The sequence below is a fragment of the Pseudoalteromonas sp. Z1A2 genome (genome assembly GCF_011378755.1).
Classification (GTDB): Bacteria; Pseudomonadota; Gammaproteobacteria; order Enterobacterales; family Alteromonadaceae; genus Pseudoalteromonas; species Pseudoalteromonas distincta.
On the sequence record NZ_WTKX01000004.1, the window covers coordinates 1 to 57,671 of the forward strand.

47 protein-coding genes and 19 tRNA genes (1 of these 66 running past the window's edge) are annotated in these 57,671 nt (G+C 39.1%); 32 read left to right on the forward strand and 34 right to left on the reverse strand.

The features are described 5' to 3' along the window. Window positions 1-211 precede the first annotated feature (211 nt). Together GQR47_RS04310 and GQR47_RS04315 are read right to left on the reverse strand one after the other, a co-directional pair. Window positions 212-287 (reverse strand) — tRNA-Glu (locus GQR47_RS04310). Between the two features lie 37 nt (window positions 288-324). Continuing rightward, window positions 325-400 (reverse strand) — tRNA-Ala (locus tag GQR47_RS04315). 1,127 nt (window positions 401-1,527) lie between these two features. Here GQR47_RS04315 and GQR47_RS04320 point away from each other — a divergent pair. The 8 genes from GQR47_RS04320 to GQR47_RS04355 all read left to right on the forward strand — a co-directional run bounded on the left by GQR47_RS04320 (window position 1,528) and on the right by GQR47_RS04355 (window position 4,817). Then, window positions 1,528-1,603, forward strand: a tRNA-Val gene (locus GQR47_RS04320). 152 nt (window positions 1,604-1,755) lie between these two features. Continuing rightward, window positions 1,756-1,831 (forward strand) — tRNA-Val (locus tag GQR47_RS04325). Between the two features lie 161 nt (window positions 1,832-1,992). Further along, window positions 1,993-2,068 (forward strand) — tRNA-Val (locus tag GQR47_RS04330). Between the two features lie 151 nt (window positions 2,069-2,219). Beyond that, window positions 2,220-2,295, forward strand: a tRNA-Val gene (locus tag GQR47_RS04335). A 48-nt stretch (window positions 2,296-2,343) separates the two neighbouring features. Beyond that, a tRNA-Val gene (locus GQR47_RS04340) sits at window positions 2,344-2,419 on the forward strand. Window positions 2,420-2,451: 32 nt separating this feature from the next. Continuing rightward, window positions 2,452-2,527, forward strand: a tRNA-Val gene (locus tag GQR47_RS04345). A gap of 61 nt (window positions 2,528-2,588) precedes the next feature. Further along, window positions 2,589-2,664 (forward strand) — tRNA-Val (locus GQR47_RS04350). Between the two features lie 506 nt (window positions 2,665-3,170). After that, on the forward strand, window positions 3,171-4,817 hold the full coding sequence (locus GQR47_RS04355; protein WP_029753297.1) for a response regulator: 1,647 nt from the start codon (window positions 3,171-3,173) through the stop codon (window positions 4,815-4,817). Between the two features lie 4 nt (window positions 4,818-4,821). Here the strand turns inward: GQR47_RS04355 and msrB are convergent, their stop codons facing one another. The 10 genes from msrB to GQR47_RS04405 all read right to left on the reverse strand — a co-directional run bounded on the left by msrB (window position 4,822) and on the right by GQR47_RS04405 (window position 16,878). After that, window positions 4,822-5,262: a peptide-methionine (R)-S-oxide reductase MsrB gene (gene msrB, locus GQR47_RS04360; protein ID WP_002958586.1), complete on the reverse strand. Its 441-nt coding sequence runs from the start codon at window positions 5,260-5,262 to the stop codon at window positions 4,822-4,824. A gap of 147 nt (window positions 5,263-5,409) precedes the next feature. Then, window positions 5,410-5,850, reverse strand: coding sequence for a hypothetical protein (locus GQR47_RS04365; RefSeq protein ID WP_024596815.1), 441 nt, complete (start codon window positions 5,848-5,850; stop codon window positions 5,410-5,412). Between the two features lie 2 nt (window positions 5,851-5,852). Continuing rightward, complete coding sequence (locus GQR47_RS04370; RefSeq protein WP_138489372.1) at window positions 5,853-6,371, reverse strand: DUF2919 domain-containing protein; 519 nt, start codon at window positions 6,369-6,371, stop codon at window positions 5,853-5,855. A gap of 9 nt (window positions 6,372-6,380) precedes the next feature. Further along, the gene (ligA, locus tag GQR47_RS04375; RefSeq protein WP_024603437.1) at window positions 6,381-8,399 is read right to left on the reverse strand and encodes an NAD-dependent DNA ligase LigA; all 2,019 of its coding nucleotides are present in this window, start codon (window positions 8,397-8,399) and stop codon (window positions 6,381-6,383) included. Window positions 8,400-8,479: 80 nt separating this feature from the next. After that, the gene (zipA, locus tag GQR47_RS04380) at window positions 8,480-9,247 is read right to left on the reverse strand and encodes a cell division protein ZipA (RefSeq protein WP_024596342.1); all 768 of its coding nucleotides are present in this window, start codon (window positions 9,245-9,247) and stop codon (window positions 8,480-8,482) included. 74 nt (window positions 9,248-9,321) lie between these two features. Beyond that, a complete protein-coding gene (locus tag GQR47_RS04385; protein WP_024596341.1) occupies window positions 9,322-12,723 on the reverse strand; it encodes an AAA family ATPase in 3,402 nt (1,133 codons plus the stop codon). Window positions 12,724-12,790: 67 nt separating this feature from the next. Beyond that, window positions 12,791-13,522, reverse strand: coding sequence for an RNA methyltransferase (locus GQR47_RS04390; RefSeq protein ID WP_024596340.1), 732 nt, complete (start codon window positions 13,520-13,522; stop codon window positions 12,791-12,793). A gap of 76 nt (window positions 13,523-13,598) precedes the next feature. Beyond that, complete coding sequence (locus GQR47_RS04395) at window positions 13,599-15,635, reverse strand: FUSC family protein (protein WP_165723586.1); 2,037 nt, start codon at window positions 15,633-15,635, stop codon at window positions 13,599-13,601. 10 nt (window positions 15,636-15,645) lie between these two features. Then, window positions 15,646-16,506: an HlyD family secretion protein gene (locus GQR47_RS04400; protein WP_138489375.1), complete on the reverse strand. Its 861-nt coding sequence runs from the start codon at window positions 16,504-16,506 to the stop codon at window positions 15,646-15,648. 168 nt (window positions 16,507-16,674) lie between these two features. Then, entirely contained in the window at window positions 16,675-16,878 is a 204-nt protein-coding gene (locus tag GQR47_RS04405) for a DUF1656 domain-containing protein (RefSeq protein ID WP_024597474.1), read from the reverse strand. Between the two features lie 391 nt (window positions 16,879-17,269). On the opposite strand from GQR47_RS04405, the gene GQR47_RS04410 reads away from it, so the two are divergent. Genes GQR47_RS04410 through GQR47_RS04420 form a run of 3 tightly spaced genes read left to right on the forward strand, consistent with a single transcriptional unit; the run spans window position 17,270 to window position 19,796 of the window. Next, window positions 17,270-18,379, forward strand: a complete 1,110-nt coding sequence (locus tag GQR47_RS04410) for a YjgN family protein (protein ID WP_024597473.1) — start codon at window positions 17,270-17,272, stop codon at window positions 18,377-18,379. 9 nt (window positions 18,380-18,388) lie between these two features. Continuing rightward, window positions 18,389-19,411 (forward strand): M48 family metallopeptidase, encoded by a 1,023-nt coding sequence (locus GQR47_RS04415; RefSeq protein ID WP_024597472.1) that lies wholly within the window; start codon window positions 18,389-18,391, stop codon window positions 19,409-19,411. Further along, window positions 19,398-19,796 carry a DoxX-like family protein gene (locus GQR47_RS04420; RefSeq protein WP_024597471.1) on the forward strand — a complete coding sequence of 133 codons (399 nt, stop codon included), beginning with the start codon at window positions 19,398-19,400 and terminating at the stop codon, window positions 19,794-19,796. The genes GQR47_RS04415 and GQR47_RS04420 overlap by 14 nt, the downstream gene beginning before the upstream one ends. A gap of 54 nt (window positions 19,797-19,850) precedes the next feature. Here GQR47_RS04420 and speB read toward each other — a convergent pair whose 3' ends face one another. From speB to GQR47_RS04450, 6 genes are all read right to left on the reverse strand, one after another. Next, the gene (gene speB / locus GQR47_RS04425; protein WP_024597470.1) at window positions 19,851-20,774 is read right to left on the reverse strand and encodes an agmatinase; all 924 of its coding nucleotides are present in this window, start codon (window positions 20,772-20,774) and stop codon (window positions 19,851-19,853) included. A 3-nt stretch (window positions 20,775-20,777) separates the two neighbouring features. After that, window positions 20,778-22,691, reverse strand: coding sequence for a biosynthetic arginine decarboxylase (gene speA / locus GQR47_RS04430; protein WP_002958572.1), 1,914 nt, complete (start codon window positions 22,689-22,691; stop codon window positions 20,778-20,780). Window positions 22,692-23,238: 547 nt separating this feature from the next. Then, window positions 23,239-23,571, reverse strand: coding sequence for a YnfA family protein (locus tag GQR47_RS04435; protein ID WP_024597469.1), 333 nt, complete (start codon window positions 23,569-23,571; stop codon window positions 23,239-23,241). 62 nt (window positions 23,572-23,633) lie between these two features. Next, on the reverse strand, window positions 23,634-24,503 hold the full coding sequence (locus GQR47_RS04440; protein ID WP_024597468.1) for an MYG1 family protein: 870 nt from the start codon (window positions 24,501-24,503) through the stop codon (window positions 23,634-23,636). A gap of 232 nt (window positions 24,504-24,735) precedes the next feature. After that, entirely contained in the window at window positions 24,736-25,197 is a 462-nt protein-coding gene (locus GQR47_RS04445; RefSeq protein ID WP_024597467.1) for a GNAT family N-acetyltransferase, read from the reverse strand. A 207-nt stretch (window positions 25,198-25,404) separates the two neighbouring features. Then, entirely contained in the window at window positions 25,405-27,657 is a 2,253-nt protein-coding gene (locus GQR47_RS04450; protein WP_024597466.1) for an EAL domain-containing protein, read from the reverse strand. 292 nt (window positions 27,658-27,949) lie between these two features. Here GQR47_RS04450 and cysZ point away from each other — a divergent pair, with 292 nt between their 5' ends. Continuing rightward, window positions 27,950-28,678 carry a sulfate transporter CysZ gene (cysZ, locus tag GQR47_RS04455; protein ID WP_024597465.1) on the forward strand — a complete coding sequence of 243 codons (729 nt, stop codon included), beginning with the start codon at window positions 27,950-27,952 and terminating at the stop codon, window positions 28,676-28,678. A gap of 72 nt (window positions 28,679-28,750) precedes the next feature. On the opposite strand, the gene GQR47_RS04460 is transcribed toward cysZ, so the two are convergent. From GQR47_RS04460 to hemA, 14 genes are all read right to left on the reverse strand, one after another. After that, window positions 28,751-29,272 carry a hypothetical protein gene (locus GQR47_RS04460; protein WP_024597464.1) on the reverse strand — a complete coding sequence of 174 codons (522 nt, stop codon included), beginning with the start codon at window positions 29,270-29,272 and terminating at the stop codon, window positions 28,751-28,753. A gap of 1 nt (window position 29,273) precedes the next feature. Continuing rightward, entirely contained in the window at window positions 29,274-32,582 is a 3,309-nt protein-coding gene (locus GQR47_RS20640; protein ID WP_024597463.1) for a lamin tail domain-containing protein, read from the reverse strand. 16 nt (window positions 32,583-32,598) lie between these two features. Further along, window positions 32,599-33,684 carry a 23S rRNA (cytidine(2498)-2'-O)-methyltransferase RlmM gene (rlmM, locus tag GQR47_RS04470; protein WP_024603455.1) on the reverse strand — a complete coding sequence of 362 codons (1,086 nt, stop codon included), beginning with the start codon at window positions 33,682-33,684 and terminating at the stop codon, window positions 32,599-32,601. A 17-nt stretch (window positions 33,685-33,701) separates the two neighbouring features. Continuing rightward, window positions 33,702-34,070 (reverse strand): DUF423 domain-containing protein, encoded by a 369-nt coding sequence (locus tag GQR47_RS04475; RefSeq protein WP_024595287.1) that lies wholly within the window; start codon window positions 34,068-34,070, stop codon window positions 33,702-33,704. 19 nt (window positions 34,071-34,089) lie between these two features. Beyond that, on the reverse strand, window positions 34,090-34,725 hold the full coding sequence (locus GQR47_RS04480; RefSeq protein WP_024595288.1) for an alpha/beta family hydrolase: 636 nt from the start codon (window positions 34,723-34,725) through the stop codon (window positions 34,090-34,092). A gap of 2 nt (window positions 34,726-34,727) precedes the next feature. Further along, a complete protein-coding gene (locus GQR47_RS04485; RefSeq protein ID WP_024595289.1) occupies window positions 34,728-35,630 on the reverse strand; it encodes a transcriptional regulator GcvA in 903 nt (300 codons plus the stop codon). Between the two features lie 121 nt (window positions 35,631-35,751). Beyond that, complete coding sequence (gene kdsA, locus GQR47_RS04490; RefSeq protein WP_002958560.1) at window positions 35,752-36,606, reverse strand: 3-deoxy-8-phosphooctulonate synthase; 855 nt, start codon at window positions 36,604-36,606, stop codon at window positions 35,752-35,754. Between the two features lie 9 nt (window positions 36,607-36,615). Next, window positions 36,616-37,869 (reverse strand): DUF819 family protein, encoded by a 1,254-nt coding sequence (locus GQR47_RS04495; protein WP_024595290.1) that lies wholly within the window; start codon window positions 37,867-37,869, stop codon window positions 36,616-36,618. Between the two features lie 14 nt (window positions 37,870-37,883). Beyond that, window positions 37,884-38,711, reverse strand: coding sequence for a tetratricopeptide repeat protein (locus GQR47_RS04500; RefSeq protein WP_002958558.1), 828 nt, complete (start codon window positions 38,709-38,711; stop codon window positions 37,884-37,886). 149 nt (window positions 38,712-38,860) lie between these two features. Continuing rightward, a complete protein-coding gene (locus GQR47_RS04505; RefSeq protein ID WP_024595291.1) occupies window positions 38,861-39,235 on the reverse strand; it encodes a SirB2 family protein in 375 nt (124 codons plus the stop codon). A 29-nt stretch (window positions 39,236-39,264) separates the two neighbouring features. Beyond that, window positions 39,265-40,809 carry a response regulator gene (locus GQR47_RS04510; protein ID WP_024595292.1) on the reverse strand — a complete coding sequence of 515 codons (1,545 nt, stop codon included), beginning with the start codon at window positions 40,807-40,809 and terminating at the stop codon, window positions 39,265-39,267. A gap of 54 nt (window positions 40,810-40,863) precedes the next feature. Then, on the reverse strand, window positions 40,864-41,703 hold the full coding sequence (gene prmC / locus GQR47_RS04515; protein ID WP_024595293.1) for a peptide chain release factor N(5)-glutamine methyltransferase: 840 nt from the start codon (window positions 41,701-41,703) through the stop codon (window positions 40,864-40,866). Between the two features lie 2 nt (window positions 41,704-41,705). Then, on the reverse strand, window positions 41,706-42,791 hold the full coding sequence (gene prfA / locus GQR47_RS04520; RefSeq protein WP_165723587.1) for a peptide chain release factor 1: 1,086 nt from the start codon (window positions 42,789-42,791) through the stop codon (window positions 41,706-41,708). 7 nt (window positions 42,792-42,798) lie between these two features. Further along, window positions 42,799-44,055 carry a glutamyl-tRNA reductase gene (gene hemA, locus GQR47_RS04525; RefSeq protein ID WP_024594740.1) on the reverse strand — a complete coding sequence of 419 codons (1,257 nt, stop codon included), beginning with the start codon at window positions 44,053-44,055 and terminating at the stop codon, window positions 42,799-42,801. 83 nt (window positions 44,056-44,138) lie between these two features. On the opposite strand from hemA, the gene lolB reads away from it, so the two are divergent. From lolB to GQR47_RS04605, 16 genes are all read left to right on the forward strand, one after another. Beyond that, window positions 44,139-44,726 carry a lipoprotein insertase outer membrane protein LolB gene (lolB, locus tag GQR47_RS04530; RefSeq protein ID WP_024594739.1) on the forward strand — a complete coding sequence of 196 codons (588 nt, stop codon included), beginning with the start codon at window positions 44,139-44,141 and terminating at the stop codon, window positions 44,724-44,726. 2 nt (window positions 44,727-44,728) lie between these two features. Then, window positions 44,729-45,586: a 4-(cytidine 5'-diphospho)-2-C-methyl-D-erythritol kinase gene (gene ispE / locus GQR47_RS04535; RefSeq protein WP_154903382.1), complete on the forward strand. Its 858-nt coding sequence runs from the start codon at window positions 44,729-44,731 to the stop codon at window positions 45,584-45,586. An 88-nt stretch (window positions 45,587-45,674) separates the two neighbouring features. Then, window positions 45,675-46,622, forward strand: coding sequence for a ribose-phosphate pyrophosphokinase (locus tag GQR47_RS04540; protein WP_002958550.1), 948 nt, complete (start codon window positions 45,675-45,677; stop codon window positions 46,620-46,622). A gap of 149 nt (window positions 46,623-46,771) precedes the next feature. After that, window positions 46,772-47,383: a 50S ribosomal protein L25/general stress protein Ctc gene (locus GQR47_RS04545; protein WP_002958549.1), complete on the forward strand. Its 612-nt coding sequence runs from the start codon at window positions 46,772-46,774 to the stop codon at window positions 47,381-47,383. A 19-nt stretch (window positions 47,384-47,402) separates the two neighbouring features. Further along, a complete protein-coding gene (gene pth, locus GQR47_RS04550) occupies window positions 47,403-47,987 on the forward strand; it encodes an aminoacyl-tRNA hydrolase (protein WP_002958548.1) in 585 nt (194 codons plus the stop codon). 53 nt (window positions 47,988-48,040) lie between these two features. Beyond that, window positions 48,041-49,132: a redox-regulated ATPase YchF gene (gene ychF / locus GQR47_RS04555; RefSeq protein ID WP_002958547.1), complete on the forward strand. Its 1,092-nt coding sequence runs from the start codon at window positions 48,041-48,043 to the stop codon at window positions 49,130-49,132. Window positions 49,133-49,586: 454 nt separating this feature from the next. Next, window positions 49,587-49,663: transfer RNA gene (locus tag GQR47_RS04560), tRNA-Met, on the forward strand. Window positions 49,664-49,708: 45 nt separating this feature from the next. Then, window positions 49,709-49,793: transfer RNA gene (locus tag GQR47_RS04565), tRNA-Leu, on the forward strand. Between the two features lie 39 nt (window positions 49,794-49,832). Beyond that, window positions 49,833-49,907 (forward strand) — tRNA-Gln (locus tag GQR47_RS04570). A gap of 5 nt (window positions 49,908-49,912) precedes the next feature. Continuing rightward, window positions 49,913-49,989, forward strand: a tRNA-Met gene (locus tag GQR47_RS04575). Between the two features lie 89 nt (window positions 49,990-50,078). Beyond that, window positions 50,079-50,163: transfer RNA gene (locus tag GQR47_RS04580), tRNA-Leu, on the forward strand. 40 nt (window positions 50,164-50,203) lie between these two features. Next, window positions 50,204-50,278: transfer RNA gene (locus tag GQR47_RS04585), tRNA-Gln, on the forward strand. Between the two features lie 71 nt (window positions 50,279-50,349). Then, a tRNA-Leu gene (locus GQR47_RS04590) sits at window positions 50,350-50,434 on the forward strand. Between the two features lie 39 nt (window positions 50,435-50,473). Next, window positions 50,474-50,548 (forward strand) — tRNA-Gln (locus GQR47_RS04595). 71 nt (window positions 50,549-50,619) lie between these two features. Further along, window positions 50,620-50,704 (forward strand) — tRNA-Leu (locus GQR47_RS04600). Between the two features lie 40 nt (window positions 50,705-50,744). Beyond that, window positions 50,745-50,819 (forward strand) — tRNA-Gln (locus tag GQR47_RS04605). A gap of 41 nt (window positions 50,820-50,860) precedes the next feature. Here GQR47_RS04605 and GQR47_RS04610 read toward each other — a convergent pair. After that, window positions 50,861-52,444, reverse strand: coding sequence for a bifunctional diguanylate cyclase/phosphodiesterase (locus GQR47_RS04610; protein WP_024596963.1), 1,584 nt, complete (start codon window positions 52,442-52,444; stop codon window positions 50,861-50,863). A 154-nt stretch (window positions 52,445-52,598) separates the two neighbouring features. After that, on the reverse strand, window positions 52,599-53,768 hold the full coding sequence (locus GQR47_RS04615) for an FAD-dependent monooxygenase (RefSeq protein ID WP_240915862.1): 1,170 nt from the start codon (window positions 53,766-53,768) through the stop codon (window positions 52,599-52,601). 256 nt (window positions 53,769-54,024) lie between these two features. Here GQR47_RS04615 and miaB point away from each other — a divergent pair, with 256 nt between their 5' ends. The 4 genes in view from miaB to corC are tightly spaced (at most 50 nt apart) and all read left to right on the forward strand, a layout consistent with a single transcriptional unit that may run on beyond the window. Then, a complete protein-coding gene (gene miaB / locus GQR47_RS04620) occupies window positions 54,025-55,473 on the forward strand; it encodes a tRNA (N6-isopentenyl adenosine(37)-C2)-methylthiotransferase MiaB (RefSeq protein WP_002958544.1) in 1,449 nt (482 codons plus the stop codon). Between the two features lie 50 nt (window positions 55,474-55,523). Beyond that, a complete protein-coding gene (locus tag GQR47_RS04625) occupies window positions 55,524-56,582 on the forward strand; it encodes a PhoH family protein (RefSeq protein ID WP_002958543.1) in 1,059 nt (352 codons plus the stop codon). Window positions 56,583-56,586: 4 nt separating this feature from the next. Further along, entirely contained in the window at window positions 56,587-57,045 is a 459-nt protein-coding gene (gene ybeY / locus GQR47_RS04630) for an rRNA maturation RNase YbeY (protein ID WP_002958542.1), read from the forward strand. 22 nt (window positions 57,046-57,067) lie between these two features. Next, window positions 57,068-57,671, forward strand: the 5' portion of a protein-coding gene (gene corC, locus GQR47_RS04635) for a CNNM family magnesium/cobalt transport protein CorC (protein ID WP_007585597.1). Its footprint extends 281 nt past the window's final position; only the first 604 of its 885 coding nucleotides appear in the window; its start codon is at window positions 57,068-57,070; its stop codon lies beyond the right edge, outside the window.

Here is a 57,671-nt window from a genome sequence, read left to right on the forward strand (position 1 = left end):
CAAGGGGATTCGAACCCCTGTTACCGCCGTGAAAGGGCGGTGTCCTAGGCCTCTAGACGATGGGGACACATAAATGTGTCACTAGGACAGTTGATAAGTTTAACTCACATCATGAGCTTTAAGGTAATTGCGTTTAATACAAGTAAAGACTCGAGCTTTAATTGTGACGCTATTTTCTCGGTAAAACCGCCTTTAACTAATAAAAGTTAAGTGGCGTCCCCAAGGGGATTCGAACCCCTGTTACCGCCGTGAAAGGGCGGTGTCCTAGGCCTCTAGACGATGGGGACACAGAAAACTGCTACCCTAGGACAAAACACTAATTTTTGGTGGAGCCATGCGGGATCGAACCGCAGACCTCTTCACTGCCAGCGAAGCGCTCTCCCAGCTGAGCTATGGCCCCAACTTAATCAATACCCGCCGTGATAAACACATCGTGTATCGCTTAGTGCGGGGCGCATTCTATGCACCACCCAAAATAAAGTCAACAGTTTTTTACCTAGCTTTATTTAAATGGTTTAATTTTCAACAAACTGGCTATCAAGCGTGCTAAAAAATACAATTTGAATAAGATTCTAGCCCTACTGCTTATAATAACATCACTATATTGCAGCGAATACTTAACAACACCCTACTCCCCTATTTAATGCAACAAAATTGCATCAAAGCAAAGGTATACATTTATATGCAAATTAAACTTATCTATAAACTACCAATTAAGGCCCCGCCAATCGCCTTAATCTTTTAAAAGTTACAATTGCTTATAATAACCAAAACTTAAATGTGGGTTTGAGAGTACCCGCAGCCTTTACTTGCTTAATAACCAGCGTAACTCGTACTAAAAAATTCGATTATTGTTTGAAGAGCATTTTTAAAAGAGCACTGTTGCTTCGTAATTCTATGTATAAAACTTCAAGGCGCGTTGATCTTTGGTGGGTGAAGCGGAAGCTTTGCTCGGCTTTTACTTGGCCCACTAGGTTACAAACCTCGCGCCGCGATTTAATCGTCCCTAGATTGAACAAATTTGAATCCACAAAGGTCAACACGCCCTAGTTATATGTGATCTATTTAGTCTTAACCCGAAGCTAGTAGCGAGGAATACGTATTTACGAGATGGCTAGGTTGGCTTATAAAAATAAAGTAAGTACAAAAATAGAGTTTAGAATGCTGAAATAGCATTTATTTTGGGAAGTTTAGATTAAATTCATTTTTAAAGGACCACTCTATTCACTAAATAACTCGCCCTAATATTAATCGATCTTGCTCATAATCATAAAAACGACTCCAGTAAAAAAACAATGAGTATCGTAAAACTAAATTTAAGGTTAATAAAATACAATTCCCTACTCACTTTTAGGTGCTTAATTGAACTGCAATATCAAATTTGATGATAAAATAGACTTCAACCATATCCTATTGTTTATAAAACCTTCATTCAGCACATTTTTATCATTCAAGTGTTGACACATTTCCAACTCTATCTATAATAGCGCCCCACAACAACGCAGCAATGCAATGTTGTTTAGATGTGGGTGATTAGCTCAGTTGGGAGAGCATCGCCCTTACAAGGCGAGGGTCACTGGTTCAAGTCCAGTATCACCCACCACTTTTTAGTTAAAGTGTTCACATCTAAATTCTATATGGGTCATAAGCTCAGTTAGAAAATAGAGAGCATTACCGCTACTAACAAGTAACGGCAAAGTTCACTGGTTAAAGTCCAGTACTATTTATTTAATAGTAGCGTTTTAAATTATATGTGGGTGATTAGCTCAGTTGGGAGAGCATCGCCCTTACAAGGCGAGGGTCACTGGTTCAAGTCCAGTATCACCCACCACATATAAAACCTATTACTATATTAATAGTCGTGTTTTAAAATTGTAATATGGGTCGTTAGCTCAGTTACAAGAAAAGAGAGCATCACCGCCTTTTATAAAAGATGGCGAGGTTCACTGGTTAAAGTCCAGTACTATCTATATCGGTAGTAGCATGTAATATGGGTCGTTAGCTCAGTTGGGAGAGCATCGCCCTTACAAGGCGAGGGTCACTGGTTCAAGTCCAGTACGACCCACCATTTTTTAAATGGTGCATATTACAAAAAATCTAAATGGGTCGTTAGCTCAGTTAGAAAAAGAGAGCATAACCGCTATTTACAAGTAACGGCGAGGTTCACTGGTTAAAGTCCAGTACTATTTATTTTAATAGTAGCGTTTTAATTTATATGTGGGTGATTAGCTCAGTTGGGAGAGCATCGCCCTTACAAGGCGAGGGTCACTGGTTCAAGTCCAGTATCACCCACCACATATAAACCTATTATTATATCAATAGTCGCGTTTTAAAATTTAATATGGGTCGTTAGCTCAGTTGGGAGAGCATCGCCCTTACAAGGCGAGGGTCACTGGTTCAAGTCCAGTACGACCCACCATTCCTAGAATGGTGCATATTAAAATGTAATTTGGGTGATTAGCTCAGTTGGGAGAGCATCGCCCTTACAAGGCGAGGGTCACTGGTTCAAGTCCAGTATCACCCACCAAATTACATCAAGCGGTTAATTGATAATAAAGAATTAAATAACAGGCATACCTATTATATGTGGGTGATTAGCTCAGTTGGGAGAGCATCGCCCTTACAAGGCGAGGGTCACTGGTTCAAGTCCAGTATCACCCACCACATATAAATACCATCAGATAACTTCTCTAGTAATAACTCTTTCTTTTCATATTAAATACATTTAAGAACTTTATAAAAACTCAATATAAAAATCGTATGTAATTAACTTAGCCGTAAGAAAAAGAGCATCACTACCCTTTACAAATAATGGCGAGGGTCACTGGTATCAAGCCAAGTAATCACCCACCACATATAAATACCATTAAACAATTTCTCTAGTAATAACTTTTTCCCATATTAAATACGTTTAACTCCTCTTTTTACCTTAAATATATTTCATATTTTTATTAAAATCTAAATTTCCATATCAAAGCACTCATCAAATATAGCGTTTCCATTTTACTTATTTGGTTTTTAATTATGTTATTCGGCTCAGTACTTTCGTAGTTAGATAAACGTATTAGGCAAAGTTAAGTACCTAATAAATACAGCTATCATTTAAATTCCCTTGTAAGGAGTTAAACTGTTGATTATAGTCTGTGTTAAATACAATTACGCTTAAGCCAATGCCAACTAAGATCTATTCAAAAGCAAAAATACTTATAGTAGAGGAGCAGCCACTTGCTCAAAGCTATATGAAACAATCGTTAGAAAGGCTTGGCTTTCGGCAGTTGCGCTTTGCTGATCATGCAAACTCTGCAAAAGAGCAGTGTTTAAGTGAAGAATTTGATCTAATAGTTTGCTCATTCAACTTAAACAAACACCAAGATGGCTACCAGCTTTATGAAGAGCTACGTGTAAAGCAGCTCATAAAAAGTTCGACTGGCTTTATTTTTATCTCAGCAGAAACAAGTGGCTCACTCGTTCATAGTGTTCTTGAGCTGCAGCCAGATGACTTTTTAGTTAAGCCTTTTACAGTACAAGAGCTTAAAACACGCATTGAACGAATCTTAAAGCGTAAACACGACTTACAAACAGTGTATTCATTAATTGATGATGGTAACGATTCAAAAGCTATTAAATTTATTGATACCGCTCTGGATAAAAAAAATAATAATTACAGTCCTATCCTACTTCGCTTAAAAGGCGATGCCCTACTTCGCTTAAAGCGTGCTCAAGATGCAAAAGACTTTTTTAAGTCTGTTCTCGATATTCAAAAATTTGCTTGGGCAAAAGTAGGTTTAGTAGAGGCACTTATAGCGAATAACGAACATATTTTGGCGCAGCGAATGCTCAAGACAATGTTAGAGCGCCAAGAAACTCGTTTAGTAGCCCTTGATTTGTTGGGCAGATTAGAAATAAAGCTAAATCAGTTTGAGCTAGCACAAAGCTTTTTAAGTCAAGCAGCAGACATTGCACCGCGAAACATCACACGCCAAAAATCGTTAAGTAATGTGTCGCTAATTAATCACGACTACGAAAAAAGCTATTTAACTCAAAAAGATATAGCCTCCTTTGCAAAGCACTCAATACACGACCACCCCGATGTATATTTGAATGCAGCACGTGCCGGTATCGACTTTGCGTTAACGACTGATCAAACTGATCAAATTCAACGAATTTCTAGACAAACAAATCAGTACATTAATGATTTAAAAAAACAGTTTCCTAATAATGCAAATCAAGCTCAAATTGATGTACTTAATGCACGACTTCATTACTTAAAAGACGAGCATCAAAAAGCGAAAAAACTAATTGAGCAGCTTGATGACGACGATACTCATATCCGATCGGTTGATGGAGCACTTGATAAAGCAAAAGCATTTCATGAACTGGGGTTTCATCAGAAGGCGCAAACCTTATTCACACAAATAATTAGCCACTGTGAAAGACACCCTGCAGTTAGCGACACAACTTACTTGCGTTATATTCAGCAGCAACAAAGTGAGCGACGCGATATTAAAATGGGTCCAAAAGAGCTTAATAACCATGCCGTTAATCAATTTAATAAAGGGCAGTTAAATACTGCGCTGGAAGCTTTTACGCAAGCGTTTAGAGTCATGCCTCGCAATCAGAGTATTGCACTTAATTTATTACAGTGCCTATTTGATTCAACCAAGCAATCTGGCAGCTCATTTAATATGGATCTTGCTAGAAGATGCTACGCCCTTCTTGATAAAACTAAATTACAAGCAGATCAGACGCAGCGTTTAGATAAGATTTTGCATATAGCAAAAGAAATGAATTTAGATATTCAAAGCGCTAGTAAATAAAATATTAGAGCTTTTTCATTGCTGCAGCATTAACGCAATAACGTAAACCTGTTGGTAATGGTCCATCTGGAAAAATATGGCCTAAGTGCGAATCGCACACGTTACAAACCACCTCTATGCGCTCCATACCATGACTTGTATCGTTTACATAACCAATCGCTTCAATTGTCGCAGGTTGCGTAAATGACGGCCAACCAGTACCACTATCAAACTTTTCATCGGCATCAAACAATAGGTTATCACAGCAAATACACACATACTTGCCAGGTTCGAGTAATGTACAACTACCCGAGCTATCTGGGCGCTCTGTTCCTTTCTTACGTGTTACGTAATATTCATCTTCTGATAGTTGCATCCGCCACTGCTCGTCAGTTTTGACTACTTTTTTACTTGGGGTAGGATTGCCGTTAGTGGCAAAGTTAATAACATCATTCCACTTCAACATAATAGCCTCATTGAATAGTTGATTAACCGTACTTAATAAATTTATAAGAAGTACGGTCAATTATTACGTTATTTAATACACTAAAGATCAGCTAAAGAGTGTTGACCGTTTAAAACTAAAACTCGTTCAATTTTAAAGGTAATCTCCTCAGCTAAAGGTAATATTTTGTTTTTCTGAGTCGGTAAGTATTCGTTTAATAAAACTATCTAGCTCTGCTTTTTTTACAGGTAAACTAACACTCATTTGGCGCTCGTTATTACTATAAATTATTAGCTCATCATCCTTTGTCGTTATGCGTTCAATACTCTCAATAACTAACCAATCTGGACCATGCTTTTTATCAAAAAATCCCATCAAACTAAAAAGTAGTAAATGTTGGGCATCTCGCTGAATAAAATCCTCTAGCCTGTTTCTTGATTTAAATAAGGGCGTTAGCCTATAAACGCTTGAGCAAAAAACAAATACCCACAACCCAAATAGCGCTTTAAACCACATAAACTCTAAAAGCTCAGTGCTAATCATTAAAATAATAAGCACTAACCCTATTAACGATATAGCTATCGCTATTTTTTTATTTACAGCGTCCACAACTAATCCCTTTTAAGTCGCTTTTTTTCTTCTGATGCTTTTTCTGTCGGCTCAGGCCAATCATTAAAAAAAACGGTTAAATAACGGCTTTTCACCAAATACCACAATACCCATAAAACAATCATCATTTGTACTGCTAAAAATGATGAAAATCGATAATGGCTATGCGCGGCTTGAATACTTAACCATGTTAAATCAACAACAGCACATACAATAAGGGGCCAGCGCATATGCCGCCATATTTTTGCTAACTTATCGCTTGCACTGTGTGAATCTCGTGGTCTGCGTAAACAAAATAAAATAGTCGGTATTATTGCGATACTTCCAATTGCTATTGCAATAAAAAAATCATTTTTATTTTTAAAAAATAACGACATTAAATCAAGTTCAGGCCTGCGACTTAAAGCCGCAATCACCCAAATAAAATAGCCACGTAATAGCACAAGCAAACTTAAATTAAATGCAATAGGAGTTCGGTAACTTCCGTACTTATCCCAATATTCTGGACCGTATCGGCTCATTGTTGCGTCCTAACCATTATGCTTTTTAAGCAGCCCAATTAATTCATCTTCCGTGAGTATGTCGATACCTAAATCTTGGGCTTTAGTCAGTTTTGAACCCGCTTTTTCACCCGCGACTAACGCATCAGTTTTCGCTGATACGCTACCAGATACTTTAGCACCTAGTTGCTGTAAGCGTGCTTTTGCGTCATTACGATTAAGCGTATTTAGCGTACCAGTAAGTACATAAGTAAGCCCAGCAAGCGGTTGTTCTTCTTCAGAAGGTGCACTCAACGCTGGCCAGTTTACACCTTGCTCTATAAGCGCATTAACAACTGCTAAATTATGCTCTTCATCAAAAAAGCCACGAACATGCGTTGCAACTATTTCGCCTACATCACTTACCTGCGTTAAACTATCAATGCTGGCATTTATTATATTTTCAAGGGTAAGGAAGTGATTAGCTAAATTTTGTGCTGTTGCCTCACCTGCTTCGCGAATACCTAATGAATATAAAAACTTAGCAAGCGTAGTCCCTTTCGCCTCTTCAAGGGCTGTTACTAAATTTTTGGCTGACTTAGGTCCCATGCGTTCAAGTGATTCAAAATGTCCTTGTTTTAAAATAAACAAATCAGCGGGCGTTTTTATAAGCTCTCTGTCTACCAACTGATCAACAATTTTATCGCCAAGGCCGTCTATATCCAGCGCTTTGCGTGACGCAAAGTGTTTAATTGCTTGTTTGCGTTGTGCAGGACATACAAGCCCACCCGTACAACGAGCGACAGCTTCGCCTTCAACCTTTTCAACATGAGAGTCACAAATAGGACAAGTTACTGGAAATTCGATATCTGTGGCATCATCAGGGCGGCGCTCAAGTACAACTTGCGTTATTTGTGGGATTACATCTCCAGCACGGCGAATAATAACTGTATCACCTACTTTTACGCCTAAACGTGCAACTTCATCACTGTTATGAAGCGTTGCATTTGATACGGTAACGCCACCCACAAAAACAGGCTTCAAACGTGCAACCGGTGTAATGGCGCCAGTACGACCGACTTGAAAATCAACATCAAGTAGTTGGGTTATTTCCTCTTGCGCCGGAAATTTATACGCAATAGCCCAGCGGGGAGCTCGTGCCACAAAGCCTAAACGCTCTTGTAAGGCCTTTTGGTTTATTTTTATTACTACGCCATCAATTTCATATTTAAGCTCGCCACGGCGCGTTAAAATATCGCTGTAGTACTCAAGCGCGGCTTTAGGACCTTCAACTAATTTTGTTTCTGGGCACAGTGGCAACCCCCAGTCAGTTAACTTTTCTAATTGCTGATAGTGATCATCAGGAATACTGCCATCAGCTACAAGCCCGGTACTATAGGCATAAAACATGAGTGGGCGTTTAGCTGTAATTTTAGAGTCGAGTTGACGCAAACTCCCCGCGGCTGCATTACGCGGGTTAACAAATACTTTTTCACCGCGTTTTTGCGCTTCAGTATTTAATTTATCAAAGCCAGCGCTGTCCATAAATACTTCGCCGCGCACTTCAAGCTCTTTTGGGTAATCACCACGTAACTTAAGCGGTACATTACGAATGGTTTTAACATTTTGAGTAATGTTTTCACCGGTAAAACCATCACCTCGCGTAGCCGCTTGTACAAGCACACCATCACGATAAATAATTGATACGGCTAATCCATCAAGTTTTGGCTCACAACAAAAAGTAAGCTCATCAGTACTCATTAAGCGCTCTTTTATACGACGATTAAACGCAGTGAATTCTTCTTCACTAAACGCGTTATCAAGCGATAACATGGGCACTTGGTGCGCTACTTGCTCAAATTTACTCAATGCGGCACCGCCTACTTTTTGTGTCGGAGAGTCGGCGGTTAAAAATTCAGGGTGCTGCATCTCTAGTGCGCTTAGTTCGCGTAATAACCTATCGTATTCAGAATCAGGAATACTGGGGGTGTCGAGCACATAATAGTTATAGTTGTGTTGCTCTAATGTAGTACGAAGATGATTAATTTGCTCACTAATGCTGCTAGACATTTAAACCTCAATAAACATAAAAAAAGCCACTTTGACGATTCACCGTCCAGTGGCTTATAAAAATATAATGTATGCGTTATTTACGCTGAAAAAGAACGAACCTGTTCAACATATTGCCTGATGCGCTCTACTGTCATTTCATTTCGCTCAGCATCTAAAATTTGTGCACCAAATTCATCCGCTAACTTTTTAGCTGCGCTGTGCAACATATTAAATGCCGCTAGACCATCGCCGTCGCACGGTAACGTCATAAATAAGCTTACCCCAGCGGTACTAAACTGTTCCATATTATCAATATCAAACGTACCTGGGTTATACATATTTACTAATCTAAATAAAACAGGGCCTTGGCCAGCCGGATCTAAGTGGCGATTAAAAAAACCTTCCTCAGAATATTTAAAACCTAAAGTATTAACTGCTGGTAATAATTTACTGCCCTGCATACTAAGCTCTTCTGGCATTTGAATATGCACAATAACAAAGTCAGACATTTGAGCAGGCGCTTCTTCAGCACTTTGATCTTTTGTTTCAAGATCATCAACTATTTCTAAGTCATCTTCAATCGGTGTTTCTGGCACGCTTGTATCAATTTGCGGCTCATTTGCATCAAAGTTAAGCTCGCCAAATTGTGGCTCATCACGTTCGTCTTGCATTGGCTCTTTTGGCTCAGCCTCAGTACGAAACGGTTTAGATGAAGCTGGTGCGCTTTGTTGTAATGGCTCAACCCGTTCATTATCCGATACTTCTGGGCGGTCTTTTTTTCTAACTGACCACAATCCATGTATTAATAAACCACCAATGACAATTACACTGATAACGATTAAAACCCATCTTAATTGTTCGGCCATCCCCTCACCTTTTATTATTTGATATGCCTAAAACCTGTATATTAATGAAAAACTAATACACTTGTCATAAAAATTTATGCGTGTGCAAGTTGCACAGCTTGCTCTATATCTACAGCAACCATACGCGATACGCCAGGTTCTGCCATAGTAACACCTGTTAATCTACCTGCCATTTCCATCGCAATTTTATTATGACTAATATAAATAAACTGCACTGATTGTGACATTTCTTCAACCAAACGGCAAAAACGCACGACGTTGGCATCATCTAATGGTGCATCTACTTCGTCCAGCATACAGAAAGGAGCTGGATTGAGCCTGAATATAGAAAACACTAATGATAATGCGGTCAGCGCTTTTTCTCCACCACTTAACAAATGAATTGTTGAATTTTTCTTACCCGGTGGTCGTGCCATTATACTAACACCACTTTCGAGTAAATCGTCACTGGTTAATTCTAAATACGCGCTCCCACCACCAAAAACTTTAGGAAATAGCTCAGCAAAGTCTTCGTTAACTTGATCGAACGTCGCTTTAAAGCGTGTTTTGGTCTCACTATCAATTTTACGAATTGCACCTTCAAGGGTGCTTAACGCTTTTGTTAAATCATCTAATTGATTTTCAAGATAATCACTACGTGCTTTGGCTAAATCAAACTCTTCTATTGCCGCCAAGTTTACTGCACCTAATTTATCTAGCTGATTAGTAAATCCTGTTAACTGATTTTGTGCTGCACTTAAATTTAATGAATCTGGTAATTCATCAAGTATTGCTTTTAAGCTTTGTTTCAACTCTTCTAATGGCTCAAGCGCAACTTGCGCTTTTATTACTAAGCTTTGCTCTTCAATTGTTAGCTTTTGGTGCTGCTCTTGCAAGCCCACCAGCTCACCTTGTGAATTTTTAAGGCTTATTTGCTTAGTGTTTAAGCTCTCTTTCGCCTGAGCTAATTCTTTTTGTAGCAATACTAATGCCTGCTCACCTTTTTGATGCTGTGCTAAGAGCTGCGTAATTTTATCGCTAAGTTCTTGCTCTGGTATCAGCAGCTCTTCTATTTCATTTAGTAGTTCTTGCGCACCTTCTGATGCACTAACGTGCTCTTGCTCCGCATGGCTCAATTTGGTTTGGCTTAACTGCCATTCACTGCGTGCCTTTTGCTCTGAGAGCGTTGCCTTATGTGCTTGTGTTTTATATTGCTCAAGCATGCGTAATGCTTCGCTATAACTTTTATCACTTTGTGAGCGCAAGCTATTTGCAGCGTCTATTTCATCCGCTAAGTTAAGTTGCTGCTCATTCATCACTTCAAATTGCGCTACTTGCTCATCAAGCACGGTATTTAATTGTAAAAGCTGATTTGTTAATTGCTGTTTTTGTTGTTGTAGCTTTTCTAGTTGTAACTTAAAGTGCGCTACTTGCTGTTTGAGCATATCGCTGCGCGTACTGGCTACCGCTATATTTTGCGCAAGCTCATGTATGGCTTCTTTTAGCTCGCTTTGTTCGTTAATTAATTTTATTTGCTCAGCTGTATGTTCATCACGAGTGTGTGTTACTTGTTGTAGCTCATCCTCGGCATTGGTTAACTGCTGAGCTTTGTCCTGCAATTGCTTATGCTTTAAAAGCAATGAGTTTTCAACATTGCGATCGGCGCTTACATGCCAGTTACGACCATATAAAGCACCGTTTTCATCCATAACGGCTGTATAAAAACTATCTTTTAGTATTGCTAAATCACCGCTTTCGCTATAAGCAATACGTGCTAAATGCTCTGGATAAACACCGCTTGTTATACATGCAGCTAAGCTATTTGCTGGCATGCGTTTATCACTATTTGGCCACACACTGTTATCAGCTTGCTTCTCACTTACATTTAAATGCTCTAAAGATTTAAGTGCTTGCTCTATTAAAAGCTCAAAGCCTGCTTTAACACTTAGCTGATTAAACAAACTATTAGTACGCTCACTTATCTCATCAAGCCCTAATGTACTTTTAAGCCCTGTAATACTGGCTTTTAGCTCGTTTATTGTTTGAGTAAGCGTCAAATATTGCTTTTGTGAGTTATTAACACGCTCATTTTGCACTTCAAGCTTAGCGCTACAGTGCGTGTGCGCTGTTTGTTTAGCGGCAAGTTCTTGAGTTAATGTTTGTGTTTGCTGTGTTTGCTGTATTAACTGCTGCTCTACATCACTACTTTGTAGTTCGCTAAGCTGGACAGTTAACTGATCAATTTGCTCGTTAACATGATCAATTTGCTGCTGAGTTTGTTTAATGTGGCTACTATGTTGTTGCACATTATTATTAAGCTGTTGCTGTTGCTCACACAAAGCTTGCCAATGAGTATGGTGGCGCTGCTTAAGTGCTAATAATTCCTCAAGTTCATGCGTTAACCCACTAACTTGCTCTTCACATATTAAGGCATTCTCACTTGCCTCTTGCAGAGCTTCATTAAGTTGCTCGCACACAATTTGCTGCTGCGATTTTACCTCAGCACTTTGAATTTGGCGTTGCTGTAATTTAATTAAATTTTGTTTAAGCGTTTGAGTTTGTTGCTTTACATTTATTTGCTGTTGCTCCGCGCGGGTAAGCTCGGTGTGTATAACATGTTGCTGATGCTGTGCATCGCTTAGTTTATCTTGCTGGGCTTGTACTTGCCCCTCTAGGCTTGCAAGTACATCGTCATGCCCTGAGTTAGCAGTTTTAAAAAAAGAAATTTGATCGTTCAGTTTTTTTATTTGGGCGCTTTTTTCAAGTTGGTGCTGATGTAACTTTTGCCATTTTAAAACGGCAATTTGGCCTTTTAGCGTACGTTCTTGTGCTTTTAATTCGCGGTATTTTTTTGCATCAACCGACTGCACAGCCAATTTATCTAACTGACTTTGCAGCTCTTTACGCACATCTAACAAACGTTCAAGATTTTCGCGAGTGCTTTTAATACGTGTTTGTGTTTCGCGGCGACGCTCTTTGTATTTAGAAACGCCAGCGGCTTCTTCTAAAAATACGCGCAGCTCTTGTGGTTTACTCTCTATTAAGCGCGAGATCATCCCTTGCTCAATAATTGCGTAACTACGCGGACCAAGGCCGGTGCCTAAAAATATATCGGTAATATCGCGCTTACGGCATTTACTGCCATTTAAAAAATACAGTGACTGCCCGTCGCGCGTTACTAAACGCTTAATAGCAATTTGGTTTCGATCGGCAAATGTATTTGAGGGACCACCTTTATCGTTATCAAAAACAAGCTCTACAGAGGCTTGTGATATGGCTTTACGATTAGTTGAGCCATTAAAAATAACGTCGGTCATGGCATCGCCACGCAGGTTTTTAGCAGAGCTTTCACCTAGCACCCATCGCACAGCATCAATAACGTTAGATTTGCCACAGCCATTGGGGCCAACAACACACGTCATTTGATCAGGAAATGGAATTTTAGTGGGCTCTACAAACGATTTAAAGCCCGCTAATTTAATAGTGCTTAAGCGCATCTTATTGTTATTACCGATTATTATTGTTATTGATTACGAACAATTTAACTCATTAACAGTTAAATTGTTAAGCTTGTCGTTTAAAATTATCTAAAATAATACCGGTCGCCATTGCAACATTAAGCGATTCTGCACCACCAAAAGCGGGGATGGTGATTTTATTAGTTACCAACTTTGCACATGTCTCGCGTATTCCATGCGACTCACTGCCCATTAGTAAAACGACTGAGCCCGTAAATTGGGTTTTATGCACGCTTTGCCCATCTAAAAAAGCACCGTAAACAGGTAAATTTAAAGACTGTAGGTAATCAGGTAAATCTACTTGGCTTACCGATACCCTTACAAATGAGCCCATCGTGGCGCTAATTGTTTTTGGATTGTAAGCGTCTGCGCTGTCGGTGCTAGTTACTATATGTTTAATACCGTACCAGTCTGCCACTCTTATTATTGTGCCTAAATTACCAGGGTCTGATACGCCATCAAGTGCGAGTATTAAGCCACTTGCTTGTGGTAAAGCTGCCTTTGGCATATCAACAATAGCAATGGCTGCATTATTGCTAACTAGGGTGCTGGCTTTGGTGAGGGTCTCTTCATCAGCTTCAACAAAGTTAGCTTGCGGATACTTACCTTGGTACGCATTTATAAATTCGTTTGTAGCAAAAATATTAACCACATTTAATGGGCTGTTTAATAACTCAAGTACGTTTTTCTCACCCTGTACAAGGTATTGATTATATTGCTTTCGGTACTTTTTTTGGCCAAGTTGGCGAATAAGTTTGAGTTGGTTTTTTGAAATCATAACAGCCCCATAAAATTATCCAGCAAGTATAACAGATTTCACTATAACATCTGAACTCGAAAAGCAGCGAATGGGGCTAATTTATCTTACTCGCACTTCTTTCAAAGGTCAGATTAATGCGAATAAACATGCCTTTTATTGCTTCTAATTGATTTGAATCATCCACCGTCTGAGCCAATTCCCCATAAAGATTATCTGACGCTTGCTTAAACTTATTATTAAATTTGCCCTTGGTTGCCAACATAAATGCATCGGCTAACGTACGCTGCCACTCATTTAAATACTTTAGCTTTGTATTACCAGCCAAATTTTCACAAATTGAGTTTAATCGAACCGACGCATGCCCTAAGTTTAGAGCGGTTAGTGCAAGATCAGTAATTACGCGTGAGTGTGAACCTTGATCGTAATTAGTTAGGCGAATTAACCTATCGGCCATGCGGCGGTTATACCAAATACTTGGGGTTGGATGGTTATTTATTTCGAGTAAATCTTTATAAGTGGCCTTAAAAACACGATGAACAAGTAATTGTACACTTGGTCCTGTAAATAACTGAAAAATCCAAAATAAAATACTCACCCCCGCAAAGATTGCCATTGCAGAGCTAAGTGTGTAATCGATTGAAAACGCAAGGCTCATATCGGTACTGGGTCTTACCAAAATCGTAAATGGGATACAAAACCCCAAGCCATATGGCAATGTTTGTTGATCAGCTAGCAGCAGTAAACCCAAAAAATAAGGCCCTGCTAATACAAGTAGCAATATTTCTAATTGCCCACCACTTTGTGATAATAAATTGAGTGCGTAAAAAATAGTTACAATAGCAGCAACCACCACGCCTACCAATAAACGCTTTATTACCACCTGTAAAATAGCTAACGGTATTCTTGCCAACATTATCGAAAATATGACCGGTAAAATCATAATTAATAATGCAGCAGAAGAGCCTGTATTAATCCAAATAAATGCGCCGATAGAAAATACCAAAGCAGTTCTAAATCCAACAATAATGCCAGCTAATGGGTCGCGATATGTAAGCATACTGGGTGCATTTAATAATGTTTTATCACGCTCTTCTAACGCTCTGTATGCGCGTAGTAAAATTGTTAAGTCGGCTGCTACTTCTAAGCTCACATTGAGCATGTGAGATTCAAATGGCGAATCACACACCGTATTTGCTCTATAGTCGGTTAGCTCTTTACGCAGCGTTTTAACTTGTTCGGCGCAGTAATCAAAATCGTCAGACTCTTTAATTTGCGCAAATACGTGCTTAAGTTTACTTATTAATTTATCTAAAGTTGGTGTAATAAGGTCTTCGTGGTTTCGCTGTAGGCGGCCAATTATTTGAATTAAGGCCAATAAAGAAAGTACTTTTTGCGACAACTGGTTTGCAGCACGCGAGCGCCCTGGACCTTTTGGTCCTTCGTACCTTACTGCGCTGGAATCTTCGTTTATTGATCCCAATGTTGCCATAATGCCATCTATTTGCTGGTGACGGTTTTCGTGCGAGCCCTTAGAATCAAGCTCAATAACTAAATAATGTAACGTTTGATTTATAACCGACCGCGCTTGTACTTGTAGTAAATGTTTAACCTTTACAGGCCAAAATAGATGGCTCACAAGCCCAGCACATACAGAACCTATTATTATTTCGCTTACTCGCGCTTGTGCAATATCAAATATACTTTGGCTGCTCACCATTGCCGGAGTAACCATGACTAAAAGCACAATAATGGCGGCTGTTACACCGGCCATAGCAAACGCATACACAAAGTTTGCTTGGCGTACCATTGCCGATAACGAAGAGTTCACCCCCAACCATAATGCCAGTGCACCGAGCGCTAAATAAGGGTAGAGAATTAACTGAGTTAAAAGCAATATGCCAAATAAACCGCCCACTATGGTGCCTATTATTTGGCATATTGCTTTTTCAATAACCAATCCGCTTTGCGGGCGTAATTGCAAAAAAATAGCCGAGACTAACGCCCAATAAGGCCTTTCAAGATTAAGCGACATAGCAATAGTGAGCGCCATCACCATGGCTATAACGCCCTTAGTCGCAAAAATAATTGCCTGTTTTTTAGGAAAAAACAAATTTTGTAATACAACGCCCACTGTATTCCCCTTAACGTGTAGCGAGATGTATAGTGGCGGTCATTCCTGCGCTAAGCTGTGTATTTTCGGGCAACGAATCTAACTTAATATCAACAGGTATACGCTGTGATAAACGCACCCAATTAAATGTTTGTTGCACTTGCGGTAAAAGCTGACCGTTACTTTGTGTATTCGTATTTGCAATGGCTTTACCTACACTCACTACATGCCCTGTTAATTGCTTACCACCACTTAAAAGGGCTATTTTAGCTTTTTGATCAGGATAAATAAGCGGTATTTTACTCTCTTCAAAGTAACCCGTTACATAAAATGAATCTGACTGAACAATAGCAAAAACAGGTGTGCCTTGAGCAACATAGTTACCTTGGCGTAAATTCAAATTAATTATTTGCCCTGATGCAGGCGCAACAATTTTAGTTCTGTCAACATTTAACTGCGCAATTGTTTGCTCTGTCTTGGCTAGGTTATAATTTGCCTCAGCAATTTTAGTATTAATACGTGTTGATTCTAGCGTTTCTTCACTAATTGCCTGTTGAGTGTTTAGCTCAACACGTCTTTCGTATTTATGTTTAGCAAGTTCCCATGTATACAATGCGTTTTCTGTGTTTGCTTTACTTTTATCAAGCGCTGCTTGATAACGCTTTTTATCAACATTAAAAAGTACTTCGCCTTTTTGTACGTTTTGACCATCTTTAATATTTAAAGCAGTTACCCAACCCGACACGTCTGGAGCAACCGTGACAATATCGGCTCGAATACGCCCATCACGCGTCCAAGGAGTATGCATGTAGTCAGTCCATACCCAACGCCCAGCAAAAACCGCAGCTATAACAACCAAGATAGTAAAAGTAATACGCAGATATTTAATCATTCAATTTATCTTCCACTTAGTAATACCAACCCGCAATAATACTTGAGTAATTTGAGGGCTTAAACCTGACGCTAACTGTGTTAAAAATTTCTGATATAGAACAACTAAATAACGAAATTTTTGCCTTGTTATCGACACGGTTTTCTTACCTCAAAATAGCTCAATTAATTAAGCAAATTGGTATAAATAGACGGCGAGTGCCAAGTAACAAACAAATAGTGACACCTCAAACCAAGCCACTTTCCAAATACGGTCATGCCAATCTAGTCGATGCAAAGCAAAACGAGTCAACGCCGTTAAAATAAATGCTATTGGGAAGTAAACAATCAGCGGGCTAAACTCTAATCCCCCTAACACGACTGCTTGGAACATAATAAATATCCTAATGTTATTTAAAGCGATGATAAAAGCTGTAAAACCTAAATAAATTTACATCCGCACTACTCTTACAATCTATTATTTTGGCATATAAATCAATTAGCTTAATTGTACGTAGGTGTGCTTAATACATAATTAATGCCATTACATTTAAGCAGCACTAAGTATGTATAGTAGCTAAATCGCATATTAATAAGCTAAAGACCCCAGTTACCAGCCAAATAAATAAACCAGCGAGGTTTATTTATAAAAAAGTATTAGAGTATTTAACTCAATATTTAAAACGCCTATTTATAGCTGTTTGCAGAAGGGTTGGATAATTATAAACATTGAATTTTGCACTAAAAATGGGTAAATTAACAAAAAACAACATGGATATAATTTAATGGAATCAATACACCCTACCCCATCTGAAACAACCCCACCAATAAATGAACCTGCTGAACCAATTTTTAGCGGAAAAGTGCAATTTAGTGGTAAAGGTGGTGAGTTTTTTGGAATTTGGATTGTAAATATATTACTTAGCGTTATTACGCTTGGCATATATTCGGCGTGGGCTAAAGTACGTACGCATCGCTATTTTTACGGCCACACCCGTATAGATGGCCATAGTTTTGACTACCTGGCAACACCAATACAAATTTTAAAAGGTCGGATTTTAGCGGTTGTTGTATTTTTTATTTACACATTCTCAATTAGCTTTATGCCTATTTTAGGCCTATTTATTGCTCTTGGTTTTATCTTTTTAATGCCATGGATTATTAACCAAGGTTTACGTTTTAATCTGCGCATGACCCGCCATCGTAATGTTCGCTTTGCTTTTAAAGGCAGCTATGGCGAAGCCTTTGTTAACTTTATACTTTTACCTATTGCCAGCATATTTACGCTTTATTTATTAATGCCTTACGTTATAAAACGTATTGATAGCTATATCCATAGCAATATTAGTTATGGCGATAAACCACTTACTGTAAATCTTAAAGGCGAAACCTATTACCTAACAGCGCTTATTTGCTTTGTAGTGAGCTCTATCACCATGGTGGTATTTATGGGGATTTTAGGATTATTTGGCCTCAACTTAGTAGATATTGAAAACCAACAAAATTTAGAAAACTCTGCAGCGATGGTTATGCTTCCTATCTTTATGATGATTGCCTATGTGCTAATGATTGCCATTGTTTCTGCTGTATGGCACGCCGCTATTAGAAATCACATTTTTGATAACAGCCATTTTGAAGGCGTTGCTACATTTAAATCAGAGCTAAAACCCATTCCTTTCGCAGTTTTACTACTCACTAATATGTTGGCTATTGTATTTTCTTTAGGCCTTGCATACCCATGGACAAAAGTACGTACATCAAAAATGCTCGCTGATGTAACTAACGTTACTATTTACCCTGGCGCATTAAACCTAATCGATACCGCGCAAGAACAGCAATCATCATTTGCTGAAGAAGCTGCAAACGTATTTGATATTGACCTTTCTATAACTTAAGAGCTCACCATGCATGTAAAGGGACATTTTTTCCCCATCGTATCGAGTAACTATCAAGTGTGTGTTGCCACTATTAGCGACACACACATTGAGGTTATCAACGATGAACACGTTATAGCTCGCCACGCAATCTCAAGTCTAAAATTAAGTTCGGGGATGGCAGGACTTGCCGACGAACTAAACTTTGAAGATGGCAGTCGTTTTATTCCTCAAGATGTAAGTTACAGATGGCCATTTAAAGAAAATAACGACCACGTAATGGAACGCCTTGAAAAAAGTAAATGGGCAATTTTAGCCGCAGTAATATTTACACCGCTTTTTATGTGGTTAGTACTTTATAAAGCAGTACCCGCCATTGCTGTTTACAGTGTTGATACCCTGCCACGTAATGTTGTAGAACAAATGGGGGAGCAAAGTTTTACACTAATTAAAAAGATTGCGCTTGACCCAAGTGAGCTGCCCGCAGAGCAGCAAACTAAAGTACAAGCGCATTTTACAAGTATGCTTAATGCTTTATCGCTTGATCAATCGGTGTATAGATTATCGTTTTATAAATCCGACAGCTTTGGTGCTAATGCGTTTGCACTACCCCATGGCCGTATCGTGGTCACAGATGATTTAGCAAATTTACTTGCCGATAAACCCAATGCACTAAAAGCGGTATTGCTACACGAAATGGGCCATGTAGTCCACCAGCATAGCGTACGTATTACAGCACAATCTGCCGCAAGTACAATTGTGTTAGCGGTTGTATTTGGTGATTTAGAAGGAGTTGCAGAGGTTGCGTTAGGTACTGGTGCATCGTTTGCTCAGCAAGGGTTTTCACGAGATATGGAACGCGAGGCAGATAGCTTTGCACTCACTCAATTAGAGTCACTTGGGTATTCGAGTAATGATTTTGCTGATGCAATAGAAGCGCTGCAAGAAAGCCATACCAGCGAAAACGGACACCTAGAAAAAGTAAATGACTTATTAGAGTACTTATCTAGCCACCCAAGTGCACAAGAGCGTATTGACAATGCTAGAAAATAATCGCGGTTATATTCAACTTGCTCGCATCATAGTGAGTTTAAGTTGGATATACCACGGCTTTTTTCCAAAGCTTTATCATATTGCACCGCTTGAAAAATTAATGACTGGTAGTGCGGGTTTTTCAGCCGAAGTGTCTGACTTAATTACACGTTCAGCGGGAGTCGGCGAAATTATATTTGGCTTGTGTTTATTTGTGTTTTATAAACATAAGCATTTGGTAGCTTTAAATATATTGGCGCTTATGGGGCTTTTACTTGCTGTAGTTGTAATGCAGCCACAATTGCTTATTGAAGCATTTAACCCTGTAACTACTAACCTGCCGCTTATTGGGCTAAGCGTTATTTGGTTAAAAGAAATTGAGCAGTTGAATAATCGATACCTCTAAATAAAAAAGGGTATGCAAATGCATACCCTTTTTTGTAGTACAAAATTTATAAAATTAGTACTTATTTTTATGCGTCCACAAATGCAGTAATTCGCTCGCAATGGTTGCTGCAGCAATTGCGGTAAGCTCACTTTGGTCGTACGAAGGTGATACTTCTACCACATCCATACCCACCATGTTTATGCCTTTTAGCGCACGCAGTACTTTAAGTACTTTATCTGACGTTAAACCACCACACACAGGAGTGCCTGTACCAGGCGCAAACGCAGGGTCTAAACAATCTATATCAAACGTTAAGTAAACAGGTAGGTCACCTACTCGCTCAAGTATTTGCGCTGCAATATCATTAGCATGTAAATCGTTGGCTTGCATTGCATCAATCACAGCAAACTCATGTTTACTTTGATCAAAGTCGGTACGAATACCTATTTGTATACTGTGCTCAACATCAATCAGCCCTTCCATTGGTGCATGATAAAACATAGTGCCGTGATCAAATCGCGAGCCATTGCTATAAGTATCGGTGTGCGCATCAAAATGCACTAACGCCATTTTGCCATGTATTTTTGCATGAGCACGTAATAGCGGAAGCGTTACAAAGTGATCGCCCCCTAAACCTAATAGTGTTTTACCTTGGCGAAGTATTTGATCCGCAGCCATTTCTAGTTGCGCAGTAAAATACTCAGGATCCCCGACAGGGTAAGTAAAGTCCCCTGCGTCTGCCACTTTTAAGCGCTCAAACAACGGGAACGTCCACGGGTATTTAGTGTCTTCCCATGCTAAATGAACCGATGCACGACGAATTGCATCAGGGCCTAAGCGCGCACCAGGGCGGCCCGAGGTCGCTAAATCAAACGGTAAGCCTAAAACCACTACGTCTGCATCAATTGCATTAATGTTTTGCACCATAGGACGACGTAAAAACGTCATCCCATTTGAGTACAATGAGTGATCTGCGTGACCAAACAAAGTCGACATTGCTTATAACTCTTCTAAATAAGTGTAGCCATCAAGGCCGCTTTGCAACTCGTCTAAAACGCTTTGCTGTTCGTGTTTTTCAATTTTAGTGCTTACTAACTGCTCGTATGATTGCTGAAAACTTTCAACATCTAAATGTACGTAGCGCATCATATCGGCCACAGTGTCACCTTGGTTTATCTCGGTAATACTTGCAACGCCTTGCTCATCCATATTGACAATTGCGCTGTGCGTATCGCCAAACAAGTTATGCATGTCACCTAAAATTTCTTGATAAGCACCCACCAAGAAAAAGCCCATTAAATAAGGTTTATCGGCACTAAATTCTGGCACTGGTAATGTGCTTTCAATACCTTGTCCATCTACATAATGCTCAAGTGCGCCATCTGAATCACAGGTTATATCAAGTAATACGGCACGTTTTTTTGGCGCTTCAGTCAAGCCACTTAATGGCAATACCGGAAACACTTGATCAATGCCCCATGCATCTGGAAGGGATTGAAATAACGAGAAGTTTACAAAAAACTTATCGGCTAAACGTACGTTTAACTCGTCAATAATCGGACGATGAAAACGGTTTTTATTATCCATGTGCTTGTTGAGTTCATAACAAATACGAATATTAATTTGCTCAGCCCATGCACGTTGCGATAAGTCTAATAACCCGAGTGCAAATTGGTTATGCGCTTCAGCTAAATCACCTTGGCTGTCGTGATAAATCTCAATTAATGCACGGTCATCCGTTAAATCAGTTAACTGTACAAACGATGCCCACATGTTTTTTAATAACAGGGGGGCATCTGCCGCTGGCGCTACTAACTCTTCTGGCGTGTAACTTTCAGTACCAATAACATTAGAAATAAGCACAGCATGATGCGCCGTAAGCGCACGACCCGACTCAGAAATAATAGTCGGCATTGGTTGCTCATATTGCTTACATGTATCACCAATGGTGTACACAATGTTATTCGCATATTCAGCTAAGCTGTAATTCATAGAGTTATGCGACTGGCTACGCGTGCCGTCATAATCAACAGCTAAACCGCCACCTACATCAAGGCAATCAATTTCTGCGCCTAGTTTACGTAGCTCACAGTAAAAACGCGCAGCTTCGCTTACACCTAAACGTACGTCACGAATGTTCGCCATTTGTGACCCTAAGTGAAAATGCACAAGCTGCAATAAATCAAGCTGGTTTGCGCCTTTTAAACGATTAACTACATGTAAAACTTGCGATGCAGATAAACCAAATTTTGATTTTTCGCCGCCACTCGCTTGCCACTTACCTTTACCTTGCGACGCTAAACGTACACGAATACCAATGCGTGGTTTTACGTTAAGCTCTTTTGCTTGGCTAAGGACCATGTCTAGCTCAGAAAGCTTTTCAAGTACGATATACACTTTATGACCTAGCTTTTCGCCAATAAGTGCTAAACGTACGTATTCTTTATCTTTGTAGCCATTACATACAATAACAGCGCTGGTTTTTTCAGCCAGTGCTAGTACCGTTAGTAATTCAGGCTTGCTGCCGGCTTCTAAACCAAGTTGCTTTTTTTCTACTTGTGCTTGGCTTGCTACTATTTCTTCAACCACTTCACGTTGTTGGTTTACTTTTATTGGGTAAACTAATAGGTAGTCTTTAGGGTAACCATAGTTTTCAATCGCAGTATTAAATGCGCCGCATAAGCTGTGTACACGATGGTGTAAAATTTGCGGAAAACGAACTAAGGCAGGTAAGCTTAAACCTTTATCTTGTAGTTGCTTTGCGATATCTGTTAGTGCAATGGTTTGCTCTGGGGCATGAGCCTTGGGCGCAACATACACATCACCTTGATCATTAATACCAAAAAAACCTTGGCTCCAATGACGAACATTGTAGCTCGTACGAGCTTGTTCTAGTGATGTTGTCTCTTTCATTTATCTTTCTCTTTTATTTAATTAATGCCGACTCGGCTAGTGCCGCGCATTAAAAGAAAAATAGAGATTCAAGTCCAACAAGTATTTTTACTCGTAACGAGTGATTTTTGATGTTAAAAAAATAACCAAACAACTATTGCCCGCTAGCATATATAAAACAGGACTTTGATGATTTTTAAAGATAAGAAAAGTTATAAAAAATGGCTGTTTTTAAATGACTCATTATAAATTTTATTAGCAAAAATGAATTAGCTCATTCAATAAAATTCATCTTGAGTTACTTTGTTTATAAAATTTACTTTTGATGGATTAGAGCAAGACGTTCTCAACACCTCAATTACTCACAGTTGAGGCTGCGTGTTGTGACCAAGTAATACCTATGTATTCTGCAAAGTGAATAAAAACTGCACGTCAAAAACGTTTAGCATACATCCACCAGCTTCAATCATGACTTGGCGCATATGTAGCGTTAGGTATTGCCTGTGGTATTGAAAGTAGGAAATTGCAGTAGTGTATAAGCGAATTCGATTAATTGAGTATAAGCTAGCTATGCACTTTTTGGGGCGAACATAATTATAGCCATACCTAGCAGTGCAACTAAACCACCAATAATATCCCACATAGTAAGCTTTACGCCATCTACAACCCATAACCATAATAGCGCAACACAAATATATACGCCGCCATAAGCTGCATATACCCGCCCTGCTGCAGTAGGTTGTAAAGATAGCAACCATGCAAATAGTACCAAACTTAACGCTGCAGGAATTAAAAGTAAAATGCTTTTATCTTGTTTTAGCCAAAGGTAGGGCAAATAGCACCCCACTATTTCAGCTAAGGCTGTAATAATAAAAAGTGCGATTGTTTTTAATTCAAACATAATGCTCCGCGCAAAAATAACAAGCATAACAATCTATATAAATTGTTATGCTTAGTGCGTTGTTATTCGCTAAGCGCCATAGTGGCAAGTTTCATTGTACTTTCAAACGACTTAGTGCCCGCTATAAATAAACCGTTGTGACAGAACACGGCATCGGCAATACCTGTTTCATCTACAAACGCTTGATCAGATAAACCAGACCACGCTTTAGGAAGCGGTTTTCTATCTTCAAACGAGCCAGGCTCAACGGGTACTGTTTGTAATATCCATTGCCCAGAATGCGATGGGTAAACCATGTATAGCGCCTCACTTGATAAAATATGCACTGTTTTTTTCCACGGTGTGTACTTTTCAAGCACGATTACTCTAGCATCTTCTGCATTTTCAATTGCTTTGGCGACAATCTCTTTTGCATTAACACTACCGTGAGCTGAGGCGATAAAACGAATGAGCATACGTGCTGCAAATTCAACGGCTTCATCAAAGCAGGTATCAAAGTTACTTTCTTCTTCCCATGTAGGGTTAAACATTGAAATTGTTTGGCTCAAGCTTATCCCTTTCGATACACCTTCAACATGACCACAATCAATGGCGTCAATAGTTGAAACTAAGCCTGAATCCACTCTATCAGCAACGGCCTGGTTATCATCACACAGTGCTAAGCCGTATTTTTTCCACACTAAACCAAATGATGAAAAAGGAATGCCATTTTCTCGCTCGCCTGCACCACCACGTTGATGATGATCAAAGCGATTAGTTTCAGGGTCGTATTCCCCACCTACATCTATTACGTAGTCGGCACTTTCTATAAGCGCTTTATCGCGTGTGCGTACCAATTTAAACGTTGGCAAAACATGTTTAAGTACCGCAATACTAAAAACGTCATCTGCATGAAAATTACCATTGTGGGTTACTACTGTTATTTCGCTCATTTGTTTATTGCTACTTTTAGAAAAGATAAAAATTCTCGCTTTGTAAGTTAGTCACTAATTATCGAGGCAGATTTTATACGAAGACAGGTGTTAAAAACAGTGAAGTATTTTTGCATCACTATAAAAGCTGCTTTTATAGTTACTAGTTTGAGTATGACTTTTATTACAAGATAATAATGAAGGCAGATATTTACGACACATTAAGCTTTAACATGTCGCAGCGTTAATGAACTTATTTACTAAGCCCTAATTCCATAAAAACACTTTGTGGATTATCTACATATGAGCCAAAACTGCTACAGCGTTTAAAGCCTAAATTTTCATATAAATTGATTGATTTCATTTGTTTTGGGCCTGTTTCTAAGCGTATTAACGGGATTTGTTTTTCGCCAGCTTGATGCAATAAAATCTGCATAATACGTCTTGATAGCCCTTTACCACGATGACTTGGTTTTACATATAAACGTCTTATTTCGCCGTAAGGCTGGGTATCAAATTTCTCTACAATCGCACCGCAGGCAATAATACCTTCTTCAGTTTTTAAACCAATAGCGTACACATTAGGTAAGGTTAATTCGTTTAACTCCAGAGACTGTGCGGTAGCCACAGGATATAAAGAATTTATAAGTCGGTCTATATCATCAAATACATTTACCACGTCGGGATCATTCGGGTTCAAATCGACTAACTGCATAAAGCTTCCATTCATTGTTATAAGTTTATTAAGCTTTAAATAATATATTTAAGCGGTCATAGCTTAGCATTGTTTAATTAAAAAATCTTTACTCCTTATTTAGCATATGGGTTATGACATTTCACCAGCTAAAAGAGCAAAAGTGGCCTAGCAAGTGTGTAAATTTTGCTAAATTATTACTAATTAATAAATAGTAGTGTTCAAGTATTATTGCGCATTAGTATTAGCGCTATGCCATTTTGCATAGCCTTCTTTATCCATCGGCCTTGCAATTAAGTAGCCTTGCATGGCGTCAATATTCATTTTTTTAAGTAAGTCATATTGTTCTGTTGTTTCTACGCCCTCTGCAACTACCTCTAAGTTTAAGCTTTTTCCTAAACTGATAATTGTTTGCGCAATATTAAAGCCAACCGTGCTATCTAAAATTTTATCAATAAAGCTTTTATCTATTTTTAATTCTTTAACAGGAAACGCACTTAAGTACGCTAAGCAGGAGTAACCGGTTCCAAAATCATCAATCGAAAATAAAAAGCCAGCGGCAATGAGTTCTTTCATTTGCCTAATTGTATAATCTATATCGCTTGAGAGCATTGACTCAGTTATTTCTAACTTAATTTGCTGTGCCCGAATATCAAATTTATTGATAGTGCTAAACAGCTCTCCTTTTAAATTTGATGAATTAAACTGGCTTTGACTAATATTAATTGAAACACTAAACGAGTCGTCAATTATGTTATCTGCTTTAAGTTCGTTTATTAAAATACATATATCATGTAAAACAATATTTTGTAGTTTTTGAATAAGCCCGTATTGCTCTGCAATTGGTATAAATTCGTTTGCCGCTATTAACCCTTTTTGAGGATGGTTCCACCTAATGAGTGCTTCAGCACCAATAACATCACCATACGTATTTACCTGAGGCTGAAAATAAGCACAAAACTCATCAGATGCAATCGCTCTGACTATATCTGTTTCTAGTTCAGTTTGTTTTTCAAGCAGTGTTTGTAAGGCTGGATCGTAAAAGCTACTGCTATTCCCCCCTTTATTTTTAGAACGATACATAGCCGTGTCTGCAAATTTTAATATATTGCCTGCCTGCGCATTTACGCTATCAATTAGACAAATACCTATGCTGCAGCTTACTTGAAATGCAAGGTTGCCCACTTCAAATTTATCATGAAAAGCTCTTTGGATCTCTTTGGCTACTATTTTGCACTCGATGCTCGCCTGCTGTGTATTTTCTCCAACGTGTTTTAGTAAAATAATAAACTCATCGCCACCCGCTCTGGCCAACGTATCAGATCCTTTTATTATTGCGCTTAACCTTTTTGATAATTCCACAAGTACTTCATCACCCGCACTGTGCCCAAGTGAATCATTAATACGCTTAAAATTATCTAGGTCTAAAAATAATAACGCCCCTATATTTTTATCACGCTTAACACTCTCCACACACATGCTTAATTTGTCGCTAAGCATTCTTCTATTTGGAAGATTCGTTAATGGGTCATAAAAGGCAAGCTTATGTACTTCTTGTTCGGCCTTTTTCTTTATTGAAATATCTCTGGCCATCCATACTACGTGCCTTTTTGTAGGACTATTGGGGTGGTAATGATCTAATGCAGCAGCCCTGCCTTCAAAAACTATATTCCCCTTTGGTACAGCTAATTCATATTCAAAAATTTGCGTCTCGTTGGTCGAGAGTGTTTTTTTAATAACGTCCATTATCATTTGTGCATCGTCTTGAGAAAGCAGGTCCTTAACACTTTGACCAATAAGGTCCTTGCTTGAATCAAGCAGTAACTCATTAGAAGTACCATACACATCGGTATAAATTCCCTCTTCACTTAAAATAAGGATGAGATCGGGCATTACCTTAGTGAAGGCTTTAAACTTTTCATTACTTTGCTGTAAATTCGCGAGAAGCTGTTTTGCTTTGTTAAATTCGTTACTTTTTTCAAGAGCGATACTAGAAAAGTGCACAAAAAAATCGATTAACTCTAAATCTTGCTTTGATGGTGATTTAGGAGTGCTGTGATAGATAGCAAAGGTGCCTAATAAATCGGCTTGAGTTGAGAAAATAGGCGTTGACCAACATGACTTAAGACCAAACTTTAGTGCTAAGTCTTTAAAGTCCTCCCACAGCGGTGAAGTTTCGATATTTTCAACAATAGTGCGCGATTTCGAAAATGCAGTAGTACCACATGAGCCCACTTTTGGCCCTATATAGACTCCATTAAGCAAACTACAGTACTCTGGATGAATATTAGGAGCTGCGCAATGAAAAAGCTGCTGGCCTTTAACTGATAAAATTGAACACCTAGCGGATTCATCATCAATAATCTGCTCGATTGATGAACAAATTTCAGTAAGCACCTCACTTAAAGGTACCCCTAATGCAATTTTAGATAAAATGCCTTGCTGGTGAGATAATAACTTTTTTAACCTATCCGTACCCATTTTCCTTTACCCGTATTATTTATACACATTGAAACAACAAAAGCTTTAATCAAGCGCTTTTTTCTTACGCAGTAAAGTTCAGTATAGTCATGATTAGTAAGTTTTTTATTTTATTGGCAAAAAATAATCGGGCCTGTCTTAAATAATCATAGTTGCATATTACTGAACACCTATTGTTACTATATAAACAAAACCACAATATTAAAGCTAACACTTTGTTACTTAAAAGTACTGTTCAAAATTTTTAAGCTATTTATACTATAAGTAATGGTAAATATTTTTTGAGGTTACAGTGCAGATCACACAAGGTATGGAATACTTTCTTTCGGGGTTTAAATTAATTAGCCAAAAAGGGCTAAAGCGTTTTGTCCTTATTCCGCTATTAATTAATATTTTGCTGTTTGGTAGCTCGCTGTTTTTTTTAGTTGGCTGGTTAAGTGATAGTTTTAGCTACATAAACAACATGCTCCCCGAGTGGTTAAGCTGGTTAGAGTGGCTAATGTGGCCTATTGCTGTATTAGTTGTTTTGTTTAGCTATAGTATGCTCTTTACAGTTATCACTAATTTTATTGCAGCCCCTTTCAATGCGCTCTTGAGTGAAAAAGTTGAGCTTTACCTAACAGGTCAAAAAATTAACGATGACGGCTTTGCCGAACTAGTTAAGGATATACCTCGCATGCTTGCCCGTGAGTGGACAAAACTATGCTACTACCTTCCTCGCGCAATTGGCTTTTTTATATTGTTATGGGTTTTACCGGTCATTGGTCAAATACTATGGGTGTTATTTACTTGTTGGATGTACGCAGTTCAATACGAAGACTATGCGTTTGATAATCATAAAATTGACTTTAAGCAAATGAAAGACGATTTAAAATCTAAGCAAGGTTTGTCATACGGATTTGGTTTTGCTGTTATGTTGTTAACTGCTATCCCTTTTATAAACTTAATAGTTATGCCAGTCGCAGTGTGCGGTGCAACACGTTTATGGGTAGATAACTATCGTCCAAAATATCGCAGTTAATTAAAAGGTTGCTAACTTTTTCAATATCCGAAGGACACCGCATTCTAGATTAAAAAGCACCTAAGGTGCTTTTTAATCTATTTTTAAAGCAATAAACTCAAGCGATGCACGCCTTGGTAGTGCATCGCTTTGTTTATCTACTTCTTCAAATTTTTTAATCAAAATACTAAAGCGCTGATTATTAATATTAACGGCTGTAACTTCACCAATTTTTATACTGTAGTTTTGCTGCTGATCAAACAGCTTTAGTATTTGACCTTTTACACGCTCTACGTATAAATAAGGTGTTTGGTCTGGCATCTTTAAACGAATGACATTGATTTTACTTAGTTCATGTACCGCGACCCAATTCTGGCTCTGCATTAACGTATTATAACGACTAATACCTTCAGGCTGATAAACAACATCTTGGCTTATAACGCATGTATTACAGCCCTTTACTGATTCAATTCGCCAGTCAACAGCTGTATTTTTATAATACAAATTATCATTTTTTAGTAACCACTCACGTGCATTGTTAGTATCGCTACACGCTATTAGTAAGCTAAAAAAACTACTCAAGATAATAGACTTAGTGCTTAGCATTGGCTTCATACTATTGCTCTTTAATTGCTTTTAACTCAGCAATAATTGCACTACTTGGCTGTGCTTCTTTTATATAACTGGGCAGCGTTTCAATATTAGCAGGCGAGCTTTGTAAATTATGCACCTTACTGTTATTTGTATTTGGCACGCCAAATCGATTACCTGCACTTTGCATATAAAACTGTAAATTAAGCATGCTCCACTCATCTACATCACTCAGTATTGATATTGTATTATCTTGGTTAGTATCAAAGCTGGTTAAGCTTTCGGTGTTAATTGCATTACAATTAAAATCAACAGGTAGTGAGCTATTTCTATTTAACCCCTGTACTTCAAGTATGGTGCTTTCATTTAAATCTGCTGAACTACCATTTGAATAATCAATAATAAAATCATCCGTAGAGCCTAAATGACTATTTGTATTTGGTGCAATATCGCAACTAGCATTGCCTGGGTAAAAACGCTCATAGTAGCGGTCGCCTTCGTTATTACCTATTGTTGATAAACCCGCTAATTGATATAAATAATTCATAGAGCTTAAATGATTAGGCTTAAAATTAACTTCTTCATCACCGCCATGGTATAAACCTAAGTTATGACCTAACTCATGAAATATTGTTGATGCTTGATAATTATAAGTTACATTGGTTGCTACTTGCGTATCAAGCGTTAAACCCCAGCCCCCCATAGTTACCATTAAATCATTACCGCTTATCTCAGCAATACCCGAACCACTAATACTACCGTCTTCGTTACCACTACTTGCCATTAATAAATAATGGAAAATGGGCCTGCGAGTTATATCGCTATATTCCATTTTATAAGCAAATAAATTAGGGCTACTTAAATCGTATTCAAACGGGGTATAGCTATTAAAAGGGACAAGATTTCCGCCACCTAAATCAAAGTTTTGCGGTGCTGTATTTGTATTTTGATCAAACAAATCACCTACGTCAAAGTGGACTGTATAGCCTTTTTCTGCAAAAACAGTGGCTACTTTTTCAAGTGCTGTTCGATGTGGAGTAATACCTACATCACTGCTGTCCATATAATCAACTTCAATAAATATATCTTTTTGTGCGGTACGCGCCCCCCACTCATAAAGTGGTAAACCCGCGAATGTTGTACCCTGTTGCTCAGCGCAATCAGGAATACCATCCTCATCATCATCTATTGTGCAATTTATATTGTTTGGCCCAGCGGGTGTGTTAAACACAGAATAACTCCAATCAGTACTTTGATTAGTGTCTTTCGCATTAAGATCGCGCTTTAAGCTGCCTCCTTGCTCGGAAATGATTTGCTCTGCGTTACTACCTTGCCATTGTGATGGCGTTACTGGTTCTTGTACTGAGTTACCAAATTTTACAAAGTCGATTGTTTGTGTACCTGCACTATTAAGTAATTCTACAAAACCGTTTATGTACCAATAAGGTCTAATTTCATCACTAGCATTACCTACAAGCGCTATTTTAGGGTTGTTAACTGACGCATTTACTAAAAAATCATCTCCAAACTTACTTTGTAAAATAAGGTACTCACCATTTTCAAGCTCTTTATTGGGCAGTGAAAAAGTTGTCTGCGCACTAGTCGAGCTATTAATCATATTAATACTGCGGGATTTAAGCGAATAACTCTGTAAGTTTACAGCAGCCCCTGTGCCGTTATAAATTTCAATCCAAGGTAAGTCGTTACTAAATTGCACAGAAGAAACTTCCGTTATTTTTATATCTTGGCTAGAGGTAGTAAAAGAAGTAGCTGTTTGCGTTTCAATGGCCGTATCATCAAAATTAGTTAAATCAGCTGTAACACGGACAATATATTGGGTATCTTCATTAAAGCTTGCGCTTACATTTACATTATGAAAATAAGTACTTGTGTCACTAGTAGTACCCGACAAACTTTCAATATTTAAGGCCAAGCAAGTAGTAAAATCATCTGCTGACACTTGTACACTTCCTGTACAAGCACCACTACTAGAATTAACTGCTAAAGTGCTCGTTAGCATAATATCTGAAAATGTAATACTAACAGGGCTATCTACAAGAACTGGGTCATTATTACTTTGGGGTGTTACGTTACTAATTGTAGCGGGCGTTGAATCAACCACAGTAATATTCAGGGTAAATTCGGTTGTGTCTTTTGAATCAGACGCAGTTAACGTATAGCTTTGTGAAGTGATACTGTTTGCAGGAGGCGTGTAGCTAAAAAGTAAGGCTTGTGCATCAATAACACTAATTTGTGCACCATTTAAATCATCACCAAAATCAATCTGAACGGTATCGTTATCGGCATCGTTAACTACTAAACTAAATTCTGTGGCTTGATTATATTGCACGCTAATACTTACATCATCTGCAGTTGGTGGATTGTTTGGTGCTAATACTACAACTGTTTTTTGAGCGCTATTTGTAGCGTTATCGTCATCGGTTACAGTAACCACAAATGTAACATTGGTATTTTGTGAAACAGTGGGCGCATTAAAGCTAATGCTTGTTTGTGTTTGAGTAAGTTCAACTACAGGACCACTTATTTGCTGCCAAGTTATGCTATTAATACTACCATCGCTGTCTTGTGCATCTGCAACTAAGGTTACACTGTCACCTTTTTCAGCTTCTTCAGGGCCTGTAACAATGACTGTTGGCGCGCTATTTACTTGATTAATTAAAACCGTTTTACTCGCTTGAGCGCTTTTACCTGCATTGTCAGTTACGGTTACGCTAAAACCTAGTGTTGTATTTTCAGATACATTAGGGGCGGTAAAACTAAGGACTCCATCAGTTTGTGAAAACTCAACATTGTCCCCAGCAGACTGAATCCAATTAATATTACTTATAGTGCCATCTGTATCTTGAGCGTTAGCAACTAAACTAACTTGTGTGCTGGCAAGTGCACTACTTGGGCCTGTTATATTAACTGTAGGAGCATTATTTTGAGAGGTGATAGTGCCTGAAAAAACTTGTTGTGCAGTAGCACCTGAGTTGTCAGTAACTGTAACCGAAAAGCTAAAGGTCGTATCGGTTGTTACACTAGGTGCAGTGGCTGTAAGCGTGTTACCGTTAGAGGTAAACGTAAACTCGGGCCCGCTAAGTTGTTGCCATTGATAGCTGGCAATTTGTCCGTCGCTATCACTTGCAAGCGCTGTAATAGTAAATGATTGATTAGAAGTAATAACGTTACTGCTAACTGAAAGCGTAACACTGGGCGCAGCGTTACCAGAGGGCGTAGTTGTATCACTACTTTCGCCTCCCCCGCCACAACCTGTGATTAAAAGTGATAAAAAAAGTAAACTTAGCCATTTATTAATATTGTTTTTTACCACTTTTAGCCTCTACATATTAACTATACAAATTTTGTGGCACCTTAGTAACGTTTAAATGAACGGTTATTTCCTCACGATCATGATATAGATGTTTAGCTTGCAACTCGTAATTGATACCTTGTTTCTCAAGCTCTTTTCTGATCATCGAAAGACATTCATAAACACTATCAAAGCGTTTTTTCATAGGCAGCTTTAAGTTAAATATAAACTCTTTTGCGTATGCATTTACTGCCCAGTCAATCATTAGCGTAGTCACTTTGGTCGGTTTTTCCACCATATCGCACACTAACCAAGTAATATTTCTTTTTTCTGGGCGATATTTAAAACCGTCGGCTCTAAAATGTTTAACTTGCCCAGTTTGCATTAAATCGTCATTCATTGGGCCGTTATCAATCGCACTTACAAACATACCACGGCGTACAAGCTGATAAGTCCAACCACCTGGGCATGCACCTAAATCAACACTGCGCATACCGGCAGCTACGCGTGACTCGCGTTGTTGCTCAGGTATAAATACGTTAAATGCTTCATCGAGTTTTAACGTTGAGCGACTCGGTGCATCGCTTGGCATACGAAGGCGCAAAATACCCATGAAAAATGGAGAATTATTAAAGCTATACGAGTAACCAACATAAGCCGTATTGTTTGTTAAAAACATGACATGCATTACTGGGCGATTTGCTTTTGGCTCACGTAGTACAGTATTTTGTTTTTCGAGGGCTTTTTTAAGCGGTGTTGAGATTTTTTTACAGAACGTTAAAAGCTCTTTGCCTTCGTTTGTGTCTGGCGTTTCAACGCGCAGTTCTGAGCATAATGTAAAATCTTTAGCAGCTTCAACTACTGCGCTCACACGGTCCTCTAGTGGCATGTTTTCAAGTAATGTGCCGGCAAACCATTGACGTGCAAACACCATGTTTTTAAAATCAACTTTTTTGATTATTTCGTCGCTGTGATGCGCTTCAAAACATTCGTAAACAACATAACCTGTATTTGGTTTTGCTTTTACATACCCTGCAAAACCTTGCTCTGCAGCATGAAACGTTATTTCAGCAGCGGCATCGTTTTCAAAACCACTACGACAAAAAATCACAACACTAGACATATTAACCCTTAAACTCTTTAAAACTTAAATCGTGCAACTTGCACTAAAATAACAATCCAACCAATAATAAAGCACAACCCACCAAGCGGTGTTATAGGCCCAAGCCACTTCATTCCTGTTAGAGCGAGTAAATATAAACTACCACTGAAAAGTAGTGTGCCCATTATAAAAAAGCCACCAGCCCAACTCAGGTTTATGCCCCATTTAATTAAAATAGCCACCGCAATAAGTGCAAGTCCATGTACCATTTGATACTCAGCAGCCGTTTTAAAAACGCCTAATGAATACTCCGATAAGCGGCTTTTTAAACCATGGGCAGCAAATGCACCTAACATCACCGAAAGCATACAAAAAATACTACCGGTCATTAAAAATAATTTAATCATCTAACCCCCTGCTCAAGTCTTAACGTATCTCAATTTGTTGCTTAATAAATTCAACGGCACTTAACGCTGCTGTTGCTCTATTTTGCAGCTCAGTTACGCCACTTTTTTTACGTGGTTTTAATGAATGATCGCCATCACTCAGCCAAGTAAACAAAGGCTGCTTTGGCATTTTCATAGTAAGAAGTTCTTCACGTGTGCCAAATGTATCTCGCTCGCCCTGTAATACTAAAAAAGGGCAAACAATATCAGCAAAATGATCGGTGCGTAATTTTTCTGGCTTACCCGGCGGATGAAATGGATAACCAAATGCTATAACACCTGAAAGGCTTTGCTCTGTACTACATGCAAGCATTGATGCCATGCGACCGCCCATCGATTTACCCCCTATAAACAACGGTAAATCTGGCTGCGCATTCGTTAGCACTCGTTCATAATAAATAAGTAACTTTGGTGCTCGCTCAGGAGGCCTGCGTTTATTAGTTTGTTTAGCGATTTGCATATATTCAAAATCAAATAAACCAACATCAACACCCTGCTCGCTTATTAATTTTGCCATGTGCTGCATAAAGTCAGAATCGCTACCAGCACCTGCGCCATGTGCAAATATAAACTGTGCTATTGCAGGTTGCTCCGTGCTTTTAAACCATTCAATCATTATTAATACTCATGTTCTTGCTCATGCTCTACTAAGCTCAGCATCCACTCTTTAAACGAAACTATTTTACCAAGCTCTGTTTGCGACTCACGAAGCACTAAGTAATACGCATTTTTACTCTCTAGGCTATGATTAAACGGAATTACCAAACGCCCTGCGTCTATGTCGGGTTTAGCTAATACACTATTGCCAATTGCCACACCTTGTCCATGTACCGCTGCTTGTAACACCATAGAGGAGTGGCTAAATATAGGCCCTTGATTTACCTGGATGTTACGCACGCCTGCGGTTTTCATCCACGTTTTCCAGTTTTTACGTGTCGTGTCGTGTAATAGTGTGTGATGCGCTAAATCACTAGGTTGATCAAGCGGCTTTACCCCGCTTAATAACATAGGACTACAAAGTGGTACTAAATATTCGGTATGAAGCTTGTACGCTTGTACGCCATTCCAATGACCCCTTCCATAATAAATAGCAATATCTACGTCATCAGTGAGTGAGTTTTCATCTTGGTCTTGTGCTTTTATTCGCACATCTATCTCTGGATGTAACTCATTAAACAAACTCAAACGAGGCACTAACCACTGAATAGCAAAACTAGGGGTTAGGCTTACCGTTAGTGAGCCCTTAGCGCCACGAGCTAATAGCTTTTCAGTTGCATCAATAAGCTGAGTAAAAATCTCTTTAATATCTAAAAAATAGCCTTGGCCTTCTTCAGTTAATAATAAAGAGCGGTTTTTACGTAAAAACAACTTCAAACCTAAATGCTCTTCAAGTGTTTTTATTTGATGACTTACTGCCGCCTGCGTTACATAGAGCTCTTCAGCAGCTTTTGTAAAACTTAAATGGCGTGCAGCCGCTTCAAAGGCTTTTAATGCGTTTAATGGAGGTACCCGTCTTGACATAATAACCAAGCTTAGAATTAGTTTTTCTTATGCGTGAGATTATATACATCATATAAGTTTGTGTATATTAAAGGCATAAAAAAAGCGACCTGAGTCGCTTTTTAATAAACATCATGCTTAATTATAAATCGCTTGCACTTGTATCAAGTGGGGCAAAACTTTTAATTAAATCATCAACTGCTTTCATTTGCGTTAAGTAGCCTTCTAACTTACTAAGTGCTAGCGCACATGGGCCATCACATTTAGCTTCGTTAGGATTTGGATGCGCTTCGATAAATAAACCAGCAATACCCAATGCCATACCGCTGCGCGCAAGCTCTGCAGCTTGTGCACGACGACCATCAGCAGAGTCAGCTCGTCCACCAGGGCGTTGTAGCGCATGTGTTGCATCAAAAATAACAGGTGCCATTGCCTTCATGTCATCCATACCCAGCATATCAACCACAAGGTTGTTGTAACCAAAGCTAGAACCACGCTCACAAAGAGCTACGTTGTTATTACCAGCTTCATTAAATTTAGTAATGATATGACGCATTTCATGTGGCGCTAAAAACTGTGGTTTTTTCACATTAATAATTGCACCTGTTTTAGCCATCGCCACAACTAAATCTGTTTGACGCGCTAAAAAAGCAGGTAACTGAATTACATCAACAACTTCTGCAACAGGTGCTGCTTGATGCGGTTCATGTACGTCAGTAATTAGTGGAATTTTAAACGTGTTTTTAATTTCTTCGAATATTTTTAAACCTTCTTCCATACCTGGACCACGGTACGAATTGATTGAAGAGCGATTAGCTTTATCAAATGAGGCCTTAAATACATAAGGAATATTTAGTTTCGTCGTAACTTCTACGTAATGCTCTGCAACACGCATTGCTAAATCGCGAGATTCTAATACGTTAATACCACCAAACAGTACAAACGGTTTATTGTTTGCAAGTTCAATTTCATTAATTTTAATAATTTGGTCTTTCATTTAAATTCCTTAAGGTGCAACTGCTTGCATCATTAATCCACAAATATAAGCCATATAAGTACCCACACCGTAGCCTAGTACAGCTAACAAGACACCAACAGGCGCTAGTGACGGATGAAACGCTGATGCGACAACAGGTGCTGACGCTGCGCCGCCCACATTAGCCTGAGAACCCACAGCCATATAAAATAACGGTGCTTTAATCAGTTTAGCCACAATTAACATGATACTTGCATGCACTAACATCCAAATTGCACCCACTAAAAATAGCCCAGGGTTATTGAAAATAGCGGTTACATTCATGTGTAAACCAATCGATGCAACCAAAATATATAAAAAGCTAGAAGCTACTTTTGAAGCGCCAAACGCTTCTATTTGCCTCACTTTAGTAAACGATAAGCCTATACCAATCGTTGTTGATATAACAATTAGCCAAAAGAATTTACTGTTTAAGCTGTATTCTTTTGCCCATTCATAAGTAGTGCCAAAGTACGGCCCCAAAAAGTCAGCGCAAAAGTGTGCTAAGCCAGTTATACCAAATGCAATTGCAATCAGCGTCATGTAATCATTAAGAGTTGGAATGCGTGCATGTTCTGCGTGATATTCTTCCACACGCTTTTTCAAATCTTCAATTGCGCTTGTATCAGCACCCGTCGCTGCATCAATCTTTTTATGATTTGCTGCCATTAACAATAAAACAGCCATCCAAATATTAGCGACAATTACATCGACTGTAATCATTACTGAGAATATATCACCACCAACTTCAAACATTTCTTTCATTGATGCTTGGTTAGCACCGCCGCCAATCCAGCTACCTGCAACAGTTGTCATACCGCGCCATACGGCATCTGGGCCATGCCCACCAACAATACTTGGGTCAAATGCGCTCACTACTAAAATAGCTAATGGCCCACCAATAACAATGCCTAAAGTACCCACTAAAAACATAATAAGTGCTTTAGGACCTAAGTTAATAATCGCTTTTAAATCAATACTAATGGTAAGTAGTATTAAACAGGCAGGTAGTAAGTAGCGCGAAGCCACATAATAAACATTAGATTTATTACCATCTACAATACCAAAGGTATTTAATAACGAAGGTAAAAAGTAACACAGTAATAAAGCAGGTACGTATTTATAAAATCGTTTTAAAGCTGGACGCTCACTGTTTGAGGTTTTAAAAATAAACCCCAAAATAATAGCAAGCAAACCAAGCACAACGGCATCATTTGTAATTAATGCGCTTTGAGTTTCAACCATAATTATTCCTATTCTTAATGGTGCGTTTTATTATTATCTTCTAGTTCTTCTATTTGGTGTTGAATAATCTCTATTGCAGGATCGTCCGGACACTCATCTACAAAAAACTGTAAATCATCACGTGCCATTTTAGGGCAACCGAGCTGATTTAATAAGTAACCTCTGTCGCGTCTCTCATACGGATCGTCGCCTATTAACTCCATTAGCATCTCTACACAGGTTAAAGCATGACCAAATTTATTTTCGCTAATGAAAGACCATTTTTGCTGAGCTAAAAATAACTTATATACTTCGTCATCAAAAATCAGTTCTAGTGGCTCTTGCTCTTGACCATCATCTTCATCTGCGTTTTCAGGGATAATATACCAACTTTGTTGTCCACTGCTTGGCTCTATTATGTAGCCTTCTTCATCACTAATCGCCACATGTACGCCAACATCACCTTGGGTAAGACTAAGGTTCGCGTCACAGTTAGCTTGTTGTAAAAAATGACAAAGTATAATTGCCAGTGTTGTAGGTGAACCACTGCGCATAGAAAGCGTATAGCTTAATGTATTTAATTTATATTCAGGCACTTTTAAACCTGATGCACTAAATAGCCAATCACTGTAAAACATATCTAATAATTTTTCGAGGCGATCGTGCTCATCACTCACTTTTAAACACAGCGCTGAAATTTGCTGTTCAAAGTCAGTTAAAGTTTCATAACATGGTGTTAAATCTATCTGAGGGTCCCACTTTGACTCTGCTTTAATACAGCGGTAAATCGCTGGAGGTGTAAATTCATCGTAAGCATCATCAAGATAAGATTCATCGTGTTCGTCAAACCCGAGGGTAGTCATTAATACTGCAACATTTTAGAAAACGAAGGCGTAGTTTACCTAACTTTAAAGCTATATACCAATATAGAGGTGTATTTGAATATTTTCTGAGAGGGAGTTGTATTTGAGCTTTACAAAACACCTATAAAGCTCAAATAGTCAGATATTACTTAAAGCAAAAAAACTGATTTAGACGTCGCTAAATAACCTATCGCTAAAATAACAGCAGTGTTAACTAAAACGTAAGCAACTTTAGCCGCCATTTTAGTTTGTCGGGCGCTTTTAGCCCCAATACCAATGTATATAACCACTAAAACTATTTTTTCTAATAGCCAATATTGTTCAAACGGATTAATTTTAGCCATAAATATAAGCGTAAGTGCAGACACTAATAACAAAGTATCTATACTGTGACTACCAATCATTACCACTTTATTTTTTGCTAATTTACCACTGCCCATTCGCGAAAAAGCGCGAACATAAAATAATATTACACTTAACATCGCAATTGCCATGTGCGAGTGCTTTACTGCTAAATAATCCATATGCCCCTGTACTTCTGTTTTATAAAAATCTAATCAGGAAAACGGCTAAGAACCGCCTCTAACTCATCAAGCTTTTCGTTAAATACTTCAACCATTTTTGGTTCAAAATGTGTGCCTTTTTCAGCATTAATTTCATCAACCACATTTTGTAATGTCCAAGGCTCTTTATAACACCGTTTATGGCGAAGTGCATCGTATACATCAGCAAGTGCGACTATGCGACCAAATACATTAATTGCGTTTCCGCTTAGACCTTGTGGGTAACCAGACCCATCCCATTTTTCATGATGCTCTTTTGCAATAATTGCACCTGTACTCACAATTTCATGGGGAGAGTCTTTTAAAATAGTATAGCCTTTATCAGTATGGGTTTTCATCACTTCCCATTCTTGAGGTTCTAACTTTGCTGGTTTGTTTAAAATCGCATCAGGAATACCCACTTTACCTACATCATGAAGAGGAGACGCCAACCTTACTAAATCTGCATCATGTTTAGATAAACCATAGCCCTCAGCTAAAATATGACAAATATGTGCTACACGTTTAACATGATTACCTGTCTCGGTTGAGCGCTGCTCTACTGCTTCACTTAACCTATAAACAAGCTCTTGTTGTGTCGCTTCTATTTCAGACTGAAGCTGCACATTTTCAAAGGCAAGTTGCACATTTTGAGAAAATATTTTGATTAAATGACGCTGAGTATCCGTTAAATCCTTTGGGACACCTGATATGAACAGCATTGAATTATGATTGTACTCACTACTGCAGTACGCAAATAAGTAATTATCTTTATAAATGATACTTTTATCATTAAGCGCCTGATGACACGCACTTAACTGCTCAGCTTGTAATACCTCATCAAGCTCTTTACCTTCACTTTTTTCAAAATCGCCAGTGCCAGAGCAAACTATTAGTTTTTTATTTTTTTCATGTTCTGGGTTTTGTGCAACTAAAGTGGTGGCATACATAGCTTGATCAGCAATACCCAATAAAGATGTTAATTGCTGCATAACGCCTTCAATAAAGTGCTCTATTGAATGCGCAGAAAAAATATCACGAGACGCTATAATTATTTTCTCAAGCCCTTCGCGTGACTGCTCAATCGAAATAATATCCCGATACGAGCGTAGGCTCGACATAATAACAGTAAATAATTTTTGAGCCGTTAGCTCCGTTTTCGATTTGTAATCGTTAATATCATAATTAATAATGACTTGACGTTCAGGTGCCTGGCCAGGTTGGCCTGTTCTTAAAATAATCCGTATATGATTATTTTTAGCTTCTTCACGAATAAACTTAGCAACCTGCAAACCAGCGTCGTCGGTTTCCATTACCACGTCAAGTAGCACAATAGCGGCATCTGGATGCTCTTTTATGAGCTCTTTCGCTTCAGCACCTGAGTAGGCACTAATAAACTCTAAGCGTTTATTTTGAAATTCAAAATCACTCAGTGCTAGTTTTGTAACAGCATGTACTTCAGGTTCATCATCAACGATTAATACTTTCCAGGTACCGTGTTCAATCTCATCGATTGTTTCTTCTGGTTCATCTGAAAATAAAAAATCACCCATCATAGTCGAAATTCCTTCATGGCATTATTTAACGCACTAGTAGGCAATTATTATTCTCTAGGGCCACAGTGCAAGTGTTACACGGTCATTGTTACCAAGGTCTTTCACTGTTTTAATATTAACAAACGCCATTTTTTCAAAGAAATGACGTACAGCTTCACCTTGCTCAAAACCGTGTTCTATTAAAAGATAGCCATTAGATGACAAATAGTCACGTGATTGTGTAATTATTTGTTTAATATCAGACATTCCGCAATCATCAGCCACTAATGCCGATAGAGGCTCAAAGCGCACATCACCCTGATTTAAATGTATATCGCTACTTTCTATATAAGGAGGGTTAGTGACAATTAAATTGAATTTTTCGCCATGCAACTCACTAAACCAGTTACTCTGTTTAACATGTACATTATTAATCGCTAATCGCTGCTGGTTACGTGTAGCAAGTGCAACTGCATCGCTTACTCTATCTACTGCAGTAATTTGCCAACTAGGCATTTCACTACCCAGTGCCAACGCTATTGCACCAGTACCTGTGCCTAAATCAAGCACCTTTGCTGTAGCGGGTAGCGCTATTTCAAGTGCTTGCTCGACTAATGTTTCAGTATCTGGTCGAGGTATTAGGGTCGTTGCGTTAACTTCAAGCGATAAGCTCCAAAATTCACGCAGCCCAGTTATATGGGCTACTGGTTCACCTTTTAAACGTCTTTGGATAAATACATTAAACTGCGATTGTTGCTCATCACTAAGCGCATGTTCTGGCCAAGTAAAAAGGTAACTGCGAGGTTCTTGAAGTATATGAAGAAGTAAAACTTGTGCATCTAATTTAGCACTTTCGCTGCTAAGTGCTAATAAGTCAGCACCTGCAGCAATTGCTTGTTCAAGAGTGTGAGCCACAATTACTCGTCGCCCATGGCCGCAAGTAAGTCAGCTTGATACTCTTGCATTAATGGGTCAATAATCGCACTTAAATCACCGGCTACCACTTCGTTTAAACGATAAAGTGTTAAGTTAATACGGTGATCGGTAATACGACCTTGCGGGTAGTTATAAGTACGAATACGCTCAGAACGATCGCCACTACCTACCAAGTCACGACGTTCAGAGGCTTCTGCCGCATGGCGTTTTTCATCTTCAGCTTGTTGCAGTCGAGCTGCAAGTACTGACATCGCTTTAGCGCGGTTTTTATGTTGCGAACGCTGATCCTGACACTCCACCACAACACCGGTAGGTATATGTGTAAGTCGAATAGCAGAATCAGTTTTATTTACATGCTGACCACCTGCGCCTGATGCACGAAATGTATCAACTTTTAAATCTGCTGTATTAATTTGTATCGCTTCAGCTTCTGGTACTTCTGCCATAACCGCAACAGTACACGCAGAGGTATGAACACGACCTTGTGATTCAGTCTCTGGCACACGTTGTACGCGGTGTACACCTGATTCAAACTTTAATTGACCGTAAACGCCTTCGCCACTGATATTTGCAATAACTTCTTTGTAACCGCCATGCTCACCTTCATTGGTGCTTACAACTTCTACTTTCCATTTTTTATTTTCTGCGTAGCGGCTGTACATACGAAATAAGTCACCAGCAAAAATAGCCGCTTCATCGCCGCCCGTCCCTGCACGTACTTCAACAAAAACGTTGTTGTTATCTCGCGGATCTTTTGGCAACATTAATACTTGAATTTGATCTTCAATCACTAGTATTTGTGCTTTTGCTTCTTTATATTCTTCTTGCGCCATTTCACGCATTTCAGGGTCAGAATCTTTAAGCATTTCTTCTGCACTGGCTAAATCGTCTTGCGTTTCTTTATAGTTTAAAAACGTTTTTACAATCTCTTCAAGCTCAGAATACTCTTTTGAAAGCGCACGAAAACGGTTTTGATCACTAATGACCGACGGGTCGCTTAGCAGCGCTTGTACTTCTTCGTAACGCTCTACTAAGGTTTCTAATTTATTATAAACAGACTCTTTCATTTAACGGTTATTCCTGATCAATACCTAACATTTTTTTCAACTGGTTTAGCTGCGCCACTTCACCTTTTTTCGCTGCATCTTGTATTGCACGGGTAGGCGCGTGCATTAAGCGATTGGTTAATTTATTGGCGAGCTCTAATATAATTTTTTCTGCATCTTTACCTGTATTGAGCTGACTAACAGCACGCTCTACAAGTTCAGACTTAATTGTTTGTACATCGTTTCGATAATGGCGGATTAAATCTACCGAATCGAGTGAACGCATCCACATTGCAAATTCTTTGGTGCGTTCAGTAATAATTATTTGCGCTTGCTGTGCAGCTTGCTCGCGCGCTGCCATATTCTCGCTTACAATGGTTTGTAAGTCATCAACGGAATATAAATAGGCAGCATCTAGCTCCCCAACTTGGCTTTCTATATCACGCGGAACCGCTATATCTATAAATAGCATAGGTTTGTGACGTCGCTGCTTTAGCGCCTGCTCAACCACCCCTTTACCAATAATAGGCAAAGTGCTGGCTGTAGAACTAATCACTATATCGGCTTTATGCAAACGCTCAGGCAATTGCGCCAAAGCAATCACATCTGCCGACACTTCATCAGCTAAGTTACGAGCTCGCTCAATAGTTCTATTTGCAACAGTGATATTTTGAGGCTCATTTTGGTATAAATGTTTAGCAACCAATTCAATGGTTTCACCTGCGCCAATTAATAACACATTGGTCTTATCAAGCTTGCCATAAATATGCTTTGCCAAGTTAACTGCAGCAAACGCTACCGATACAGCACTTGCGCCAATATCGGTTTCAGTTCTAACTTGTTTCGCTACTGAAAATGTTTTTTGAAACAACCTATCAAACGTAACACCTACTGCATCGTGGTTTTTAGCACTAAAAAACGATTGTTTTATTTGCCCCAAAATTTGCGGTTCGCCCAACACCAAAGAATCCAACCCACACGCCACGCGCATTAAGTGATTAATAGCATCGTTATCTTCGTAGCAATAAGTGTTTTTGCTCAGTTCATGTTCATCCAAACCATGGAAACTGGCAAGCCAGCTCAACAGTGTTTGGGAATTTTGCTGAGCGAGGCTACAATAGATCTCGGTTCGATTGCAGGTAGACACAATAACCGCTTCATTAAAGTCGGCATGGCCACTTAATTGTTGCAACGCCTCTGAAATTTGCTCAGGCGAAAAAGCCACTTTTTCACGTAATTCTACGGATGCGGTTTTGTGATTTATACCTAGTGCTATTATGGTCATATTTGCCAAATATTGCTGAGCCCTACTTCAAAGGCGGTAATTTTACCAAAAATCAGCGGAATATGGAAAGTAAGGAACAACATTTGATTCGACAATATTTGATTTTATTCATGTTTTTTTTGTTTTTAGGTGGCTGTGCTCATCAAATTGATACAAAAACAACACTTTATGATGATTGGAAACCACGTTTAGCTGCTCAAAAAACTTGGCAAGTAGAAGGTAAACTTGCATTTATTAGCCCAGAAGAGCGTCAATCTGCAAACTTAAATTGGCAGCAAACAACAAATTCCAATAATTTAATACTGACTACTTTTATTGGTACTCGTATTTTGTCGCTTAAACAAACAGCTAACGGTGCTGAATTAGAGTTTGACGGTGAACAATACTTTGATACTAACGCTGCAGAGCTTTTAAAACGATTAACGGGTTTTACACTACCGGTTGATAATGCCGATAACTGGCTTAAAGGCACTATTGACGATGAAAGTTTAATTGTTGATGAGCTTGGGCGTGCAAAGCAAGTATTATGGTTTGATAATACAGGCAAAAAATGGCAAATAGATTATGGCGCCTATGTACAAAACGCAGGTTACTGGTTACCTACTAAACTGACGTTAAAGCACCAACAAATAAAAATTAAAATTCAACTATACGATTGGCAGTTTAAATAAGTATGAATAACAAAACCTCTTTTTCACTTATTGCTCCGGCAAAACTCAATTTATTTTTACATATTAATGCTCGCCGAGAAGATGGCTATCATGAACTTGAAACCTTATTTACTTTTTTAAATTTTGGTGATGAGCTGCATTTTGAGTTAACAACAGATGGGAGTATTTCTGTCGGTGGTGATACTAAAGACATCCCTCTAAATGATAATCTCATCTATAAAGCTGCTTTATTATTACAAACACACTGTAAAACCTCTTTGGGTGTAAAAATAAATTTAATTAAGCGCTTGCCGATGGGGGGCGGTGTTGGAGGAGGTTCATCTGACGCAGCGAGTACTTTATTAGCCCTAAATAAGTTATGGAAATTGGCACTAAATTTAGAAACACTAGCTCAACTAGGGCTCAAGTTAGGGGCAGATGTTCCAGTGTTCATACAAGGTCAAAGCGCCATAGCGCACGGTATTGGTGAAAAACTACACCACGTAACACTTGAACAAAAATGGTACTGCGTTGTACACCCTAACCAACATGTAAGTACCGCAAAAATATTTACACATCCAGATTTAAAACGCGACACACCAAAAATAATAGGCGACTGGAAACACCATACTTTGACCAACGATTGTGAGCCTTTAGTTAAAAAGCTTTGCCCCGAGGTTGAAAAAACCCTCCAGTGGTTGCTAAAATACGCACCGTCGAAGATGACCGGAACAGGTTCATGTTGTTTTGTCGAATTTGCTAGCCAAGTTCAAGCACAAGATGTACTTGAAAATCTCCCCCATACTTGGCAGGGTTTTGTGGCTTCAAGCGCAAATGTCTCACCTGCTCATACGGAGTTAACCGCCATATTCGATCAATGAAGTAACGTACAAGTAATCATAAGTTAACCCGCAGTGAAATTTATCATTGCCCGTTAGTCCAAATATTCAGTGCCTGAGGAACCCTACCGTGCCTGACATGAAGCTCTTCGCTGGTAACGCAACACCTGAGTTAGCTCAAAAAGTTGCAAAACGTTTATATATTGAATTAGGCGATGCTGTTGTTGGCCGTTTTAGCGACGGTGAGATCAGTGTTCAAATAAATGAAAATGTTCGTGGCTCGGACGTTTTTATCTTGCAATCAACCTGTGCCCCTACAAACGATAACCTGATGGAACTTATCGTTATGGTTGATGCTCTACGTCGTGCATCTGCAGGTCGTATTACTGCCGTCATTCCTTATTTTGGTTATGCGCGCCAAGACCGTCGTGTACGTTCTGCTCGTGTTCCAATTACCGCTAAAGTTGTTGCAGATTTCTTATCAAGTGTTGGTGTTGACCGTGTTCTTACGGTTGATTTACACGCTGAACAAATCCAAGGCTTCTTTGATGTACCTGTAGATAACGTATTTGGCAGCCCTGTATTACTTGAAGATATGAAAGAACGCGACTTTGAAGACGTCGTTGTTGTATCTCCAGATATTGGTGGTGTTGTACGTGCTCGTGCAATTGCAAAACTACTAAACGATACCGATTTAGCAATCATTGATAAACGTCGCCCTCAAGCAAATGTTTCTCAAGTAATGCACATTATTGGTGACGTTGAAGGTCGTGATTGTATTATCGTAGATGATATGATTGATACCGGTGGTACATTGTGTAAAGCCGCAGAAGCACTTAAAGAACATGGCGCTAAGCGTGTATTTGCATACGCAACACACCCTATCCTTTCAGGTAAAGCAGCCGAAAACTTACGTGACTCAATGATTGATGAAGTAATTGTAACTGACTCAATTCCGCTATCTGATGAGCTTAAAGCCCTTGATAAAGTTAAGGTACTTACGCTTGCTGACATGTTAGCAGAGACTATTCGTCGTATTAGTAACGAAGAATCTATCTCAGCGATGTTTGAACACTAAAATTAAACATTCCTGAATATAAAAGCGCCTTTTGGCGCTTTTTTTGTAAGCGATGTTTATTTTATCTGGGCGTGGTGGTATGATAGCGCGCCTTTTGGCTAGGGACCTTGGTCGCAAAGGCCCTACACATTTAAATAACTGGAGACATCATGTCTAACAAAACTTATACGTATAACGCTGAACTTCGCGTAGAAACTGGTACTGGTGCGAGCCGCCGCCTACGTCGCGAAGACAAAGTTCCTGCAATCCTTTACGGAGCTGATAAAGAAGCTTTATCTCTTACTTTTGCTCATAAAGATATGATCAAAGCTCAAGAAGACGAAGGTTTCTACACGCATATCCTTACGCTTAACGTTGATGGCGAAGCTGTTGAAGTAATCTTAAAAGATATCCAACGTCACCCATTCAAGCCTAAGCTTACTCACCTTGATTTCCAACGTGTAGATGCTACTCATAAATTTCAAACTAAAGTTCCTCTACACTTCATCGGTGAAGAGATTGTAACTAAAGCTGGCGCAACTGTTGTTCACCAGTTAACTGAAGTTGAAATTACGTGTCTTCCAAAAGCACTTCCAGAATTCATTGAAGTAGATGTTTCTAAGTTTGTTGTTGGCGATTCAGTTCATATCTCTGACCTAACTTTCCCTAAAGGCGTTAGCTCTGTAGATTTAGCTAAAGGCGAAGGCCATGATCAGTCTATCCTGACTATCAAAGCAAACAAAGCAGCTCCAGTTGAAGACGACGCTGCAGCAGCAGAATAATATTTAAGGTCTCGCAACCTTGAATTCTATTCAAATGCTTGTGGGCCTGGCTAATCCAGGCCCCGAATACGCAAACACACGCCACAATGCAGGTGCTTGGTTCATCGAGCAAATCGCTGCACGCTATAACTGCACTCTAAAACACGATCCTAAATATCACGGCCTTACAGGCAAAGTGATCATTCAAGGCCAAGAATTCAAATTATTGATCCCCACTACTTACATGAATTTAAGTGGTAAAGCGGTCAGTAGTTTAGCTAATTTTTTCAAAATCCCTGTCGAGGACATTTTAGTTGCCCATGACGAATTGGATTTAGACCCAGGCGTTGCCAAATTAAAAAAAGGTGGCGGGCATGGCGGTCATAATGGTTTAAAAGACATTATTGCAAAAATGGCAAATCAAAAAGACTTTATGCGCTTGCGCATTGGTGTAGGTCATCCGGGGCATCGTGAAATGGTAACTGGTTGGGTGCTTGGAAAAGCGGCCAAAGAAGACCAAGAAAAAATGGATGCTGCTGTTGATGAAGCAGTTCGTTGCATGGAAATACTTGCAAAAGATGGTGTGTTAAAAGCACAAAACAGACTACATTCGTTTAAACCCTAGTAACTTGGGTCCAAGTACACCGTTTAAACGAATTCTAAACAAGGTATCTTACTATGGGTTTTAAATGTGGCATCGTTGGCTTGCCTAACGTAGGTAAATCAACGCTTTTCAATGCACTAACTAAAGCGGGTATTGAAGCCGCTAACTTTCCTTTTTGTACCATTGAGCCTAATACAGGTGTGGTACCTGTGCCAGATCCTCGTCTAGACGAACTTGCTAAAATTGTTAATCCTCAACGAGTTCTTACCACTAGTATGGAATTTGTAGACATTGCTGGCTTGGTAAAGGGCGCATCTAAAGGTGAAGGCCTTGGTAACCAGTTTTTAGCTAACATTCGTGAAACCGATGCAATTGGCCACGTAGTTCGCTGTTTTGAAGATGAAAACATCATACACGTAGCAGGCACTATTGACCCTGCTGACGATATTGACGTAATCAACACTGAGTTAGTACTTGCTGATATGGATAGCGCTGAAAAAGCCCTTTTCCGTAACGCAAAAAAAGCAAAAGGTGGTGATAAAGACGCCAAAGAGCAAAATGCCGTACTTGAAAAAGTAAAAGTGCATCTTGATGAAGGCTTAACTTTACGCGCTTTAGCATTAACTAAAGAAGAAAAAGCAGCAATCAGCTCTATCAACTTCTTAACTATTAAACCAACTATGTATATTGCAAACGTTGCTGAAGATGGTTTTGAAAATAATCCATACCTTGACCGTGTACGCGCTATTGCTGCAGCAGAAGATGCGATTGTTGTTCCTGTATGTGCTGCTATCGAATCTGAGCTTTCAGAATTAGATGACGAAGACAAGCTTGAGTTTATGGCTGATCTTGGCTTAGAAGAGCCCGGCCTTAATCTTGTTATTCGTGGTGGTTATGAATTACTACAATTACAAACTTATTTCACTGCGGGTGTTAAAGAAGTGCGTGCATGGACAATCCCTGTAGGTGCAACAGCGCCACAAGCAGCGGGTAAAATCCATACCGACTTCGAGCGTGGCTTTATTCGTGCGCAAACGATTGCTTTTGACGACTTTGTTGCCTTTAAAGGTGAAAGCGGCGCAAAAGAAGCAGGTAAGATGCGTCAAGAAGGTAAAGAGTACATTGTTAAAGACGGCGATGTAATGAACTTCTTGTTCAACGTATAAGTTAAATGAAACCGAATTAGTATTGGTAATAATTTTAAAGGCTCGTTTTTACGAGCCTTTTTTGTACCTCCAACGTTATAAACTTATAAAATTGATATAGCCCCAACCTAAATGCCTACGTTTAATCTAAAAAAACACACTGCGCAGAAGATCAAACCTCAATAATAAGTACCTCTTAAACAAATTAATGTTAAGATTTAACCAGAGCGTAATAATTTGTTGAATAATCAAACAGCTTCAAACTATTGGTTTTTGCTTTTTTATTTAGCGACAAATTTTGTATGTGAATTGCACTCAAAAAATCATCATTTTTATTAAAATTTAGCCGCTTAGCTTAATTTTCCTGCAAACAAACACAGTTAAGTGTTTTTTTGCAAAAAAGGTGTTGACGAATTTGGGTCATATCAGCATAATACGCCCCGCACTCAGCGATGAAGTGCTAACAAAAAAAGATGGCTAAGTAGCTCAGCTGGTTAGAGCACATCACTCATAATGATGGGGTCACAGGTTCAAATCCCGTCTTAGCCACCATATTTTTTGTTGCTCAATGAAGAGTTTAAAATAACTACCTTGTGTGCGGGAGTGGCGGAATTGGTAGACGCGCTGGATTTAGGTTCCAGTATCTTAGGATGTGAGAGTTCAAGTCTCTCCTTCCGCACCATAATTCTTGATAAGAATTAAAACTATCAATTGTTATTGTTGGGATATCGCCAAGCGGTAAGGCACCAGGTTTTGATCCTGGCATTCCCAGGTTCAAATCCTGGTATCCCAGCCAACAATGGCTAAGTAGCTCAGCTGGTTAGAGCACATCACTCATAATGATGGGGTCACAGGTTCAAATCCCGTCTTAGCCACCATTTCTCTTTTTAGAAGTGGCTCTGCAAGAGTTAAATTGCACTCAATGAAGAGTCTAAAATAGCTACCTGTGTTTTATAACACAAACGATGCGGGAGTGGCGGAATTGGTAGACGCGCTGGATTTAGGTTCCAGTAACTTCGGTTGTGAGAGTTCAAGTCTCTCTTTCCGCACCATGTTCTTGATACGAACTAAAAATATCAATTAATTCTTTGTTGGGATATCGCCAAGCGGTAAGGCACCAGGTTTTGATCCTGGCATTCCCAGGTTCAAATCCTGGTATCCCAGCCAACTTCTTCTACCAAGGAAAGTTGGATAAAAGAATGACTCTTGCTTAGAGTTTAAATGAGCAAATTAGTGATGCGGGAGTGGCGGAATTGGTAGACGCGCTGGATTTAGGTTCCAGTAACTTCGGTTGTGAGAGTTCAAGTCTCTCCTTCCGCACCATGTTCTGATAAGAACTAAAATTATAAAAGAATTCTTTGTTGGGATATCGCCAAGCGGTAAGGCACCAGGTTTTGATCCTGGCATTCCCAGGTTCAAATCCTGGTATCCCAGCCAACTTCTTCTACCAAGGAAAGTTGAATAAAAGAATTACTCTAGCTTAGAGGTTAAATGAGCACATTAGTGATGCGGGAGTGGCGGAATTGGTAGACGCGCTGGATTTAGGTTCCAGTATCTTAGGATGTGAGAGTTCAAGTCTCTCCTTCCGCACCATGTTCTTATTAAGAACTAAAATTAATATCAAATTTATAGTTGGGATATCGCCAAGCGGTAAGGCACCAGGTTTTGATCCTGGCATTCCCAGGTTCAAATCCTGGTATCCCAGCCAATTTGACTTCCTTCTCTAAAACTTCTCAATATTCATTAAATTCAGCTTACTTTTTCTGTACTTAAATATACATTTATAAATTCGTCTATATTTATTGGTTTGCTATATAAATACCCTTGTAAATAATCACAGTTCATACTCAATAGCGCTTGCTCTACTTCTTTGGTTTCTATTCCTTCAGCTACTACATCGCAATTTAATCGGCTCGCCAAAAACAACGTAGATTCTACAATAGCGTAATCAGGCGGATTAATGAGCATGTCTTTGATAAACGATTGATCTATTTTTATCTGGTTTATGGGCAACTCCCTTAATAACGACAGTGACGAAAACCCCGTACCAAAATCATCAACACTAAATTTAAATCCACGCATACTTAACTGCTGCATCATTTTTCTTGCTGCGGGTATGTTTGTCATCATTGCCCCTTCTGTAATTTCAAATATTAGTGAATCACTTAAAGTCGGGTCAGTAGTAAGTAAGCTAATTATAAATTCGTAAAACTCGCTGCTTTCAATATCTTTCGTTGATAAGTTGACATGAATAGTACCGCTAAACCCAAACAGTTTAAGTTTTCTAATATGGTTAACTGCTTCTTGTACAACCCATTTCGATAAAACAAAAATAAGCCCTGTACGCTCAGCTACACTTATAAACTTTTCAGGACTAATAAAGCTACCATCAGCTTGCGGCCATCGGATCAGCGCTTCTAGGCCATGCAATTGAATATCTTTGGAGTTCATTATTGGTTGTAAATAAAGCTCGAACTCACCTTTGTGTAACGCGGCTTTAATTTTGACTGATAAATCAAAAAAGTCCTCAGCTCGTTTACCTATTTCAGATGAGTAATTTACTAAAGGTTGAAATGTCTTTTTTGCTTCATGCAGTGCCAAGTTGGCTTTTTTTAGTAACTGGTCGGGTAATCGGCTATCATCTGGGAAACGGCTTACGCCTATACTTAATTGTATTTTAACCATTTGCTCATGTGTACAAAACGGAGCTTTAACGGCTGAGTTTATAATATTTACACAGTGAGCCATGCTTTCATCAGTATCGGTATTCAGTAAAAACGCAAACTCATCCCCCCCTATTCGATATAACTTAGCAATGCCACATAGTTCTTTGCTTAACTTATTAGCAAAAGCAGCCAGTAGTTGATCACCACATTGATGACCAAACGCATCATTAATTTGTTTAAAATTATTTAAATCAATATAAAATAATGCAAATGAAGAAGGGTAATCGACTTGTTTACTCAAGGATTTAAAAAAGTTATTGCGGTTGGGTAAGGTTGTTAAGTTATCGTGCTCAGTTTGATATTTTTGATACTGCGTTGCTTGCTCTATTTTAAGGATGCTTTTCAAACTCAGTTTGACAACTAAGAAAACAAACCCTGCACCACCAAATAATATTGTGGCAACTGCATTTCTTATTATTGGTGCCGTATCGTAATTTGAAAAGTAATAAAGTATCCACCAATACCCTAAAATAAAACAGACAATAGCGCATAACAGTACACTCCACGCTCTTTGCGATGTTTTTTTACAAACTTTAAAGGTTGTTTTTAAGCTAGCAACTAGCAGTAGCGCACCTAAAATAATTATTACTGAAAAAAAATTATCCACACATAGGCTCTTTAAAATTATTAAATTGCGGTTTAGTGATATAACCCTAGTCAAATTAAAATTTTATTTAATATAACTGGGTCACTATTTGTCCACTTAAAAACAGACATAAAAAAAGGCTCATAAATGAGCCTTTTTAATCTCTACTTTAAATTTAGCCTAAATCACCGCTAATTGCGTATTTTAAAACCCAGTTTTTTATAGGGCCTGTATTATTAGCCATTTTTAAAAACTGGCTACGTGCCCATTTAAGTGGCGCAACTTGGTTAGAAAAGCCAAAGTAACACGCGTCCATCATGCTCATCATTAATAAATTAGCTTTACGGCGAGCTCGCTCGTATTCTTTAAGCGTTATCGGGCACCCTATACCCCCTGCATTGTCTAAAACTTCAGCAAGTGCCACTACATCCTGAAAACCTAAATTAACGCCCTGCCCTGCAAGGGGATTTATTGTATGTGCAGCGTCACCGACTAAAACTAAGCGCCCTTGTGAATAGTTGTTAGCATGTTGGCGAGTAAGCGGAAATATTGCATGAGTTTGTACTTCAAAGTCTCCAGCAAGTTCAGGAAATTTATTAAGTATGTGCATTTTTAGCTCAGCTGGGTTTAGCCCTTTAAATGCTTGCAGTGTATTTGCATCGTCGTACCAAATTAAATTAGCGTATGGTGCCTGCATTGGCAAAAATGCGAGTGGCCCACTTGGCGTAAACTGCTGCCATGTTTTAATTTGTTGCGGCGCATCGAGTTTAATTAATACCCCCATGCAATGCTGCTGATACTGCCAGCCGGTAATTCCTATATTAGCTTTAGCACGCAGCTGCGATTGTCCGCCATCGGCTGCAATCACTAAATCAGCGGTATAGGTTTGAGCTCCATACACAAGCGTAATTAAATCATCCGTTTGCTCTATTTTAGTAATAGGTGTGGCTTGCTCAATAACCTCAATTTTATAATGATCAAATTGCTGCCATAAACTTGCTTGAATTAAACTATTTTCAATTAAGTGGCCTAAATGCGTGGTGTTTATATCGGAGCAGTCAAACAATAAATTATCACCACCGCGCTCAAATGCCTCTAATTGTTGATAAGGCGCTATGCGGTTTTGCCTTAAAAGCGGCATTGCTCCTAATTCATCAAGTAAATTTTCTGAAAAACGATTAATAGCCGACACTCTAATATCAACCTTATCACTACTAAGAATCTGTGATGGGTCTATTAGGTGTTTTTCGATTATGCGTACGCCAAAGCCCTGTTGAGCAAGCTTTATCGCCATAGCCGCGCCAACCATGCCACCGCCAACTACTATCACATTATTTTTAGTCATGTTTTTCATCATTTTATTATTACTTGAGTCTGTTTTGATTGTATCAAAATTAATTTGTTTTATACCAGGGGATATCCCTAACCGCTGATTAAACTCGCCTCGTATTGATTTGAGATCACAAACATGAAAACTATACTTGGATCTGGACGGGTATCCAGCTAAAATACGCCTCCTTTAAGTGAGCATGCTTGCTCCTTAATCCTGTTTCAAGCACATTTTTGTGCCACTATCGAATTGAACACGAGGCTATATTTCAATGAGCAAAAAGCTGCATATTAAAACCTGGGGTTGTCAGATGAACGAATACGACTCTCAGAAAATGGCTGAACTTTTAGATGCCACCAACGGCTACCAGCTAACTGAAGATGCAACAGATGCCGACGTAATCTTACTTAACACCTGTTCAATTCGTGAAAAAGCACAAGAAAAAGTATTTCACCAATTAGGTCGCTGGAAGTTATTAAAAGACGACAAGCCAGATTTAATCATTGGTGTAGGTGGTTGTGTTGCCTCACAAGAAGGTGACTCTATTCGCCAACGTGCGCCATTTGTAGATGTTATTTTTGGTCCGCAAACGCTACACCGTTTACCAGAAATGATTAAACAAGTGCAAGGCGACAAAGGCTCATCGGTTGTTGATATTTCATTCCCAGAGATTGAAAAATTTGACCGTCTGCCAGAGCCAAAAGCAGATGGCCCATCTGCTTTCGTATCAATTATGGAAGGCTGTTCTAAGTACTGTACTTTTTGTGTTGTACCTTATACTCGCGGTGAAGAAGTTAGTCGCCCAGTAGATGACGTACTACTTGAAGTTGCACAACTTGCAGAGCAAGGCGTACGTGAAGTAAATCTTTTAGGTCAAAACGTAAACGCATACCGCGGTGATACGCACGATGGTGAAATTTGTTACTTTTCTGATTTAATTCGTCTTATAGCAGCTATTGATGGTATTGACCGTATTCGTTACACCACATCGCACCCGGTAGAATTTACCCCAGATATAATCGACGTTTACGCCGATGTGCCAGAGCTTGTAGATCACTTACATTTACCAGTACAAAGTGGTTCAGACCGTATATTAAACCTAATGAAACGTGGCCATACGGCAATTGAATACAAATCGACAATTCGCAAGTTACGTAAAATTCGTCCTAACTTAAGTATGTCGTCAGATTTCATTATTGGTTTCCCAGGCGAAAGCAAAGAAGACTTTGAAGCAACCATGAAGCTTATTAGCGACATAGGTTTTGATATGAGCTTTAGCTTTATTTACAGCGCACGCCCAGGTACGCCAGCGGCAGATTTGCCGGATGACGTAACAGAGCAAGAGAAAAAAGAACGCTTATACTTACTACAAAACCGTATTACACAAATGGCGCAGCAAATTAGTCGTCAAATGTTCGATACAGAGCAACGTATACTTGTTGAAGGTCCTTCTAAGAAGAACCCTATGGAATTACGTGGCCGTACAGAAAACAACCGTGTAGTAAATTTTGTTGGCCCGCACACTGTGATCGGACAGTTTGTTGATGTACGTATTACCGAAGCACTACCTAACTCTTTACGTGGTGACTTAATTCGTACAGAATCAGAAATGAACTTACGACGTGAAGTCGCTCCTTCAGCTATTTTAACTAAAGCTGCAGCTGCAGAGCCAAAACCAGACACTGTTAACGAAATTGGCGTAGCTACTTTCGTTCCTTAGTCACACAATTAGCGCCAGTTAACGCTGGCGCAGTACTATAGGAAGCAATTTTGAGTAATCAGTTAAAAACATTAGAGATTTATTTAGAACCTGCCGATAACAAACGCCTATCTTCTTTATGTGGCCCGTTTGACGAAAACATCAAACAAATTGAACGCCACCTGGCTGTTGAAATAATTCACCGTGACAACTTTTTTAAAGTAACCGGTAAACTACACAACTGCGCCGGCGCTGTAGAAATCTTAAAAAACCTTTATGTTGATACTCAGCCAGTTCGTGGTGTTTTAGGCGAAATAGAACCCGACGCCGTTCATTTAGCTATTACCGAATCAAAAGCCTTAGAGCAAGATGCATCCAGCAGCGCTTATGGCAAAGAAATGGTTATTAAAACCCGCCGTGGTGTAATTAAACCACGTAACGACAACCAAGGTGTTTATGTGGCTAATATTTTAAACCACGACATTACCTTTGGTATTGGCCCTGCAGGTACTGGTAAAACTTACCTTGCAGTTGCAGCCGCCGTCGACGCTCTTGAGCGCCAAGAAATACGCCGTATATTACTAACGCGCCCTGCTGTAGAAGCTGGCGAAAAGCTTGGCTTTTTACCAGGTGATTTAAGTCAAAAAATAGACCCATACCTGCGCCCTCTTTACGATGCTCTTTTTGAAATGCTAGGTTTTGAAAAAGTAGAAAAACTCATCGAAAAAAATATCATCGAAGTCGCACCGCTTGCTTACATGCGCGGACGTACTTTAAACGATGCCTTTATTATTTTAGATGAAAGCCAAAATACCACCGCCGAGCAAATGAAAATGTTTTTAACCCGTATAGGGTTTAACTCAAAAGCGGTGATTACAGGCGATATTACACAGGTCGATTTACCTCGTGGCACACGCTCAGGCCTTCGCCATGCAATTGAAGTACTTGATGGCGTAAACGAAATTAGCTTTAACTACTTCAAAGCCCACGACGTAGTACGTCACCCTGTTGTAGCACGCATAGTTGAAGCATACGAGCGTAACGACGAAAGCGAGCGACTTAAGCGCATTGAAAAGCAAAACGCAAAAGACGCACTCGCTGCTCTTCAACAGCCTACTACTAAAGAGTAATACTTTGACAACCGAACTTGATTTACAAATAGCCTGTGAGTTTGACAACCTCCCAAGCGAAGAACAATTTGCGCTATGGGCCGACAAAGCCCTTAGCCAATACCGTGACGAGTCAGAACTCAGTATCGTTATTAGCGACGAAGCGCAATCGCAACAACTTAATAACGACTATCGCGGTAAAAATAAACCGACCAACGTACTGTCGTTCGAATTTGAAGCACCACCAGGAATAGATATTCCCTTGGTTGGTGATTTAATTATTTGCCCAGCCATTGTATTAGCTGAAGCAATTGAGCAAGAGAAGTCATTTCATGACCACTTTGCTCACATGGTTATTCACGGATGCTTGCATTTGCTTGGATTTGACCATATAAAGAGTGACGATGCTTTAGAGATGGAAAGCATCGAAAAGCAATTACTTGCAGAGCTAAACATAGCAGACCCATACCGGGACGATATTTAAATTAACGGAGCAATTAGACGCAATGAGCGACGGTAACTCGCAATCTAGCCAGGGTTCTTCTGGCAAAACGTGGTTGGGCAGAATAGCCCAAATGTTGCAAGGGGAACCCCAGAATAGAGAAGAGCTGGTCGAAGTTATTGCCGATGCGCAAGAACGAGACGTAATCGATCCTGAAACAAAAGAGATGATAGAAGGTGTGCTTGGCGTGTCTGAGCTTAAAGTGCGAGACATAATGGTTCCGCGCTCACAAATGATCACTCTTGAGATCGACAGCCCGCTTGAAGAGCTAATTCCAATGATGGTTGACTCAACTCACTCACGTTTTCCAGTGGTGATTGAAGACAAAGACCATGTAGAAGGTTTTTTACTCGCTAAAGATTTATTGCCACTGATCTTAAATAAAGACGAGCATTTACCATCAATACGCGATTATTTACGTCCAGCAATGGTAGTACCTGAGAGCAAACGTGTTGATACATTGCTAAACGAATTCCGTCAGCAACGCTACCATATGGCTGTTGTTATTGACGAATACGGCGGCGTATCGGGCTTGGTAACGATTGAAGATATTCTTGAAATAATTGTTGGCGAAATCGAAGATGAGCACGACGAAGAAGAAGAACATC

Excerpts from the sequence above, each read along its gene's own strand:
- GQR47_RS04355 (WP_029753297.1), top strand. The coding sequence starts at position 3,171 with ATGCCAACTAAGATCTATTCAAAAGCAAAAATACTTATAGTAGAGGAG.
- msrB (WP_002958586.1), bottom strand. The coding sequence starts at position 5,262 with ATGTTGAAGTGGAATGATGTTATTAACTTTGCCACTAACGGCAATCCT.
- GQR47_RS04370 (WP_138489372.1), bottom strand. The coding sequence starts at position 6,371 with ATGAGCCGATACGGTCCAGAATATTGGGATAAGTACGGAAGTTACCGA.
- ligA (WP_024603437.1), bottom strand. The coding sequence starts at position 8,399 with ATGTCTAGCAGCATTAGTGAGCAAATTAATCATCTTCGTACTACATTA.
- zipA (WP_024596342.1), bottom strand. The coding sequence starts at position 9,247 with ATGGCCGAACAATTAAGATGGGTTTTAATCGTTATCAGTGTAATTGTC.
- GQR47_RS04385 (WP_024596341.1), bottom strand. The coding sequence starts at position 12,723 with ATGCGCTTAAGCACTATTAAATTAGCGGGCTTTAAATCGTTTGTAGAG.
- GQR47_RS04390 (WP_024596340.1), bottom strand. The coding sequence starts at position 13,522 with ATGATTTCAAAAAACCAACTCAAACTTATTCGCCAACTTGGCCAAAAA.
- GQR47_RS04400 (WP_138489375.1), bottom strand. The coding sequence starts at position 16,506 with ATGATTAAATATCTGCGTATTACTTTTACTATCTTGGTTGTTATAGCT.
- GQR47_RS04405 (WP_024597474.1), bottom strand. The coding sequence starts at position 16,878 with ATGTTCCAAGCAGTCGTGTTAGGGGGATTAGAGTTTAGCCCGCTGATT.
- GQR47_RS04410 (WP_024597473.1), top strand. The coding sequence starts at position 17,270 with ATGGAATCAATACACCCTACCCCATCTGAAACAACCCCACCAATAAAT.
- GQR47_RS04415 (WP_024597472.1), top strand. The coding sequence starts at position 18,389 with ATGCATGTAAAGGGACATTTTTTCCCCATCGTATCGAGTAACTATCAA.
- GQR47_RS04420 (WP_024597471.1), top strand. The coding sequence starts at position 19,398 with ATGCTAGAAAATAATCGCGGTTATATTCAACTTGCTCGCATCATAGTG.
- speB (WP_024597470.1), bottom strand. The coding sequence starts at position 20,774 with ATGTCGACTTTGTTTGGTCACGCAGATCACTCATTGTACTCAAATGGG.
- speA (WP_002958572.1), bottom strand. The coding sequence starts at position 22,691 with ATGAAAGAGACAACATCACTAGAACAAGCTCGTACGAGCTACAATGTT.
- GQR47_RS04435 (WP_024597469.1), bottom strand. The coding sequence starts at position 23,571 with ATGTTTGAATTAAAAACAATCGCACTTTTTATTATTACAGCCTTAGCT.
- GQR47_RS04440 (WP_024597468.1), bottom strand. The coding sequence starts at position 24,503 with ATGAGCGAAATAACAGTAGTAACCCACAATGGTAATTTTCATGCAGAT.
- GQR47_RS04445 (WP_024597467.1), bottom strand. The coding sequence starts at position 25,197 with ATGCAGTTAGTCGATTTGAACCCGAATGATCCCGACGTGGTAAATGTA.
- GQR47_RS04450 (WP_024597466.1), bottom strand. The coding sequence starts at position 27,657 with ATGGGTACGGATAGGTTAAAAAAGTTATTATCTCACCAGCAAGGCATT.
- GQR47_RS04460 (WP_024597464.1), bottom strand. The coding sequence starts at position 29,272 with ATGAAGCCAATGCTAAGCACTAAGTCTATTATCTTGAGTAGTTTTTTT.
- rlmM (WP_024603455.1), bottom strand. The coding sequence starts at position 33,684 with ATGTCTAGTGTTGTGATTTTTTGTCGTAGTGGTTTTGAAAACGATGCC.
- GQR47_RS04475 (WP_024595287.1), bottom strand. The coding sequence starts at position 34,070 with ATGATTAAATTATTTTTAATGACCGGTAGTATTTTTTGTATGCTTTCG.
- GQR47_RS04480 (WP_024595288.1), bottom strand. The coding sequence starts at position 34,725 with ATGATTGAATGGTTTAAAAGCACGGAGCAACCTGCAATAGCACAGTTT.
- GQR47_RS04485 (WP_024595289.1), bottom strand. The coding sequence starts at position 35,630 with ATGTCAAGACGGGTACCTCCATTAAACGCATTAAAAGCCTTTGAAGCG.
- kdsA (WP_002958560.1), bottom strand. The coding sequence starts at position 36,606 with ATGAAAGACCAAATTATTAAAATTAATGAAATTGAACTTGCAAACAAT.
- GQR47_RS04495 (WP_024595290.1), bottom strand. The coding sequence starts at position 37,869 with ATGGTTGAAACTCAAAGCGCATTAATTACAAATGATGCCGTTGTGCTT.
- GQR47_RS04500 (WP_002958558.1), bottom strand. The coding sequence starts at position 38,711 with ATGACTACCCTCGGGTTTGACGAACACGATGAATCTTATCTTGATGAT.
- GQR47_RS04505 (WP_024595291.1), bottom strand. The coding sequence starts at position 39,235 with ATGGATTATTTAGCAGTAAAGCACTCGCACATGGCAATTGCGATGTTA.
- GQR47_RS04510 (WP_024595292.1), bottom strand. The coding sequence starts at position 40,809 with ATGATGGGTGATTTTTTATTTTCAGATGAACCAGAAGAAACAATCGAT.
- prfA (WP_165723587.1), bottom strand. The coding sequence starts at position 42,791 with ATGAAAGAGTCTGTTTATAATAAATTAGAAACCTTAGTAGAGCGTTAC.
- hemA (WP_024594740.1), bottom strand. The coding sequence starts at position 44,055 with ATGACCATAATAGCACTAGGTATAAATCACAAAACCGCATCCGTAGAA.
- ispE (WP_154903382.1), top strand. The coding sequence starts at position 44,729 with ATGAATAACAAAACCTCTTTTTCACTTATTGCTCCGGCAAAACTCAAT.
- GQR47_RS04545 (WP_002958549.1), top strand. The coding sequence starts at position 46,772 with ATGTCTAACAAAACTTATACGTATAACGCTGAACTTCGCGTAGAAACT.
- ychF (WP_002958547.1), top strand. The coding sequence starts at position 48,041 with ATGGGTTTTAAATGTGGCATCGTTGGCTTGCCTAACGTAGGTAAATCA.
- GQR47_RS04615 (WP_240915862.1), bottom strand. The coding sequence starts at position 53,768 with ATGACTAAAAATAATGTGATAGTAGTTGGCGGTGGCATGGTTGGCGCG.
- miaB (WP_002958544.1), top strand. The coding sequence starts at position 54,025 with ATGAGCAAAAAGCTGCATATTAAAACCTGGGGTTGTCAGATGAACGAA.